Here is a 57,671-nt window from a genome sequence, read left to right on the forward strand (position 1 = left end):
AGACCACCAGGGCGTGGAGCAGCAGCACACCGAGCACCAGGAAGAAGTACTTCACCACGGAGCCGAAGGTTTCCATTCCCAGGGTCAGGCTGAGCTTGGCGATCAGGCCGAAGACACCGATGGGGGCGATGGCCATCACCAGGGTCACCAGCTTCATCATCACTTCGTTCAGGTCGATGAACAGCTGACGCAGGCGCTCACCACGCTCACCGATGTGGGCGATGGAGAAGCCGAACAGGATGGCGAACACGATGATCTGCAGCATGTTGCCTTCCACCATCGCGTTGATGGGGTTGTTGGGCACCAGGCCGATGATCACGTCGCTCAGTGAGGGGGCTTCCTTGGCGTCGAAGGACATGTTCGCCGCCTGCATGGTGGCGTCACCCGGCTGGATCAGCAGAGCGGCACCCAGGGCCAGGGAGATGGCCACGGCAGTGGTGAACAGGTAGAGCGCCAGGGTCTTGCCGCCAAGGCGACCGAGCTTGGACGGTTCGGACAGGGTGGCGGTACCGCACACCAGCGAGATGAAGACCAGCGGGACGACCAGCATCCGCAGGGCCGACACGAAAAGGGCGCCGATGACGTTGAAGATGCCGTTGGTAAAGACATCCTCGACAATGGCGCTGCCCGGAAACAGGAGACGAAGGGCCAGACCAACCACCAGACCGGCCACCATGGCCAGCAGGATCTTGGCCGTTAGGCCCATTTTCCCAGTTGCTTTAGCAGACATGTAACTTCCTTTACAGATTTTATCGTTTTTATGGTCGCCGATAGCCTATCAGGAACCTTAGGACACAAAAAAGGGGGCTGAGGTAGAGAATTGGACTCAAAAGTGATTATTTGGCGGTAATGGTAAACAAATGGTTGTGCAGGGGTTATCTTTGGTTAGTGTTAAGGTAATCAATAAGAAAGCGGATCGTCACTCAACTTTTACAGGATGTTTGCAATGCGGCTAAATCACCTGCTGTTTATTTGCGCGAGCGCGTTAGGGATGATGACTGGGTGCAGTGGTGGGGGCACTCTGGAGGGGGGCAGTAACCCCGATCCGAGTCCGGTGGATCCCACCAACCCGCCCGCCGACGCGGTTCACACCCTGGGGCTGACCATGTGGTCCTGCCCTGACGCCAACGCCACCACCCTCGATGGCTGTACCCAGACCAACCAGTTCGACGCCCAGAAGCCGGCGATGCTAAAGGTTTCGGCCAAGCGGGACGGCACCAGCGTTACCGGTGAACTGGTGGAGGTGGCCTCCGACAAAGGGGCGCTGATCCCCTCGGATGGCCGGGTGCTGACCGGCAGTGACGGCACCGCCCTTTTGCGCCTGATGGCCAACGACGGGGAGGGGATCGTCACCGTCTCCGGCCAGTACGCCGACACCACCGCCAGCCTCTTTGCCGAGATCAACGCCATCGAGGTGGCCCTGAGCCTCAGCAGCACCCTGGGGGATGGGGAGTCCCTGGCGGACGGCTCCACCCTGGCGGTCACCGCGGATCTGGCGGTGGACGGTCAGCCCTACCGGGAGCCGGTGCAGGTCAACTTCTCCTCCACCTGCAGCCTGGCCGGCCAGGCGGAGATCGACACTGTGGTGATGGCCAACGACGGCCAAGCGGTGGCGACCTACAAACCCGCCGGCTGCGACCAGCAGGATCAGATCACCGCCACCTTGACCCTGGGTACTGACGTGGCCACCGACAGCATCACCGTGGCCCTGGCCACCACCCCGGTGGCCAGCATCCAGTACCTCTCCGCGACCCCCGATTACCTGCAGCTTGACGGCACCGGTGGCAACACCAGCTCCGTGTTGATGTTCCAGGTGCTGGACGAGTCCGGTCGGGCCAAGCAGGGGGTGGACGTCAGCTTCAGCCTGGCCAGCGGCGCCGACAAGGTGTCCATGAACACCACAGTGGCCCGCAGCAACAGCGACGGTGAGGTCTCCACCACCTTGCGCTCCGGCAACCTGCCCGGCTCGGTGCGGGTCCAGGCCGAGGTGATGGACAGCAGCCCGGTGATCGCCAGCGTCTCCCGTGAGCTGAGCGTGGGCACAGGCTTGCCGGACAAGGACAGCTTCTCCTTGAGCTTCTCGGTGCACAACCCGGAGGCCTGGTCCTATGACGGCGTCAAGGTGTCGGTCAACCTGCTGGCGGCGGATCACTTTAACAACCCGGTGCCGGACGGCACCGCCATCTCCTTCATTACCGAGGGTGGCTCCATCGGCTCCCGTTGCCTGATCCAGAATGGCGGCTGCAGCGTGGAGTGGGTCTCCCAGGATTTCCGCCCCGACAATGCGCGGGTGACGGTGCTGGCCTTTGCCGAGGGGGAGGAGTCCTTTGTCGACCAGAACGGTAACGGCCTGTTTGATGCCGGCGAGTTCGACGGTCGCTTCGACGAGCACGAAGCCTTCGTGGACGAGAACGAGGACGGCAATTTCGATGCGGTGGAGCAGCTGATCGACCGCAACCAGAACGGCGCCTTCGACGACGTCGATGGCCAGTACAACGGCATCCTCTGCCAGGACGCGGCGCTGGCCAACGGCGACTGCAGTCAGGAGCTGGTGGACGTCAACGCCTCCGGGGTGATTGTGATGTCCGGGGTCAGCCCCTTTGCCTACTTCTGCCATTACGACGTGGCGGACGAGGATGGCGATGGCCTGAACTGGTTTGACTGCTGGGATAACGTCAATCAGGTTCACTGGATGGCGAACAGCTACGAGGAACCCGCCACGGCGGTGGCCTGCGTGGTGGACGTGGCCCAGGATGGCACCCTCAACCCGGTGCCCTTCGGCAGCAAAATCAGCTTCAGCGCCGATGATCCGCTGAAAACCGCGGGCCGAGCCGGTTTCACCAAGCAGAGCACCTCCGCCGCCACCTACCATGTCTCCAACGAGGGTGAGGTGCTGGTGGACTTGCGCAGCAGCTGCGGCCAGGGCCAGTACTCCGTGGGCGTGGACACCTCGGAGGGCTACGGCACCCTTCGCATCGAGGTGGAAACCCCCGCCGGCAGCATTGCTAGCGACGCGGTCAGCATCGACCCGGTGCCCTAAGCGGCGACGGACACCAAAAAGGGCGCCCCAGGGCGCCCTTTTTTAACGGTTCGGACTCAGCGTTGGAAGGGGTAGACGCTGCCAAGGCCCAGCAGGTGAGTCAGCTCATCCAGCGCCTGGTGGGACTCCACCACCAGCTGCGGGTCCCGCAGGTCCTCGGCGCTCAAACGATCCCGGTAGTGCTTCTCAACCCAGGCGGTCAGCTCGGCGTACTTGGCGTCGCTCATCAGGGTGTTGGGGTTGACCGCGGCTTTCTCCTGGGCGGACAGGGCCACCCGCAGACGCAGACAGGCGGGGCCGCCGCCGTTTTGCATGCTCTGCTTGACGTCGAAGTAGTGCACCTGGGTGATGGGGGTGCCCAGGGTCACCAGTTTCTCCAGGTAGGCGTGCACCGCCGGGTTCTCCTGGCACTCGGTGGGGGCGATGATCGCCATCTCCCCGCCGGGCAGGGTGAGGATCTGGGTGTTGAACAGGTAACTTTTCACCGCGTCCTGCACCGCCACCTCGGCGGTGGGCACCTCGATAAAGTGCAGCGGATGATCGCCAAACTTGCGACGGGTTTCGGCCAGGGCCTGCTCGGTATCCAAGAACGCCTGCTGGTGGTAGAAGAGCACGTTCTGGTTGCCCACGGCGATGACGTCGTTGTGGAACACCCCCTGATCGATCACCTCGGGGTTTTGCTGGATGAAAACGGTGTTGGCCTCGTTCAGCCGGTGCAGGCGAGCCACCGCTTCGCTGGCTTCCCGGGTCTGGCGGGCGGGGTAGCGCTTGGGGGCCGGCTGGCTGGCGTCGAAGCCGTAGCGGCCATACACGAACAGCTGCACTCCGGCGTCGCCGTATTGCTGGCACAAGCGGGTGTGGTTGGCCGCGCCCTCATCGCCAAACTGGTCGTGCTCCGGCAGGTGGCGGTGGTGGGCAAAATGCGCCGCATCGGCAAAGGTGGCCTGGAGAATGCGACCGGTCACCTCTGGCTCGATGGAGCGATGGAACTTGTTCACCAGGTTGGCCGGTGTGAAGTGCACCTTGCCGTCGGCGCTGTCGGCACTGGGGGAGACGGTGGCCGCGTTGGCGGTCCACATGCTGGAGGCGGAGTAAGCCGCCGACAGGATGGCGGGGGCCTCCCGGTAGGCTTTGTCCAGCACCTGGGCGTCGGTTCCGGCGAAGCCCAGCCGGCGCAGGGTGTCCAGATCCGGACGCTGCTGTGGGGCCAACACCCCCTGGGTCATCCCCATGTCGTGCAGGGCCTTCATCTTGGCCAGCCCCTGCAGGGCTGCGGACTTGGGGTTGGAGTGGGCGTTGGCGTTGTTCTGGGAGGCGACGTTGCCGAACGACAGCCCAGCGTAGTTGTGCGTCGGGCCGACCAGGCCGTCGAAGTTGGCTTCGATGTGCTTCATGTTCCTTCCTTTGAAACGGGCTGTTGTGGCTCATCAGGGGCGCGGCAGCGGGTCGCGGGCCGGGAAAAACCTGAGCGTCAGCCTCGGGGATTTTTCGGCCAGTATACGGACATCAGGGAGCGGCTCAAGCCATCAAAAACGCGTGCCACAGCAACATCTGCATAACTATTGCTTGCTTGTCGACAGACGATGCATTACTACTTTTTTCAATTGCGTTTTTAGTCTCAAAAAATTTTTGAACTGGACAAAAATCGTCTAAGTGCTTGGCATACATGGTCCCCAGGGTTGAATCTCCCGGGGCTTGCCACTATATATGGTGCCAATTCCCTTCCACCGCTGATAAAAGGTCTCATCCCGACGCTATGGGCAAATCCCTGGTAATTGTGGAGTCGCCAGCCAAGGCGAAAACCATTAACAAGTATCTCGGCAAGGACTTCGTCGTGAAGTCCTCGGTGGGTCACATCCGTGACCTGCCCACCTCTGGCAGCCAGAGCACCGCCAAGGTTCCCCCGGCCAAAAGCCCCGCCGAGGTCCGGAAGATGGACCCGGAGACCAAGGCCGCGTACAAGCGCGAGCGGGACTACCAGAGCCTGATCGGCCGCATGGGGATCGACCCCGAGCACGGCTGGGCCGCCAACTACCAGGTGCTGCCGGGTAAGGAAAAGGTGGTCAAGGAGCTGCAGACCCTGGCCGAGAAAGCCGACACCGTCTACCTCGCAACGGATTTGGATAGAGAGGGGGAGGCGATCGCCTGGCACCTGCAGGAGGTGATTGGCGGCGATCCGGAGCGCTACCGTCGCGTGGTGTTCAATGAGATCACCAAAACCGCCATCCAGGAGGCCTTCTCCCACCCGCTGCACCTGAACGACGACAAGGTCAGCGCCCAGCAGGCCCGCCGCTTCCTGGACCGGGTGGTGGGCTTTATGGTCTCGCCCCTGCTGTGGAAGAAGCTGGCTCGCGGCCTCTCCGCCGGCCGGGTGCAGTCCGTGGCCGTGCGACTGGTGGTGGAGCGGGAGCGGGAGATCCGCGCCTTCGTTCCGGAGGAGTTTTGGGACCTGCACGCCGACTTGACCAGCGCTTCTGGTGACGCCCTGCGGATGCAGGTGGCCAAGTTCCGTGGCGCCACCCTCAAGATGGCCAATCAGCAGGATGCCGACACCGCTGTGGCGGCGCTGTCCGGTGCCCAGTATCAGATCACCGGTCGTGAGGACAAGCCCAGTCAGAGCAAGCCCTCCGCGCCCTTTATCACCTCCACCCTGCAGCAGGCGGCCAGCACCCGCCTGGGCTTCGGGGTGAAGAAAACCATGACCCTGGCGCAGCGGCTCTACGAAGCGGGCCACATCACCTACATGCGTACCGACTCCACCAACCTGAGCAAAGAGGCGGTGGAGAGTGCCCGGGGCTTTATCGCCAGCGAGTACGGTGAGCACTACCTGCCCAAGGCGCCCAATTTGTACGGTGCCAAGCAGGGAGCCCAGGAGGCGCACGAAGCGATTCGACCCTCCGACGTGGGCGTCAAGGCCGCCAGCCTCAGCACCATGGAGCGGGACGCCCAGCGTCTGTATGAGCTGATCTGGCGCCAGTTCGTGGCCTGCCAGATGGTGCCGGCCAAGTACGACTCCACCACGGTGACCGCCACCGCCGGTGAGTACGAGCTCAAGGCCAAGGGCCGCATCCTGGTGTTCGACGGCTGGACCCGGGTTCAGCCGCCTGCGGGCCGCAAGTCCGACGAGGACGCCACCTTGCCGGCGGTGCAGGTGGGCGACGCCATGACCATGAAGGCGCTGGATCCCAAGCAGCACTTCACCAAGCCGGTGGCCCGTTTCAACGAGGCGTCCCTGGTGAAGGAGCTGGAGAAGCGCGGCATTGGCCGTCCCTCCACCTACGCGGCCATCATCTCCACCATCCAGGATCGGGGCTACGTGCGGGTGGAAAACCGCCGTTTCTTCGCCGAAAAGATGGGGGAGATCGTGACCGACCGCCTGGTGGAGAACTTCTCTCACCTGCTCAACTACGACTTCACCGCCGACATGGAGCAGACCCTGGATAAGATCGCCCAGGGCACGCTGGACTGGAAATCGGTGCTGGACGAGTTCTACACCGACTTTACCGACCAGCTGAACCTGGCGGAGCAGGCCCCGGAAGAGGGGGGCATGCGGGCCAACCAGATGGTGATGACCGACATCGCTTGCCCCACCTGTGGCCGGCCCATGGGGATCCGTACCGCCACCACCGGGGTGTTCCTCGGCTGCAGCGGCTATGCCCTGCCGCCCAAGGAGCGCTGCAAGACCACCATCAACCTGACCCCGGGGGAGGAGGCGGAAGCCATCACCTCCGACGATCAGGAAGCCGCGGCCCTGGTCACCAAGCGCCGCTGCAGTAAGTGCGAAAGCACCATGGACAGCTACCTCATCGATGAGACCCGCAAGTTGCACGTGTGCGGCAACAACCCGGTGTGCGATGGCTACGAGGTGGAAACCGGCACCTTCAAGATCAAGGGCTACGACGGTCCGGTGATCGAGTGCGACCGCTGTGGCAGCGACATGGAGCTGAAAAACGGCCGCTTCGGCAAGTACTTTGCCTGTACCGACAGCAAGGAAACCGGCTGTAAGAACACCCGCAAGCTGCTCAAGAGCGGCGAGGTGGCGCCGCCGAAGGAAGATCCGGTGCAGTTGCCGGAGCTGCCCTGTGAGAAATCCGACGCCCACTTCGTGCTGCGTGATGGCGCCGCCGGCCTCTTCCTGGCCGCCAGCACCTTCCCCAAGAGCCGCGAGACCCGGGCGCCCAAGGTGGCCGAACTCAAGCGCTTCAAGGACCGCATCTCACCCAAGTTCTACTACCTGGCGGAGGCCCCCCAGGCGGATCCCGATGGCAACCCGGCGGTGGTGAAGTTCAGCCGCAAGACCAAGGAGCAGTACGTGGCGTCCGAGGTCAATGGCAAGGCCACCGGCTGGATCGCCCGCTTCGAGAACAGCCGCTGGGTGGAAGAGCAGACCAAGAAGAGCAAGGCCAAGAAATAAGCCTAAGGCGCCCCAGGGCGCCGTGCTCTGACAAAAAAAGGCAGCCGGATGGCTGCCTTTTTTCGTGGCCGCTGTCTTACCACTTCTTTTTCGGCTGGAACAGCTGGTCGAGGTCGTCCTTCTGGGGCTTTTCGCTCACCTGGTGCAGGTTGGATTTCTGCTGGGAGTCGATCGCCTCGAGCTGCTCGTTGGCCTTGGCCAGCATGGTGTCGCGGAACAGGTGATCGGCGCTGGCCTGGCTGTTGAGGGTGGCCACCAGCTTGGAGAGCAGCTGTTTGGCGGAACCGAGTTGGTCGAGCTGCATGGCGGTGCGGGCCCGCTCGTAGAGCACGGTGCTGTTGATGCGCATCTGCAGCTGGTCGATGCGGTGGTTCTCCTCGACGTAGCGCTCGTGGGGCAGACGGCTTTTGCTGTGCTCGTTGCGCACCACCGCCTTAAGGCGTTTGAGGGTCTGCACCATCGCCAGGATCTGCTTCTCGTTGCTGGGCACCATAAAGCTGTCCAGGGAGCTGGGCTGATCGGTCTGCTTGGCCAGGTTGCTTAATTGGGCCTGGATGTCCGCCTGACGTCGGGCCAGATCGGCGTTTTTCGGATCCAGCTGCAAGGCGGCGGCCAGGGCGTCGAGGATCCGCTGGTTCAGGGTGGTCAGCAGGATGTAGGTGAATGGCAGCACCGCCGCCATGGAGAGGATCTGCTCGCTCTCCTCGATGATGGCGCGTTGCTTGGCCATCTCCTGGCGCTTGAGACTTTCCACCTGTTCCTTGTGTTGCTGGATGAGGTTGATGCCAATCACCAGCAGTAACAGGGCACCGAGAAGCAGCATGACGAGAGTAAAGGACATGGTCGGTTCAACCTGTGTTTTTGGTTCGAGTTCGCGGTTTGGTCGGGGCAGAACGCGGGCCTTGAGGTGCCATCCGAGGCTTGGGCTCAAGAAGGAGAAAGTGCCTTAAAAGCCACTGATAATCCTGCATCAATCCAACCTGACACATGCTACACCAATGCGCCTGGGGCTGCACCCTCGCCAGGGTCAGGATGGGCTGAATATACTTATTCCGATTTGATTATTTTTAAGGGTAGGCCTATAACTTAAGTGAATTTCAGGGAAAGGGAATAACCCGATGAAGCTGCAGCAGCTGCGATACATCGTTGAGGTGGTGAACAACAACCTCAACGTCTCCGCCACCGCCGAGAGTCTCTATACCTCCCAGCCCGGGATCTCCAAGCAGGTGCGCATGCTGGAGGATGAGCTGGGGATCCAGATCTTCGGTCGCAGCGGCAAGCATCTGACCCACGTGACCCCCGCCGGTCAGCAGGTGATCGACATCGCCAGCGACATCCTTGGCAAGGTGGAGGGGATCAAGCGGGCGGCCCAGGAGTACACCCAACCTGACCGGGGCGATCTCAACATCGCGACCACCCACACCCAGGCCCGCTACGCCCTGCCACCGGTGATCCGGGGCTTTATCGACCGCTACCCCGACGTCAATCTCCACATGCATCAGGCAACCCCGGATCAGATCTGCGAGATGGCGGTGCGCGGCGACGCGGACTTTGCCATCGCCACCGAGGGGATGCACCTGTTCCACGACCTGGTGATGCTGCCCTGCTACCACTGGAACCGCTCCATCGTCTTCCCCAAGGACCACCCCCTGGCCCAGGCCAGCAAGGTGGGGTTGGAGGAGCTGGTGAAATACCCCCTGGTCACCTACGTGTTCGGCTTCAATCGCAGCTCCGCGCTGGAGAAAGCCTTTGCCACCGTGGATGGCGAACCCCGGGTGGTGTTCTCCGCCACCAGTGCCGATGTGCTAAAAAGCTACGTGCGCATGGGGTTGGGGGTGGGGGTGATGGCCACCATGGCGCTGGAGCCGGAAGACAGTAAGGATCTGGTGGTGGTGGACGCCGCCCATCTGTTTGAGCCCAATACCACCAAGATCGGCTTTCGAAAAGGCAGCTTCCTGCGCACCTACATGTACGACTTTATGGAGCGCTTCGCCCCTCACCTGACCCGGCCGCGGGTGGAGGAGGCCCTGAGCCTGAGGGACCAGGCGCAGATCGACGCCATGTTCAAGGACATCGAGCTGCCGATGCGCTGAGCCTCGAAGCCAAACAAAAACGCCCGGCCAATTGGCCGGGCGTTTTGCGTTGGTCGTGTGCACTCAACACTCGACGATGTTGACCGCCAGGCCCCCTTTGGCGGTTTCCTTGTACTTGGAGCGCATGTCCTTGCCGGTGTCCCACATGGTCTTGATCACCTTGTCCAGGGAGACCATGTGCATGCCGTCGCCTCTCAGGGCCAGGCGGGAGGCGTTGATCGCCTTGACCGCGCCCATGGCGTTGCGCTCGATGCAGGGCACTTGCACCAGGCCACCGACCGGATCGCACGTCAGCCCCAGGTTGTGCTCCATGCCGATCTCGGCGGCGTTTTCCACGTTGACCACGGTGCCACCGAGGATCTCGGTCAGGGCCCCGGCGGCCATGGAGCAGGCCACGCCCACCTCGCCCTGGCAGCCCACTTCGGCACCGGAGATGGAGGCGTTTTTCTTGTACAGGATGCCGATGGCGGCGGCGGTCAGCAGGTAGCGGGCGCAGGTGTCCTCATCCACCGGCTGAACAAAACGGTCGTAGTAGCACAGCACCGCAGGGATGATGCCGGCGGCGCCGTTGGTGGGGGCGGTCACCACCCGACCACCGGCGGCATTTTCCTCGTTCACCGCCAGGGCGAAGAGGTTGACCCAGTCCATGGCGTTCAGGGGATCCCGGTTGTTCTGCCCCTCGGCGTGCAGGCGACGGAAGAGGGCCGGGGCACGGCGGCGCAGCTTGAGGCCGCCGGCCAGGATCCCCTCGCTGCGACAGCCCCGCTCGACGCAGGCCCGCATGGTTTGCCAGATCTGCCACAGCCCTTGAACCACGGTCTCCCGGTCCCGCACCGCACACTCGTTCTCCATCATCAAGCTGGAGATGGAGAGGCCGTGCTCGGTGCACTGGTCCATCAGCTCCTGGGCGGTGTCAAAGGGGAAGGGCTGGCTCAGGGTCACCTGGTTGATGGCGTCGCTCTGGACGATCTCCTCCTCATCCAGCACGAAACCGCCGCCGATGGAGAAGTAGGTTCGGCTGTATACCAGGGTGTCCCGCACGTAAGCGTGCAGGGTCATGGCATTGGCGTGCTGGGGCAGGGACTTGCGTCTGTGGTAGGTGATGCCGTCGGCCCGGGTGAAGGCCACGGTGCGGGTGCCGCCCAGCAATAGCGCCTGCTGCTCGGCCACGCTGTCCAGCATATGGGGCACTTGGTCCGGGTCCACCGACTCCGGGGCTTCCCCCAGAAGGCCCAGCACCACGGCCTTACCGGTGCCGTGGCCCTTGCCGGTCTGGCCCAGGGAGCCAAACAGTTCACACCGCACCTCGGTGATCTGGCTCAGCTGCTCCTGCTCGGTCAGATCGTCGATAAAACGGTTGGCGGCCCGCATCGGCCCCACGGTGTGGGAGCTGGAGGGCCCGATGCCGATACTGAACATGTCGAAAACGCTGATCATCTTTCTTCCCTGTCAGGTCATCTTGGTCTTGGCGGATGGTACACTAGGTGCCAGGAGACACCCAATCCGATGACTGAAATTCTTTACCTTGGAGAGTAACATGGGTCCATTGATGGCCGACCTGGTTGGACTGGAGCTCACCGAACTCGACCGCGCCCTGCTCGATTGTGACAGTGTAGGCGGCCTCATCCTCTTTTCCCGCAACTTTGCCCACCTTGATCAGCTCTCTGAGCTGGTGGCCGCGGTGCGTGCGCGCCGGCCGGAGCTGCTGCTGGCGGTGGATCACGAGGGGGGCCGGGTGCAGCGTTTTCGCGAAGGGTTCACCCTGCTGCCGGCGGTGGCCCAGCTGGAGCGGGCGGCCGAGGGCGATCAGTCTCAGGCCCAAGCCTGGGCGGAGCAGCTCGGTTGGCTGATGGCCAGTGAGCTGCGCGCCTTTGACATCGACTTCAGTTTTGCGCCGGTGCTGGATCTGAACGGCATCTCCCAGGTGATTGGTGAGCGGGCCTTCGGCGCCACGCCAGAGTCGGTGACCGCGCTGGCGGGCGCCTACATCGACGGCATGCACAGGGCCGGCATGGCCTGCGTGGGCAAGCACTTTCCCGGTCACGGCAGCGTCGAGGCCGACTCCCACCTGGCGGCCCCGGTGGACTCCCGCCCCATGGCGGCCATCGAGGCCCAGGATCTGCGCCCCTTCGTGGCGCTGAAAGCGCAGCTCGAGGCGGTGATGCCCGCCCATGTGACCTATCCTGCGGTGGATGACCGGCCCGCCGGTTACTCCGAGGTGTGGCTCAAGGGAGTGTTGCGAGAGCGCTTGGGGTATTCGGGCCTTATCTTTTCCGATGATCTGGGCATGGCCGGCGCCGCCGGCGCCGGGAACTACCTCAAACGGGTGCACGCCGCCCTGACCGCCGGCTGCGACATCGCCCTTATCTGCAACCAGGGCGAGGCGGCCCTGGCGGTGGCCCAGGTGCTGGCCCCCTGGCCCGAGGTGCCGACGCGGGTGAGCGCAATGCGGGGGCGTCCTGCCCCGGATTGGGCCTCCCTCAGGGCCAGCCTAGAATGGCAGCAGGCGGCGGCCCTGGCAGAGCGCCTGCGCGCGTTTCAGTAAAAAACCATCCAACCGAGTCAAGAAGGAGTCTACCGGTGATCATCTATCTGCACGGCTTTGATGCCACCAGCCCCGGCAATCACGAGAAGGTGATGCAGTTGCAGTTTATCGATGAGGATGTGCGCTTTTTGAGCTACTCCACGCTGCACCCCAAGCACGACATGCAGCACCTGCTCAAGGAGGTGGATAAACAGCTCAAGCTGTCGGACGACCCGGCGCCGCTCATTGTCGGGGTAGGCCTGGGAGGCTACTGGGCTGAGCGGGTGGGTTTTCTCTGCGGCATCCGCGCGGCGATGTTCAACCCCAACCTCTGGCCGGAGGAGAACATGGCCGGCAAGATCGACCGCCCGGAGGAGTACGCCGACATCCGCAGCAAGTGCGTCAGCCAGTTTCGCGATAAGAATCGGGGGCGGGCACTGGTGGTGCTGGCCCGCCAGGATGAGGTGCTGGACACCGGTCGCATCGAGCAGACCCTGGCCCCTTACTACTCGGTGGTGTGGGACGAGGAGCAGAGCCACAAGTTCAAGTCCATCAGCGGCCACCTGCAGCGACTCAAGGCCTTCAAGCAGGAAGACGCTTCCGGTGGTGCGCAAAATCTGACCGTGTGAGCCCTTTCATTCCATGTTTTTTGGTAATGGGGTTATGTAAAGGTTGCATTTGGGTGGCCTGGCGGTAACCTTTGGTTCCGCAGGCGTATGGATTGGGCCTGTTCCGATCCACCATGGCACCCCTAGGGGAGCGGGCGTGTGTGTCACCCGCTGAGCCATACCGCCTTTGCGTTTGTCGCCCGATGCAGCTAACAGCGGTTTCGTTAGCTGCTTTTTTCCCCCTCTTTTTCCTTCCCGCTACCGGTTCCACTGGACGCCGCTGCGCCCTTTCGCTAAAACATTCTTATGCCTGAGAAAAGTGCGAAACCTGTTTCAGGGGTAAAGGGGTGAATAATGAAGAAAATCCTGGCGAGGGTCACCGGTGAAGTTCAGGGCGTCTGGTTTCGGGCGTCCACCCGGCAGGAGGCCAAGCGGCTGGGGGTGACCGGTTACGTCCGTAACCTGTCTGACGGCTCGGTGGAGATCCTGGCCCAGGGAGGTGACCACGCTGTGGAGGCGCTGATCGACTGGGCTCACCATGGGCCACAGGAGGCCGCCGTCATGGATGTGCTGGTCAGCGACTACGACGGCGACGATCTCTACCTGGATTTCGAAATCACGGATTGAGTGTTGCCTGGGGCGTCACTTCGGCCTCGGGCGCCACCGCTTCCGGCTGCGTCATGCGCCGGATCTGCACCACCAGACCCAGCTGGGGATGATCAAAGTAGTGGATCTCCCGGCTGCGCACCCGACGGTTTTGCTCCAGCGGAATGGTCAGCAAGAACGGCTCCGCCTCCTCTTCCACAGCCACGTCCGCCGTCAAGGCATCGGGGTCCTGTTCCAGGGACTCGGTTTTCCACACCCGCTTCCCCTCCTGGCGCAGATCCAGCCGGGTCTCGATAAAGAGAAAGTGATCCAGGTAGATCCTCAGCCAGCCATTGAGCTCCCACACCGGGTCCGCTTGAGCGCCGCTGCTGGGGCTGAAGCCGGTGAAGAAGTCGAACTGGGAGAGCAGGTCATCCTCCGGCGGGTGCAGGTGGCCCTCGGCGTCGAAACGCTCACCGAAGTTGCGGCCGCCGTAGAGGTGGAACGGTTGAGCCTGACGGCGGCCGTACACCGGCATCTGCCAACCGGTGTGCAGCAGGATCTGGTGGCCGCCCTTGGCGCCAATCTGGCGGCGGGCATCGCCAAACTCCAGTTGCTCGGCGGTGAGCAGGAAGGGGTCACCGGCCAGGGGATCCCCGGCGGTCTCCGCCGCGGCCTGCACCGGCAGGCGGTCGGGGAAGCTGGGGGTCAGCTGCTGACGGCTCTCGCACCCCTGGGGGTCCAGTAGCCACTCACTGGCGTCACACTCCGCCAGGGCCGCCTGGAACTGGGACAGGTCCGGCATCATTACCGGACCCAGCAGATCACGACTGTTGCCCAGCTTCACCGGGCGCCGGTCCGCATCCCAGATCTCACCGCTGTTGTCTGGACGGCTGAACACCAGCACCTCCACCTCGAACCAGGTGGGATCCTCCGATCGCGCCGGGGCGGCGGTCAGGGCGCTGAGCAGGGCCAGCAGGGGCATCAAGGGTTTCACGGCAGGGTAGCCTCCAGGTTGAGATCCGCCGACAGCTTGTCCAGCCACTCGGCGACGGCGTCCAGGCGAGCCTGGGGGGCCTCAAGGTCATCGAAAAAGCGCAATTTGGTCGGTCCGTCCATTTTAAGGCGACCGGCCGAGGATTGCAGTAACGAAATCAGGGTACTGGCCTGCACCGGAGTCTGCTCGGTGAACTCGAAGCTGCCCCCTTTGGCGTGGGCCTCGATGCGCCGCACCCCCAAAGTGGTGGCCCGCAGTTTCAACCGGGTGGTGGCCAGCAGGTGCTCCGCCGGCTCCGGCAGACGGCCGAAACGGTCCACCAGCTCCACCTTGGCCTGCAGCAGCTCCTCCTCGTTGTCGCAGGAGGCGATCTGCTTGTAGATGGCCAGCCGGGTGTTGACGTGGGGGATGTAGGCCTCCGGCAGCAGCGCGGGAATGCGCAGCTCCAGCTCCGCCTGATCCGAGAGGATCTGGTCCAGCGACGGCTCCTTGCCCGACTTGAGGGCGTTGACTGTCTGCTCCAGCATCTCCATGTAGAGGCTGAAGCCAATCTTGCTGATGTGGCCGCTCTGCTCATCCCCCAGCAGCTCGCCGGCGCCGCGGATCTCCAGATCCTGGGTGGCCAGCATAAAGCCAGCGCCCAGATCCTCCAGCTGCTCAATGGCTTCGAGGCGCTTGGCGGCGTCCTTGGTGAGCTTCTTGGCGGGGGTCAGCAGGTAGGCGTAGGCCTGGTGGTGGGAGCGGCCCACCCGGCCCCGCAGCTGGTGCAGCTGGGCCAGGCCGAACTTGTCTGCCCGCTCAATCAGAATGGTGTTGGCGCTGGGGATGTCGATGCCGGTCTCGATGATGGTGGTGCACACCAGCAGGTTGAAGCGGCCGTGGTGGAAATCGCTCATCACCTGCTCCAGCTCCCGCTCCCGCATCTGGCCGTGGGCGATCCCCACTCGGGCCTCCGGCACCAGGGCCGCCAGGTCGTCGGCGCACTGCTGGATGGTCTCCACGCTGTTGTGCAGGTAGTAGACCTGACCGCCGCGCAGGATCTCCCGCATCAGGGCCTCGCGCACCAGGGCCCCCTCCTGGGGCCGAACAAAGGTTTTCACCGACAGCCGGCGCTTGGGGGCGGTGGCGATGATGGAGAGATCCCGCATGCCGGACATCGCCATATTGAGGGTCCGGGGGATGGGGGTGGCGGTGAGGGTGAGGATGTCCACCTCCGCCCGCAGCGCCTTGATGCGGTCCTTCTGGCGGACGCCGAAGCGGTGCTCCTCATCGACAATCAACAGGCCCAGGTCCGGGAAGTTGATGTCGCTTTGCAGCAGCTTGTGGGTGCCGATAAGGATGTCGATCTTGCCCTCGGCCAGCTGCGCCAGCACCTTCTTCTGCTCTGCGGCGGTACGGAATCGACTCATCACCTCCACCCGCACCGGCCAGTCGGCGAAGCGGTCGCGGAAGTTCTCGTAGTGTTGCTGGGCCAGCAAGGTGGTGGGCACCAGCACCGCCACCTGCTTACCCCCGTGCACCGCGACAAAGGCGGCGCGCATCGCCACCTCGGTCTTGCCGAAGCCCACGTCGCCGCACACCAGGCGGTCCATCGCCTGGCCCTTGGTCATGTCCCGCAATACCGCGCCGATGGCCGCCGCCTGGTCCACCGTCTCCTCGAAGGGGAAGGCGGAGGAAAACCGCTGATATTCCGGCTCGTCCAAAGGAAAACGGTGGCCAGGCTTAGCTTCCCGGCGGGCGTAGATGTCCAGCAGCTCGGCGGCGACATCGCGCACCTTCTCGGCCGCCTTGCGCCGGGCCTTGTCCCAGGCTTCGGAGCCGAGCTTGTTGAGGGTCACGCTCTCTTCGTCGGCTCCGCTGTAGCGGCTGATCATGTGCAGGGCGTTGACCGGCACATAGAGCTTGGAGCCGCCGCCGTACTCCAGCATCAGAAATTCGGACTCCAGCCCGCCGGCTTCCAGGGTTTCCAGCCCCAGGTAGCGACCGATGCCATGTTTGAGGTGCACCACCGGCTGGCCCACCTTGAGCTCCGCCAGGTTGCGGATGAGCGACTCGGAGCTGACTCCCCGGCGCTGACGGCTGCGTCGGCGTTGGCGCACCCGGCTGCCCAGCAGCTCCTCCTCGCAGACGATGGCCACGCCCTCCTGGGCCAGCAGCACGGAGCGCTCCAGGGGGCTGACAATCAGGCCCATGGGGGCATCGCCGGTGAGGAAGTCATTCAGATGGGGCAGGGGGTCGGGCTTGAGGCCCGCCGGGCGCAGCAGCTCCAGCAGTGCCTCACGACGTCCCTCGGACTCCACCGAGAACACCACCCGGGGCCACTGGGCCAGCTTGGCCTGCAGGGGCGCCAAGGGGGTCTTGAGCTGGTGATTGATCTCGATGTCGGTGATGGGCTCTACCGTCGCCTGGGGCGCCTTGGCGATCTCCGAAACTCCGGCTTCCAGCTGAATCCGGCCCAGCGCCTTGACGTGGCTGAACAGCTCCTCGGTGCGCAGGAACAGGTCCTGGGGGGGCAGCAGGGGGCGCAGGGGGTCCACCCGCTGGTTCTCGTAGCGGGCTTCGGCGTCGCTCAGGTAGTGCTCACTGGCGCCCTGGATGTCGCCCACGGTGAGCAGCTGGGTGTCCTTGGGCAGGTAGTCGAACACCGTGGCGGTCTGCTCGAAAAACAGCGGCAGGTAGTTCTCCACCCCGCCGGGCAGGATCCCCTTGCTTACCTGCTGGTAGACCGATTCCGCCTCGTTGCTGATCCGCTCGAAATGCTGGCGGTAGCGGGCGCGGAAGGTGTCGATCCCCGCCTCATCGGTGGGAAACTCCCGGGCCGGCAGCAGGCGCACCGAGGCCAGGGTGCCCTCGGAGCGCTGGCTGTCGGGGTCGAAGGGGCGGATGCTCTCCAGCTCGTCGTCGAACAGGTCCAGCCGCAGCGGGCTGTCGCTGCCCATGGGGAAGAGATCGACGATGGCGCCGCGGATGGCGTACTCGCCGTGCTCGTGCACCTGCTCCACGTGGTGGTAGCCGGCCCGGGTCAGATCCTGACGCAGTTTCTCGATGTCCAGGGTCTGCCCCTGCTCGAAGCGCACCACCTTGCCGGCCACAAAGCTGGCGGGGCAGAGCCGGGTCAGTGCGGTGGGCACCGGCAGGATCAGCAGGCCGCGCTTGAGGCCCGGCAGGGCGTGCAGCGCCTCCAGGCGCTGGGAGACGATGTCCTGGTGGGGGGAGAAGCTGTCGTAGGGCAGGGTCTCCCGGTCGGGGAACAGCAGCACCGGCAGGGCGTCGCCACAGAGGTAGCGCAGCTCCTGCTCCAGGCGCAGTGCGGTGGGGGTGTCCTGGGTCAGCAGCACGGTCAGGCCGCTGTGGCGGGCCACCAGGGCATGGGTGGCCAGGGCCTTGGCGGCCCCGGTCAGGCCGGTCAGGCGCAGCTTGCTCTGAGGGCCGCCGGCGGGCGGCGTCAGGGGGGAGTATCGGCTCATGGACAACAACGACGATTCGGTTTGAGATTCATTTTAAAGAAGGGGGTTCAGCCTCGCCAGCGCCGCGGCGGCGTTCGGCCCGCTCCCGCAGTTGGCGCTGCTGCACCATCAAACTGGCACGCACCAGGCGATCCTGGTCCGACTCGCGGATGGCGGTGAAGGTGATGGTCAGCTCGAAACCCGGGCCCTGAGGCTGGCAGTCGCTGACCTCGCCGTGGGCGAACACCGCCACGTGCTGATCCGCCAGGAACACCCGCAGGGCCAGGGCCTGACCCTGGGGCAGGGGCTCGGCAAGTCGGACGCGGATCCCGGAGCCGCCGAACTGCAGGCCTTCGGCCCGGTATCCGGCGTTGGGGTCCTGGGCCAACTGCTGTTGCAGCACCAGGTCAATCTTCTGGGATTGAAGGCTGAGGTATTCCGCCAGGGCCTTGGCGTGCTGTTCCATCCCCTTGAGCAGGGGCAGGCAGCGACCCTCCAGGTCCGTGACCTGGGCCATCAGTCGAAACGCCTTGGGCATCGCCGCCTCCAGCTCCGGTTCCGGCAGCCACAGCTGGGCCTCGCTGATGGGATCCAGCAGGGCATCAAACTGGCTGGGGACGCTGAAGTAGCCCGGGTCGGCGTCGGACATGGTTTTCCCTTGTAAGCGGTGACGAATTCTCGATATTATCGGCCAAATCATGTTGATATCAAAGCAAGTCCCATGTCCTTCTCCTCGCCCTCTCTGTCGCTCTTTGTAGGGCTGCGCTACTGGCGCGCACGAAAGGACACCCGCTTCGTCTCCTTTATCACCCTCTTCTCCGTCCTGGGCATCGCCCTGGGCGTGGCCTCGCTCATCATCGTCAGCTCGGTGATGAACGGCCTGGAGGGGCGCCTCAAGGGACAGATCCTCGGCGCTGTGCCGCAGCTGGTGATCGAGTCTGGACAGGGGGACGCCGACCGCTTCCTGCCCATCGTCACCGCGGATCCCAGCGTTCGGGGCGCGGTGCCCATGCTGGCCAGCGAAGCCATGGTGCAGCGGGGGCATGAACTGGGCGGCGTACAGCTGCTGGGCATGGATCCGGCCCGCGAAGCGGAGCTCTCGGTGGTCACCGACCACCTCCTCTACGGCAGCCTGGATAACCTGCAAGGGGGCGAATTCCGCATTCTGCTGGGCAGCCAGCTGGCCCGCCGTCTCAACGTCTTTACCGGCGACACCGTGCGGGTAATGACCGCCCAGGGCGCCCGCTACACCCCCATGGGGCGGCTGCCGAGCCAGCGCCAGTTCGTGGTGGGCGGGGTGTTTGAGCTGGGCTCGGACCTGGACAAGGCCCTGGCACTGGTGCACATCGACGACGCCCGCCGCCTGCTGCGCCAGAAGCCGGACCTGCGCCTCTACCTGCACGACGCCTTCGACGCCCCCGCCCTGGGCCAGCGTCTGCCCGACCAGATTTTTGAAGCCCTCGGTGAAACTCCGGCCATCAGCGACTGGCGCAGCCAGTACGGCCAGCTGTTTGCCGCGGTGAAGATGGAGAAGCGGATGATGTCGCTGCTGCTGGGGCTCATCATCGCCGTGGCGGCGTTCAACATCGTCTCCGCCCTGGTGATGATGGTTACCGACAAGACCGCCGATGTGGCCATCCTCAAGACCCTGGGCCTCTCCCGGCGCCAGATCATGGGGGTGTTCTCGGTTCAGGGGATGAGCAGCTCCGCCCTGGGGGCCCTGGTGGGGCTGGCCATCGGCCTGGCCCTGGCCAACCACCTGGAGCCGGTGCTGTCGCTGCTGGGGATCTGGCTGTTGCCCCCCGGTCAGCCGTTGCCGGTGATCATCGACCCCACCCAGGTTACCGCGGTGGTCGGCGGCGCCCTGGCTCTGAGTTTCCTGGCCACCCTCTATCCCGCCTGGCGGGCATCCCAAGTCAACCCGGCGGAGGTCCTGCGCTATGAGTGAACCCTTACTGCAATGTCGTCACCTGGGCAAGGTGTACCAGGAGGGGCGGCAGCAGACCCGGGTCCTGACCGATCTCAACCTGGAGGTCTATCCCGGCCAGCTGGTGGCCGTGGTGGGCAGCTCCGGCTCCGGCAAGAGCACCCTGCTGCACCTGCTGGGCACGTTGGACCACCCCACCGAAGGGGAGGTGCTGTTTCGGGGCCAGGACCTGGCCAAGCTGGGGGAATCCCAGCGCAACCGGGTGCGCAACCGGGATCTGGGCTTTGTCTACCAGTTCCACCATCTGCTGCCGGAGTTCACCGCCCTGGAGAACGTGGCGATGCCGCTGATGATCGCCGGCCAGAGTCGCGCCGAGGCCCAGTCCCGGGCGTCGGAGCTGCTGGGCCGGGTGGGGCTGTCCGAGCGTTTGACCCACAAGCCCAGCGAGCTGTCCGGCGGCGAGCGTCAGCGAGTGGCCATCGCCCGCGCCCTGGCCAACCGACCGGCGCTGGTGCTGGCGGACGAGCCCACCGGCAACCTGGACGCCGCCACCGCCGAGGCGATCTACGGCCTCATCCGAGAGCTGGCGGTGGAGCAGGGCACCGCTTTTGTGGTGGTGACCCACGACCGGGAGCTGGCGGCCCGGCTGGATCGCCAGCTGGAGATGAAAGCCGGCCACCTGGAAGAGCGGGAGCGGGCCGATGCTCACGGATAAGCGGCTGCTGCCCTGGCAGATCGGCTGGCGATTCCTGCGGGCCCGCAACGACAACCGCTTCGTCTCCTTTATCAGCCTCTCCTCCGTGGTGGGGGTGGCGCTGGGGGTGGCGGTGCTGATCCTGGTGCTCTCCGCCATGAACGGCTTCGAGCGGGAGCTCAAAGACCGGCTGCTGGCGGTGGTGCCCCACGCCGAGATGACCGCCATCGACACCCCCATCGTCGACTGGCCCGCCATGGTGCAGGCCGCCGAGGCGGAACCCGGGGTGACCGCGGCGGCCCCCTTTGTCCTGATTGAGGGGCTGCTTCAGCGGGGCGAGGTGATGAAACCGGTGGCCCTGCGCGGGGTGCTGCCCGAGTGGGAACGGTCCGTTTCCGACGCCCACCGCTACATGAGTGACGCCGCCTGGCAGAGCCTGGCCGAACCCGAGCCCAACCTGGTGCTGGGCAAAGCCCTGGCCCAGGCCTTGGGGGTCGAAGTGGGGGACAGGGTCAGTCTGCTGCTGCCCAAGGCGGGCAACAGCCCGCTGGCCGGCTACCGCACCCAGTTTCTGACCGTCTCGGGGCTGTTTGACCTGGGCGGGGAGATCGACCGCACCGTGGCCTTCACCAACCTGGGGGCTGCCGCCGAGATGGCGCAGCTGGGGGAGGGGGTCAGCGGCGTGCGAATCCGTGCCGAGGACCTGTTCGGCGCCCCCCAGCTTATCCGCAATATCGGCTTTGCCCAGTTGCACCCGCTCTACCTGACCGATTGGACCCGCACCCAGGGCCACCTCTACAGCGACATCCAGCTGATTCGCACCCTGACCTACCTGGTGCTGGTGCTGGTGGTGGCGGTGGCCAGCTTCAATATCATCTGTTCGCTGGTGATGTCGGTGCGAGACAAGCAGGCGGAGATCGCCATTCTGCGCACCATGGGGATGAGCCAGCGGGGGATCCTGACCAGCTTTATGGTCCAGGGGGTCGTGACCGGGGCGCTGGGCTGCGTGATCGGGGCGGCGCTGGGCTCCTTGCTGGCCTGGAAACTGTCCGAGGTGATGGCGGCCCTGGAGTCGCTCTTTGGCATTCGCTTTCTGTCCGGCGACATCTACTTTATCGACTTCCTGCCCTCGCAGCTTCATGCCCAGGATGTGGCCAGCGTCAGCCTGCTGGCGTTTTTGGTGACCCTGGTGGCCACCTGGTACCCGGCCTGGCAGGCCAGCCGACTGCACCCGGCTCAGGTGCTCTAAGCTAACCACCAGGGCCTGAGGTCCTAGGCTTGGGCATCGAGACGGTGTTCCAGGTTGGCCGGGCCAGTGCGGGCTGATGGGCTCAGAGTGCCCTCACTGTTGATCTCCTTTTCCCGGTGCGGCCCACGATGGGGCGGCACCGCTAAGTTCAACCCAAAGTTCGCGTATTCGCGGGAGACCTATGTCCGTAGCTGTCCGCCTTCGCCCGCTGGAGCGGGATGATCTGCGCTTTGTTCACAACCTCAACAATGACCGTCAGGTCATGGCCTACTGGTTTGAGGAGCCCTATGAAGCCTATGTGGAGCTGCAACAGCTCTACGACAAGCACATCCATGACCAATCCGAACGTCGCTTTATCGCTGAAAACAGCGAGGGGGAAGCGATTGGGTTGGTGGAGTTGGTGGAGATCACCCATATCCACCGTCGTGCTGAGTTCCAGATCATCATCGACCCGGCTCACCAGGGAAAAGGCTACGCCCGTCCGGTGATGGCCAAGGCGGTGGATTACGCGTTCAAAGTGCTGAACATCCACAAGCTGTACCTTCTGGTGGCGGTAGAGAACACCGTGGCGGTGCGCCTGTATCGCGAGTTTGGCTTTATCGAAGAGGGCACCCTGGTCGAGGAGTTCTTTACCGACGGGGCCTACCGTGACGCCATCCGCATGTACATGCTCCAGGGTGACTACCTGTCACGCGTCGCTGAAACCGAGAAAAGCTGATAGCATTGGCGCCCGATTTTTGAGGAGACCCCCATGGCCAAAACCGCCAGTGCCCTGCACATCCTGGTTAAGCACGAAGCCAAAGCCCTGGAGCTGCTCAAGCAGCTGGAGAAGGGCGCCAATTTCCAGACCCTCGCCAAGAAGCACTCCAGCTGCCCATCGAAAAAACAGGGGGGCCATCTGGGGGAGTTTCGCAAAGGGGACATGGTGCCCGCCTTCGACAAGGCGGTGTTCTCCGGCCCCATCCTAAAGCCCATCGGCCCGGTCAAAACCAAGTTTGGCTACCACATCATTAAGGTGCTCTACCGCACTTAGCCGACGCAGCCAAACCGTTCTGGCGCGACAAAGTCATCGAAATGGCAACCATAGATCTGCCATTTTTTAATGCTTATCAGGTCATTGGCGATTATGGCTAAGTTGTGTAAGTTCAAAAACTTGTGACTTAGCAACCTCTGGGTAGTGGTAGATGCAAATTGTCGGCGGGTATCTCTTATCATTGGAGCTTCCCCAAAATCGCGCACACCTGACATTGAACGTTACGGTGGACGATGCGAGGTTCAACTCGGTGAATGTCAAATTTAGCAACCGTGACGGTTCGCCTATACGGGTGGAGATGAACCATCTCAGTATCAGTCTTATCCATCACCCGGAAAGCGATTTGGCGACCATGGGCGAGTTGGAAGAGGTTTACCGAATCGACGGAGGTTTTGGGCTCTGGGGTGATTTTGGCACTGTTGTGGTGTATTGCGATGACTGCTCTTTGCCGGAGTCGCAAATCAGATAAGGGTCGATGTCTATCGATTGCCGTAGCAATGACGATTGCTGAGTTTTAAAGCTAACCTGACTGACTCCGATTGCCAATGCTGATCACCCCTTCGGGTAAGGCCAAGGTGGTATCCTTGACGCATGCCGATGCACCGGGGCTAAGCCCATGTTCAGACCCGTCCTTGAGTCCACCATTACCTGCCCCAAGTGTGGCCACCAGGCCACTGAACGGATGCCCACCAACGCCTGCCAGTGGTTTTACGAATGCCTAGGCTGTCAGGCACTGCTGACCCCCCACAAGGGGGATTGCTGCGTTTATTGCTCCTTTGGTACCGTGCCCTGTCCCCCCATTCAGGAGGGCGCTCCCTGCTGCGAACGTGGCTGAGGAGCGAGCCCTTGTGCGTACTACGTCACCCGAACCCGGCGAAGGCCCTGTAAATCCCCGCCGCTCAATAAGCGATAACCCATGACCGAATACCAAAAAATGCTCAATGGCGAAGCGTTCGATGGCGCCGATCCCGAGATCTGTGCCGTGCGCGACCGCGCCTTCGATCTGCAGCACCGCATTGCCCACTGCCCCCGGTTCGAGCTGACCCAACCGCTGTTTCGTGAGCTGCTCGGCCAGATGGGGGAGGGGGCTTTGGTGCGCACCCCCTTTAACTGCGAGTTTGGCCGCCAGATCCGCCTGGGCCAGAACACCTTTATCAACACCGGCGTGGTGATGCTGGACGGTGCCGCCATCACCCTGGGCAATAACGTGATGGTGGGCCCCAGTGTCCAGTTCTACACCGCCTCCCACTCGCTGGACCATCGCCAAAGACGCCAGTGGGAAACCCATTGTCGCCCCATTACCGTGGAGGACGATGTCTGGATCGGCGGCAACGCGGTGATCAATGGCGGGGTCACCATCGGCGCGCGCAGCGTGGTGGCCGCCAACTCGGTGGTGAACCAGGATGTGCCGCCCGATTGCCTGGTGGGCGGCACCCCGGCCCGGATGCTGAAACGGCTCGATACCTGACTCCTTCTTCCTCCCTGGTACCTTGACCCGTCTACAGGTGCAGGGTTCACACTCTCCGGTCTCTTATGTTGTTACCGGAGCGGTGCATGGCCCCTCGACCCCTTATCTCCCTGGCCCCTAAGGCTGCGCCCTGGCGCTGGTCCCTGACGGACCCGACCCGGGGCGTCCTACTGGCCCTCGTATCTTCGGCGCTCTTTGTGCTGGTGGGCGCCCTGGTGCGTGTGCTGAGCGAGGGGATTGGGGTGTTTCAGATCTTGCTGGTGCGACAGGGGGTGTTTGTCCTCTTGCTGCTGCCGCTGATGTGGCGCCTCGGCCCGGCGCTGTTCCACCCCCGTGATGGCCTGCTGCACGGCGTCCGCATTATTGGGGCCTTTGCCTCCCTGGCCCTGGGCTTTTTGGCGGTCAGCAACCTGCCCCTGGCGGACGCCACGGCCCTGGGGTTTACCCAGGTGCTCTTTGTGGCGCTCATCGCTCGGCTCTGGCTTCGGGAGTTGGTGGATCTGTCCCGCATGGTGATCCTGGGGGTGGGCTTTGCCGGCGTCTGCCTGGTGATCCAGCCCCAGTTCGCCGACCCTGCCTGGCGCTATGTTCTGGCAGGCTTGGGCGCCGCCCTGGGGGCTGCCGTGGCCGCCACCTGCGTACGCCGGCTGGCCCAGCGCAGCTCCCGTACGCTGCTGCTGAGCTACCAGGCGGTGCTGGTGGGTTTGGTGGCCCTGGGGCCGGCTCTAGCGCAGTGGCGCTGGCCTACGACGGAGCAGTGGGGCCTGCTCCTGTTGGTGGGCGGGTTGTCGGCCTTGGCCACCTGGCTTGGGGTGAGCGCCCTGAAACACGCCGAGGCCAACCTGGTGAGCAACGTCGGTTACGTGCAGATCCTCTACGCCCTGGTGTTGGGGTACGCCCTCTTTGGCGAGGTGCCCAACGCCCTGGCTTTGGCGGGTGTGGCCCTGTTGTTGGCCAGCGTGGCGGTGCCCCTGGTGGCTTGGCGCCGGGGCAAAGGGAGTCGATAATGACCCCAATGCTTCAAACCTCGATGATCAAGGCGATTCCCCGATGTTGACCGTGACTCAGTTGGCGCGTCAGGCCAAGCTGTCGCGCACCACGCTGCTCTACTACGAGCGGGCGGGGCTGTTGAGCCCCACCACGCGTTCCGACAGCGGCTACCGGCTCTATGGCCCCGAGGCCCAGGCCCGGTTGGCGCAGATCGCCGCTTACCGCAGCTACGGATTGCCGCTGGCGCGCATCCGCCAGTTGCTGGAGGGGGAGGACAGCGGGCAGCCCAAGCTGCTCAAGGAGCACTTTCACCAGCTGGAGCAGGAGATCGCCCGGCTGCGGGCCCAGCAACGGGCCATATTGGCGGTGCTGGAGCCGGGGCTGCCGCTGCCGGAGCAGGCGGTCACCAAAGCGCGCTGGGTGGCGATCATGGCCGCTTCGGGCTTCGACGAGGCGGCGATGCGCGACTGGCATCGCAACTTTGAGCGGATGGAGCCCGAGGCCCATCAGCAGTTTCTTGAGTCCCTGGGCATCGATGACGCGGAGATCCGGCGCATTCGCCAGTTGTAGGGGGGCAGGGTGTGACAAAGGGGCCATGGGGCCCCTTTGTTGTTACTGGTCGAACCCGCCGCGGCGCAGGTCCCGGCGTTTACGCCAACTGAACAAAATGGAGTAGCGCCACAGGCTGTTGATCACCAGGTAGGTGAAGCCCGCGCTGGCCAGTCCCAGCAGGGCGCAGCCGAACAGGAAGGGGGGGCCGAAGGAGTTGAGGCTCTCCATCAGCCAGTGCCAGCTCAGCTCAAAATGGAAGCCGGTGCGCTCCCAATCCAGCGCCCAGGTACCGGTCAGGTAGGCGGCGTAAAACATGATGGGCATGGTGATCGGGTTGGAGACCCAGACGGTGGCCACCGCCAGGGGCAGGTTAACGCCCACGGTGATCGCCACCAGGGCGGCCACCACCATCTGAAAAGGGATGGGCACCCAGGCGATCAGCACGCCCAAGGCCAGGGCGCCCGACGCGGAGCGGCGATTGAGGTGCCAGAGATTCGGCCGCTGCATCCAGGGTCCCAGATGACGGAGGCTCTTATGTTGGCGGATCACTTCCGGATCCGGCATGAATCTCTGGATCGTCTTCTTTGGCATAGTGCGTCAGTATCACCTAAACGTTCAGTGTGAACGGATTCCTGATGGGCTGGGTAACCGCTTTAGCGCTGGCCATGGTGTGGCCGGGCTTACTCCCTATGCCCTTTATTCTTATCAGTATACCCGCAGTGGTATTACTTCGGCGTTCCCCCTTTTGGCTGGGGGTGACGCTGGGGTTGGTGCTGCTCCACTGCCAGGCACATCGGTTGGTCCATCCCGAGCGCCCGCTCTCGCCCGGCACCGTCACCCTGGTGGCGACGGTGGCGTCGCTGCCGACCGGCGACGAAATATATCAGCGATCCGATTGGCAGGTCGAGCAAATTGATGGCGCCGAGCCGGCCCCCTGGTGGCCGAACCGCGTTCGTTTGGGCTGGTATCGGGGGCCGCCGCTGGCCCAGGGGGAGCGCTACCGACTGACGGTCACCCTGAAGGCCCCCCACGGCGTGCTCAACCAGGGCAGTGGTAACCGACGACGCCAACTGTTGGCCGATGGGGTCAGCGCCACCGGCTACGTGCGGGAGGGCAGCCGGCTGTCCGCCGAGCGACACTGGCGGCAATCCCTGGCGGACACCCTGGCCACCCAAACCGCGACTCTGCCCCAGGGAGACCTCATCCGCGCTTTGGTGCTGGCGGACCGGCGGGGACTGGACGAGGCGCGCTGGCAAAGCCTTCGGGCCTCCGGCCTGATGCACCTGGTGGCCATCTCCGGGCTGCACCTGACCATCGTCGCCGGCCTCTGCCTGGGCCTCGGTCGGGTCCTTTTGCCCCGGCTCTGGCCGGATCCCGCCGGTCGGGGGCGCCCCCTGGCCTGGGTGCTGGCGGCACTTGCGGTGTTGGGGTACGGGGCCCTGGCCGGGTACGGACTGCCCACCCGACGGGCGGCGGTGATGGTGATCCTGGCCCTGGCGCTGTTGTGGCGGGGCCGGGACGCCCGGCCCTGGGAGATCCTGCTGCGGGCCGCCGCCCTGGTGCTGCTGTTTGCGCCCCTGGCGGCATTGAGCGCCGGCTTCTGGCTCTCCTTTGGCGCGGTGGCCACCTTACTGCTGCTCAACTGGGCCCGCCCCTGTGGTCAGGGGGCCTGGGCGCGCCTGGTTCACCTGGTGTATCTGCAAAGCGGTTTGACCCTGGTGCTGGTGGCGATACAGGGGTTCTGGTTTGGCAGCTACACCTTGAATGCCCTGTGGGCCAACCTGCTCATCTTGCCCCTGTTTTCCCTTCTGATCCTGCCTGTCTGCCTGCTCTGTGGCTTGCTGGCCCTGGCCGTACCCCAGTGGGCGCCGGTACTGTTGCAATGGGCGGACTGGAGCCTGGCGCCGCTGGTTTGGGTGGCCGAGGCCAGCGAGTCCGCCTCTTCGCACTGGCCCTGGCTGGCGGGGCCGATGCCCGGCAGCGCCTGGTGGATGCTGGCGCTGCTGCTCCTGGCCCTGGTGCTGGTGGTGCTGCGGCCCTGGCGCGGCTGGGCCTGGCAGGGGGCGCTGCTGTGCCTGCCGCTGGCGAGCGCCCTGGCGTTTCCCGCGCCGGGATGGCGATTGCACCTGCTGGATGTGGGCCAGGGACTGGCGGCGGTGGTGGAGCGCCAAGGCCGGTATCTGCTCTATGACACCGGGGCGGCCTTCCCCAGCGGCTACAGCTACGCCCGCCAGGTGGTGCTGCCCTTTCTCCACGCCCGAGGCGCCAGCGAGTTGGATCTTCTGGTGGTCAGCCACGGGGATAACGACCACGCAGGTGGCCTCGATGCCATCACCGGGGCGATGCCGGTGGCCCATCATCTGGGCTATGGCGGGGCGCCCTGTCACCGCGGCCCCAGCCACTGGCAGGGGCTTCGTCTGAGCTGGTGGCAAGCGAACCTTGCCGGCAACAATGGCTCCTGCACCTTGCGCATCGACGACGGTCGCCACAGCCTGATGCTGCCCGGAGACATGGAGTCCGCCGCCGAGCGGCGGATGCTCAATGCCGGGGCCGTGGGCCCAAGCACCGTGTTGGTGAGTCCTCACCATGGCTCCGCCAGTTCCAGCTCGGCCCCCTTTGTGCAGGCCCTGGCCCCCCAGTGGGTGCTGGTGCCCGCCGGCTGGGGCAACCGCTGGGGCTTTCCCAAGGCGGCGGTGCGGGCCCGCTATGAGGCGCTGGACAGCCAAGTCTGGGTGTCCGGCGAGGAGGGGCAGATCACGGTGCACTTCCCCCCGGAGGGGGCGGTGAGGGCGGTCAGCTACCGTCGCCATCGCGCCCCCTGGTGGTATAACCGCCAGTAAGGGCCAAAATGTGGGGTAGCCATTGGTATCCCCTACGCTGGGGAGTATGATGGCCCCTTTGGAATCCAAGCCTTAAGGCGTTCATGAGCGCAGATAATCAGAACCAAGCCTGGCCCACCTTCAAGCGGCTGTGGCCCTACGTCCTGCCCTACAAGATGGCCTTCGTCGCCGCCATCCTGGCCATGGCGGTGTACGGCGGTGTGGATGCCGCCATGATCTACCTGGTCAAGCCGCTCATCGACAGCGGCCTGGCGGAGGGCAATGCCAGCACCTTCAAGTGGGCGCCCCTGGTGGTGGTGGGCCTCTTTATGGTGCGGGGCCTGGGCAACTTCGTCTCCACCTACTGCATGGCCTGGGTCTCTCAGCACGTGATCCGCGCCATGCGCCAGGCGGTGTTCGAGAAGTACCTGAAGCTGCCGGTCACCTTCTTCGATAACCGCTCCAGCGGCGACCTCATCTCCAAGATCACCTACGACACCGAGCAGGTCTCCCGGGCCTCCTCCAACGCCCTGATCAGCATGGTGCGTGACGGCTTCACCGTGATCGGCCTGCTGTTCATCATGTTCTGGCAAAGCTGGCAGCTGTCCGCCATCTTCTTCCTGGTGGGGCCCATCGTGGCCTGGGTGATCACCGTGGTAAGTCGGCGCTTCCGTAAGATCTCCAAGAACATCCAGGCGGCCATGGGGGGCGTGACCAGCGCCTCGGAGCAGATGCTCAAAGGCCACCGCAACGTGCTGGCCTTCGGCGGCCAGGAGGTGGAAGCGGAGCGCTTTGCCAAGGTCAACAACCGCACCCGGCAGCAGAACATGAAGCTGGCGGCCGCCCAAGCCATCAGCCAGCCGGCGATCCAGATCATCGGCTCCATGGCCCTGGCGGTGGTGCTCTTTGCCGCCAGTTTCCCCAGTGTCCTGGACAGCCTCACCCCGGGCTCCTTCGTCGCCATCATCGGCGCCATGATGGGCCTGATGACGCCGGTCAAACACCTGACCCGGGTCAACGCCGAGTTCCAGCGGGGCATCGCCGCCGCGTCCAGCGTGTTCGAGGTGCTGGATGAGATGGAAGCGGCGGACAACGGCCAGACCGAGCTCAAAAACGTCCGGGGCGAGGTGCGCTTCGACAACCTGAGCTTCCGCTACACCCCCGAGAGCGACAACGTCCTCAAGGCGATTGACCTCACCATTCCCGCCGGTCAGACCCTGGCCCTGGTGGGCCGCTCCGGCTCCGGCAAGTCCACCCTGTCGAGCCTGTTGCCCCGCTTCTACGAGACCGACCAGGGACGCATCACCATCGACGGCGTCGATGTCCGTGACGTCACCCTGAGCAGCCTGCGCAGTCAGATTGCCCTGGTCTCCCAGCAGGTGATCCTGTTCAACGACAGCATCGCCAACAACATCGCTTACGCCTGTGACGATAAGGTCACCCGGGCGCAGATCGAGGCGGCGGCCGAGGCGGCCCACGTAATGGACTTCGTCAAGGACCTGCCCGAGGGGCTGGACACCCTGGTGGGGGAGGACGGCGTGCTGCTCTCCGGCGGTCAGCGCCAGCGCATTGCCATCGCACGGGCCCTGCTGCGGGACGCCCCGATTCTGATCCTCGACGAGGCCACCTCGGCGTTGGACACCGAATCGGAACGCGCCATCCAGGCGGCACTGGAGACCTTGCAACAGGGACGCACCAGTCTGGTGATCGCCCACCGCCTCTCCACCATCGAGAACGCCGACCAGATTGTGGTGATGGAGAAGGGCCAGATCGTCGAGCGCGGCGACCACGCCGAGCTGATGGCCCACGGCGGGATCTACGCCCAGCTGCAGCAACTGCAGGCAGGGGAGTAGGATGAGCCAAGCGCTGGAGCGGGCCTGGCAGCAGGGCCATCCCGCCCTCTACCTGCTCGCCCCTCTGACCGGGCTTTTTGCGCTTATCAGCGGCCTGCGCCGCTGGGCCTACCGCCGTGGCTGGCTCAAGGCTGAGACCCTGCCGGCGCCCGTGGTGGTGGTGGGCAACATCAGCGTCGGCGGCAATGGCAAGACCCCCACGGTGCTCTACCTGGTCGAGCTGCTCAAACGCGCCGGCTACCGGCCCGGCATCATCAGCCGGGGCTATGGCGGCAAGGCGCCCCACTATCCCCTGGCGGTCACACCCGAGACCCCCGCGGCCCAAAGCGGCGATGAGCCGGCCCTGATGGCCCAGCGCAGCGGCGTGCCCGTCGCCGTGGGCCCGGACCGGGTGGCCGCGGCGCGCCTGCTGATTGACCGGGGCGATGTGGACATCCTGGTCAGCGACGATGGCATGCAGCACTACCGCCTGGCCCGGGATCTGGAGATCGCCGTGGTGGACGGTCAGCGCCGCTTCGGCAATGGCCACCTGCTGCCCATGGGGCCGCTGCGGGAGTCCCCGGCTCGGCTGAGCCGCTGCGCCATGGTGATCTGCAACGGTGCCGAGGCCCAATCGGGCGAGTGGGCCATGACCCTGGTGCCTGACCAGTGGCAACGGGTGGACGGCAGCGGCAGCGAGTCGCCGGCTGAGCCGCTGGTGGCCATGGCCGGGATCGGCCATCCGCCCCGGTTTTTCGACACCCTCAAGGGGCTGGGGCTGAGCTTAAGTGCTTGTCACGGCTTTGCTGATCATCAGGCCTACGAGGCCGACACCCTGGCCGCGCTGACCCCGGATGGCAGTGCCCTGGTGATGACTGAGAAAGACGCGGTCAAGTGTCGCGCCTTTGCCCGCCCCAACTGGTATTACCTACCGGTAACTGCTAGTTTGGGGACCGATTTTGATACCGAATTTTTGCGTCAACTGAAGGAAATTGCTCGATGAGCTTTGACAACAAGCTGCTGGAGATCATCGCCTGCCCGGTGTGCAAGGGCAAGCTGGAGTACGACCGTGAAGGGGATCGCCTGATCTGCAAAGCGGATCGTCTGGTGTACCCCATCACCGAGGGGATCCCGGTGCTGCTGGAAGACCGCGCCGAGCCCTACCGCGACGAGGCCTGAGCCATGGGTTTCGTGGTGGTGATCCCCGCTCGCTACGCCTCCACCCGGCTGCCGGGCAAGCCCCTGGCGGCCATTGCAGGTAAACCGATGATCCAGCACGTGGCCGAGCGCGCCCAGGCCGCCGGTGCCGAGCGGGTGATCGTGGCCACCGACGATCAGCGGGTGGTGGACGCCCTGGACGGGGTGTGTGACGTGTTGATGACCTCACCGGATCATCAAAGCGGCACCGAACGTCTGGCGGAGGTGGTGGAAACCCTGGCCCTGGCGGACGACACCATAGTGGTCAATGTCCAGGGGGACGAGCCGCTCATTCCCGAGGCCAACATCCGTCAGCTGGCGGACAACCTGGCTCAGGGGCAGGCCGGCATGGCCACCCTGGGGGTGGCCATCGAGGACGCCGAGGAGATGCACAACCCCAACGCGGTCAAGGTGGTGTGCGATGGCGCCGGTCACGCGCTCTACTTCAGCCGGGCTCCCATCCCCTGGGACCGGGACGGGTTCGCCGAAGGACCCAGCGTCAGCCCCGGTGCCCTGCGCCATGTGGGGATCTACGCCTACCGGGCCGGCTTTATCCGCCAGTACGTGGCCTGGCCGGTGAGCCCGCTGGAGACCATCGAGTCGCTGGAGCAGCTGCGGGTGCTCTACCAGGGGGAGAAGATCCACGTGGCGGAAGCCATCGAGCCGCCCCCGGCGGGGGTGGACACCCCCGAGGACCTGGAGCGGGTGCGACAGCATCTCGCCTGAGGGCCGACACAAAAAACGCCGCGCAACTGCGCGGCGTTTTTTGTGGGTTGTGGCCAGGGCGCTCAGTTGTGGTACTCCGGCCAGAGCTCCTCCTGGGCCGCAGTGATCCGTTGGTCCAGCACCTCGGTGGGGGGCGTGCCGCCGAGCAGGGTAAATGTGACCACCAACTGCACGGCCAGCACCAAAGAGCCGATCAGCAGCCCCCGCCAGTAGCTGGTGTCCAGCAGCAACGAGAAGGCGAAGGCGGCCAGCAGCAGGGAGGCGAGCCAGGCCAGGGAGTCGTCGTCGATGTAGCCAAAGGCGAGGTCCTGCAGGGCGACCGCGGCGACCACCGCCAACAGCGCCGCCCACCAGCTGGGGTTGCCCACCCGCAATACACGACAGCCCACGTAGACAGGCAACAGCGCCAGCACCAGGCCGCCGAGAACGAACAGGGCGAGTGCGATCATGGCTTACTCCTCCATCTCCCGCCATAGGGTGTCGATCCATCGCGTTTCGCTGATGAAGGACCAGGACCAGTCGCGGTAGGCCTCGGGCATGCCGGCGGCGTGCCACGCGTCCTTGGGCTGGCCCTTCATGGACTCGGCCCAGCGCAGGGAATCCTCGAGCATGGTGAGAAAGCGGGACAGGTCGGCCTTGTTGGCCAGATCACCGTGGCCGGGGATGATGAGGGTCTGGTCGTCGGTCCAGCGAAGCGCTTCCCTTACCCTTTCAGTATAGCCCCGAACCGTCCCCCCATGGGTTTGATCTACATAGGGAAAACGGTCTTTAAAGAAGAGATCGCCCATGTGCAGCACCCCCTGCTCCTCGAACCACACCAGGGCGTCGCCGTCGGTGTGTCCGGCGCCGAGGTGGATCACCCGGATCCGCTGGCCGTTGAAGTGCACCTCGATGCCGTCGTCAAAGGTGACCACCGGCCACTGCTCGGGGCTGACCTTGGGATCCGCCTTCAGGTGCTTGAGCACGTTGTGGTGAGCAAAGACGGTACCGTCGCGGCCGAAGTGGGCGTTGCCCCCGGTGTGGTCCCCGTGGTGGTGGGTGTTGATGACAAAGCGCACAGGCCCGGGCTGGATCTCGGCCAGGGCCGCCTCGATGCGCTTGGCCAGGGGGGCGAACTGATCGTCGATCAGCAAAAGACCGTCTTCGCCGCTGCTGACGCCGATGTTGCCGCCGGCGCCGGTGAGCATGTGGATCCCCGGACGCAGCTGCTGCGCTTCGATGGTGACATTGGCAAAGCGGTCGTTGGGGTTCGGGGCCTGGGCGGCCAGGGCGGTGGTGCTCCACAAGAGCAGAAACAGCTGTCCGTAGCGTATCATTCCATGATCTCCCTCAGTGCTGGCCCTCTAGGCTAGAAGGTAATGGGGATTTTTGCCAGCCAAAGAAATGGTTAGAGGCATAAACCCGGCGAATGGGCCGTAAAGGAAGCCGGACCCGAGGGCCCGGCTTTTTTGTTACAGCCAGCTGGGCAGGGTGCGGGCCCGCCAGGCCAGCACATTGCCCACCCCGGTGGCCACCCGGTGACGCAGACGGCACAGCATCAGGTAGAGGTAGGGCACCAGGAACAAGCTGGTGAGGGTGGAGAAGGCCAGGCCACCGATGATGGCGATGGCCATCGGGGTGTAGCTGGGACCGCCCCCGGCCAGCCGGGTGTCGTTGAGCGCCAGGGGCAGCAGGCCCAGGATGGTGGTGGCCACCGTCATCATCACCGGACGCAAACGAGTGACCGCAGCGTCGAGGATCGCCTGGCGCATCCGGGTCAGGTCCGGCTCCCGCTGGTTGATCTGATCCACCAGCACGATGCCGTTGTTCACCACCACCCCCATCAGCACCAGGATCCCGATCATCCCCATGATGCTCATGTCGGTGCCGGTGAGCAGAAAGGTCCAGAACACCCCGGTGATGGAGAACAGGATGGAGCTGATCACCGCAGTGGGCAGCAGCAGGGATTCGAACAGTGCCGCCATCACGATGTAGATCATCGCCACCGCCAGCAGCATGTTGGTGACCATCAACGCCTGGCTCTCGTCCTGGTACTGGAAGCCGCCGCCGAAGCTGTAGCTGTACCCCTCGGGCAGGGCCACGGTGTCCATCAATGCGGTGATCTCCTCCCGCAGCTGGTCGAAGTCCTTGCCGTCAACGTTGGCGCCGATGGCCAGGGCGGTCTGGCGTCCCTCGTGGCGGATCTCCTCCAGCCGGGCCTGCTCGGTCAGGGTGGCCACCTGCTCCAGGGTGATCACCCGCCCGGCCACCCGGCCCAGGGGCAGTTCACGCAGCTGGGTCAGTGACTGGCGCCACTGGGGCTGCCACATCAGCTTGATCTGCACCTCGCCGTTGGGATCGTGGCGGAAGGAGCGCAGGGTCTGGCCCCGAAGGGCGGTGGCCAGCAACTGGGCGCTGTCCTGGAGGCTGAGCCCCAGTCGGGCCAGCTTGTCCCGGTCGAAGCGCACCACCAGCTCCCGCTGGCCGCCGTTCAGGTCTGAGCGCACGTCCGACAGCCCCTCGATGCGGGCGATCATCGGGGTGATCTGTTCCGCCAGCTCGATAAGGGTGGTGGTGGAGCGGCCCCGCAGGTAGAAGCGCATGCCCCGGTCGTCGCCCCCCTGCCAGCCAAACTCCGGTTGGGCGTAGGCGTACTTGGGGAAGCCCTCGCGGATCTCGGCCATCAGCTCCTTGCGCGGCATCGGCAGGGGATCGGTGAGCAGCAAGGTGGTCTGCAGGTTGTCGGCGGAGAAGTAGCTGTACACCGACTCGATGCCGAAGCGCTCCTGGTTGGCGTACAGGTAGGCCTCCATCTGGTTGATCATCCCCTCGGTCACCCGCAGGCTGTGACGCCCCTCCAGGTGGTAGTTGATGAACAGCCGATCGTCGCCGCCGTCATCGTCGTCCGCCATCTGCATCTGGGACAGGGGCAGGGCGGTGCTGGCCAGCAACAGCAGGGCGATGGCGCCGGCGCTTTTCGGGTGGTCCAGGGTCCAGGCCAGGGCGCGCTTGTACCGCGGGGCCTTAGGCACCCGGGCGGTCTGGCCGAAGTGGCCGAAGCGGTAGAGCAGCAGCGGCAGCAAGGTGCGGGAGATGAGCAAGCTGGCCATCAGCGACAGACAGATGGCGATGGCCACGTGCTCCAGGAACACCGTCAGCTGCACCTTGACGCCGAAGATGTTGGGCAGGAAGACGATGGCGGTGGTCAGGGTGCCGGCCATCACCGCCAGGGCCACCTTGTCCACCCCGCCGGTAACCGCTTTGAAGCGGTCGCTGGGGTCCTGCTGCAGCACGCTTTCACTGACCACCACGGCGTTGTCGATCAGCATCCCCACCGCCAGCAGCAGCCCCATCATGGAGAGGATGTTGAGGGTGTAGCCCAGCAGGTACATCACCCCCAGGGTGATCCCCACCGACAGGGGGACGGAGACCACGATGAGCGCCGTGGTCAGCGGGTTGCGCAGGAACAGGAAGAGCACCAGGAAGGAGAGCCCGGCGCCCATCAGACCGGCGCTGGCCAGGTTGCTCAGGGAGGATTTTACTCCGTCGGCCTGGTCGTCCATCACGAACAGTTCGATGCCGTCAAACTGCGGGTTGTCCCGGGCACCGTCGACCACTGTCAACACCCGGTCTGCCACCGCCACCAGGTTGGCGCCGGACTCCTTGAACACGTCCAGGCCCACGGCGTACTCCCGGTCCAGGTGACGCCCGTCCACCATCTCCGGCAGGCTGTAGTCGATGTCGGCGATCTCCCCCAGGGTGACGCCGCGCACCACCGTCAGGTCGCGGATGGCGTCCAGCGACCGGTACTCCCCCTTGGGGGAGACCTGCCACAGGGCGGAGCCGGTGCGCAGATCCCCGGCGCTAACCACGAAGTTCTGCGCTGCGAGCTGCTGGGCCAGCCAGTTGGGATCGATGCCGGCGGCGGTGATCCGCTGGGCGTCCAGGCGAATCTGGATCTCCTGGGGCTGCACCCCGTAGAGGTTCACCTTGGAGACCCCGGCCAGGCGCTCGATGGGGCGCTTGAGCTGCTTGTCCAGCAGGTCCCAGGCGCCGGACAGATCCCGGGCGGAGGAGAGACGCAGGGTCAGGATCGGCATGTCGGCGGTGGAGAACTGCCAGAGCATCACCCGCTCGACGTCGCTGGGCAGCAGGTGGCGCACCGAGTCCACCCGTTCGCGCACCTCCACCACCTTGCTGGCGATGGACTCGTCCCAGTCGAAATCCATCCGCACCCAGGACTCGGTCTGGCTGGAGCCGGAGGTCATCCGCTTGACCCCGGACAGGGTGGCCAGGGACTCCTCCAGCACCGCGGTGATCTCCCGCTCCACCTCTTCCGGGGAGCCGCCGTTGTAGGGCACCTGTACGGTGATTTGGGGGATCTCCAGTCCGGGCCACATCTCCAGGGGCAGCAGCCGGGTGGCCACCAGCCCCAGCAGCAGCAGGGCGACGAAGCCCATGGTGACGGTCACCGGGCGTTTCAGTGCCAGGGCGGTCAAACCGTTGGGATTAGCCATGGGCCACCTCCGGTGCGCGCTCGGCACGGTCAAACAGGGCGTAGAGCACCGGCAGCACCACCAGGGTGAGCAGGGTGGACAGCGCCAGGCCGAAGATCACCGTCACCGCCATGGGGGCGCGCAGCTCGGCGCCTTCCCCCAGCCCCAGCAGCATGGGCAGCAGCCCCAGGGTGGTGGTCAGGGTGGTCATCAGGATGGGACGCAGGCGGCTCTCGGCGGCCTGCTCGATGGCGGACAGGCGGCTGTGCCCCTGGGCCCGCAACTGGTTGATGCGATCCACCAGCACGATGGCGTTGTTCACCACGATGCCGCACAACATGATAAGGCCGATGAACACCAGCACCGACAGGGCGGTGCCCGTCAGCCACAGGCCCAGCACCGAACCGGCCAGGGCCATGGGCACCGCCGCCAGGATCAGCAGCGGGTGCAGCAGGGACTCGAACTGGCTGGCCATCACGATGTACACCAGGAACACCGCCAGGGCCAGGGCGATCTTGAGCGAGGTGCTGGACTGCTCCATCTCCTCGTTCTGACCGCCGAAGCGCACCTCGATGCCCGAGGGCAGGGCCAGGCTGCTCAGCAGCTGACGGGCCTCGGCCACCCCTTCGCTCAGGGTGCCCTGACTGAGGCCGGCGCTGACGATGGCCGCCCGCTGCTGGGCGATGCGGTTGATGGCCGCCGGGCCCACGGTCTGCTCGACGGTGGCCACCGCATCCAGGGGGATGGGGCGGGCGGCACCGGGGTTGACGATAAGGGCGCGAATGTCCGCCACCTGGCGGCGGGCGCTTTCGTCCGCCCGCACCCGGATGTCGATCTTGCGGTCATTGAGGGTGTAGCGGGAGGCCACGGTGCCCCCCACCAGGGTGGCGATGCGGGCCGCCACGTCCGGCGCGGTCAGTCCCAGGGCCGCCAGGCGGGCGTGGTCGAAGTGGATGGCCAGCTCCGGCTGGCCGTCCCGCAGGCTGTTGGTGACGTCACTGAACTGGCCGTGGGCCTGCAGCGCCTTGGCCAGGGTGGTGCTGGCGTCTTTGAGGCGCTCCAGATCGTAGCCGGACAGCTCGATGGCCAGGGGCTGCTTGAAGGTCAGCAGTTGCGGCTGTTTGAGCTCCGCTTCCAGGTCCGGGATGCGGCGCACCTCGTCCCTCAGCACCGCCATCACCTTGGCCTGGGCGTTGGGATCGGTCAGCACCACTTGGAGCCGGCCCCAGTTTTCACCGCTGCGTCTGGAAGCGGAGGAGAGCAGGGCGGCACTGCCGGCCTGGGAGTAGGCGTGGTGCACCTCGTCCATGGTGAGGATCGACGCCGCCAGGCGGTCCAGCACCCGGTCGGTGTGGCGCACATCGGTGCCCGGGGGCAGCTGGACCTCCAGGTAAAACTCCCCCTGGTTCATCGGCGGGATGAGCTCCATTCCCAGCCGCGGCAGCAGGGCGGCGGCGGTGCCGGTGATGCCAATGGCCAGGGCCAGGGTCAGGCCACGGTGGCGCAGGGCCAGGCCCAGCAGCTTGGGGTAGAACCAGGCCAGCGCCCCGTAGAGCTTCTCAAAGGCCCAGGCCAGGGGGGCAAAGAGCCAGCCACCCAGGCGCTTTATCTGGCGCCCCAGCACCAGCGCAACGGTGAACAGCAGCGCCGGCAGGTAGCGAAACAGCACCACGAAGGGCAGGGCAAACACCGTGGAGGAGGCCTGGCGCACCCGGCCCCAGGCGGTGGTGGGTTTGGCCTTGGGGGCGCGCTCGGCGCCCTGGGGCCACTGGAACCCCCGACGGCCGGCCAGCATGGGGATGGCCGTCAGGGCAACAAATAAGGAGGCCACCAGGGCAAAGGCGACGGTGAGGGCTTGGTCGCCAAACAGTGCCCCGGCCACCCCCTCAACAAAGAGCAGGGGAACAAACACCGCCAAGGTGGTCAGGGTGGAGGCGGTGATGGCACCGCTCACCTCGGCAGTCCCCCGGTGGGCGGCACCGGCGCGATCCTCCGGGGTGCGCTGCCGGTGACGGTCGATGTTCTCCAGCACCACGATGGCGTTGTCCACCAACAGGCCCACCGCCAGGGCGATGCCCCCCAGGGACATCAGGTTGAGGCTGATGTCGGCGAAGTACATCAGGTTGAAGGTGGCCACCACCGAGATGGGGATGGACAGAGAGATGATAAGGGTGGGGCGGATGTCCCTCAGGAACAGGTAGATCACCAGCATTGCCAGCACGGCACCGATGAGCGCGGCGGAGGTGACCTCGTCGATCGCCCCCTGGATAAAGCGGGACTGGTCGTAGAGGACGGTGATGTTGCGGGCGTCGGGACGCTCGGCCAGTTGGTCGAGCTTGGCCCGTACCGCCTGGGCCACCGCCACCGCGTTGGCGTCGCCCTCCTTGTAGATCGCCACCTCCACCGCGTCCATGCCGTCTACCCGGGAGACGTCGGTGCGCTCGGCGTAGCCGTCCCGCACCTCGGCCACATCCCGAAGGCGCACCAGGCGGCCCTCCTGGTGGTAGACGATGACGTTGGCCAGGGTCTCGACGCTGTCGAACTGGTTCAGGGTGCGCACCAGCAGCTCCTGGCTGCCCTGGGTGAGCTTGCCGGCGGAAAGGTTGATGTTCTCGGCGCCGATGCGGCTGACCAGGGCGTCGGGGCTGAGGTTCAGCTGGGCCAGCTTCTCCTGGTCCACCAGGATCTGCACCTCGCGGACCAGGCCTCCGGAGGGGCGCACCGAGGCCACCCCGGGCACCGCTTCGAGCTGACGTTTAAGATCGTCGTCCGCCCAGGTGCGCAGGGCGATCAGGCTGGCCTCATCCTGGGTCTGGGCTTGCACCCCCAGGCGCAGGATCGGGTCCAGGTTGGGGTTGAAGCGCAGGATCAGCGGCTTGTCGATGTCCAGGGGCAGCAGGATGGCGTCCAGCTTCTCCCGGGTGTCCAGGGCCGCCAGATCCATGTCGGTGCCCCATTCGAACTCCAGCTGGATGTCCGACAGACCGGCCCGTGAGGTGGAGTTCATGCGACGCAGACCCTTGACGATCCCCACCGCCTCCTCGATGGGTTTGGACACCAGCTGCTCCACCTCGATGGGGGCGGCCCCGGGATAGAGGGTGCGCACCGTCAGGGTGGGGTAGTTCATCTCCGGCAGCAACGTGACCGCCAGACGGGAGAAGCCCACCATGCCGAACAGCAGCAGGGTGAAGATCCCCATCCAGACGGTGACCGGGCGTTTGATGGCGGTTTGGATCAGGCTCATGGTCGGCTCCTCAGCGCTGGGCCGCCAGCTGGAGGGTGTCGATCACCTCCACCTGGGCCTCATCCTTGAGCTGGTGCTGGCCGCGCACCACCACCTGTTCGCCCACCGCCAGACCGGTGAGGATCTCCACTGACTCGCCGTCTTCGTAACCCAGGGTCACGGTGCGGCTCTGGGCCTGGCCTTCGGCCACCACGAACACCGCGTGGCCCTGGTCCTGGCGCAGCAGCGCCATGCGGGGGACCACCAGTGTGTTGTCGTGGGTGTCAAAGCGCAGACGGGCGCGGCTGAACATCCCCGCTTTCAACAGGCCCCGGGGGTTGGCCACCTCCAGGGTGATCTTGAAGGTGCCGGTGTCGGCATCCACCACCGGGGCGATGCGCAGCACCTTGGCCGGCTGAACCTGGGCCAGACCGGCGATGGTCAGTTGTGCCTCCTGGCCGGGGTGGACCCGCGCCAGCTCCCGCTCCGGCAGGTGCAGGATCCCGTGCAGGGTGTCCTGCTGAACGATGTGGAACAGGGAGTCGTACTCGGCGGCCATCTTGCCCCGCTTGACGAAGCGCTTGGCCACCACGCCGTCGATGGGGGAGACCACGGCGCTGTACTCCAGCTGCAGGGCGGCGATGTCCCGCTCCGCCAGGGCCGCCTGACGGCGGTACTTGAGCTTGGCCAGGGTCTCCTGGCTTACCAGCTGCTGGTTGGCTATGGCATTGAGCCGCTCCAGCTCCTGGTCGATGACGTCCAGCTCTGCCTGAGCCTTGTCCAGGGCCAGACGGTAGCGGCGGGAGTCGATGCGGGCCAACACCTGACCGGCGCTGACCGATTGCCCCTCCTCAACCTCGAGGGACTCGATGATGCCACTGACGCGGCTGACCACCTGGGCCTCTTCCGGGGCCTCCAGGGTGGCGGTGGTGCGGTAGAAAGCGGAGATGCTGTCCCGCTGGACAGCCTGGGTTTCCACCGGCAGGCGCGGGGCGGTCTCTTCGGCTTCGGTCTCGGTGGCGGCGGTGTCCACGGCGTCGTCGGCCGCAGGTTGACCGCACCCTACCAGGGCCAGCAGCAGGAGCAGGGCGGGGGCGCGATGGTATGACATGGTGACTTTCCCTAATCGTGTTGATCGACGGCCTGATAATGCAGGGGTCGTGCCAACTGAAAAATCACTTTAAATACAATTGCTTGTCATTTGGTGTTGAGGATGTAATGGCGGCTTTAAGCAGATGTTGCGCAAATGGGCCACCCCTTGGCGTAAGGCACTAAAAAGCCAGCCCGAAGGCTGGCTTGTTGGACCGGGGGAGCGCTTAGCGCTGGTTGCCGGGCACGTAGTCGCGCTGGGGCGCGCCGGTGTAGAGCTGGCGCGGACGGCCGATCTTGTGGCCGGGCTGGCTCAGCATCTCCTGCCAGTGAGACACCCAACCCACGGTGCGGGACAGGGCGAAGATCACGGTGAACATGGAGGTGGGGATGCCGATGGCCTTCATGATGATGCCGGAGTAGAAGTCCACGTTGGGGTAGAGCTTCTTGTCGATGAAGTACTCATCGGACAGGGCGATGCGCTCCAGCTCCATGGCCACGTCCAGCAGCGGATCCTGGATGTTCAGCTCCGCCAGCACTTCGTGGCAGGTCTCACGCATCACAGTGGCGCGGGGGTCGAAGTTCTTGTAGACCCGGTGACCGAAGCCCATCAGGCGGAAGGGATCGTTCTTGTCCTTGGCCCGGGCGATGAACTCGGGGATGCGGTCCACGGAACCGATCTCCTCGAGCATGTTGAGGCAGGCCTCGTTGGCGCCACCGTGGGCCGGACCCCACAGGGAGGCCACGCCGGCGGAGATGCAGGCGAAGGGGTTGGCACCGGAGGAACCGGCCAGACGCACGGTGGAGGTGGAGGCGTTCTGCTCGTGATCCGCGTGCAGAATAAAGATGCGGTCCATGGCGCGCTCGATCACCGGGTTGACCACGTACTCCTCACAGGGCACGGAGAACATCATGTTCAGGAAGTTGCCGGCGAAGGAGAGGTCGTTACGCGGGTATACGAACGGCTGACCCAGGTTGTACTTGTAGGCCATGGCGGCCAGGGTCGGCATCTTGGAGATCAGGCGGATGGCCGCCACGCCGCGGTGGTGCTCGTCGTTGACGTCCAAAGAGTCGTGGTAGAAGGCGGACAGGGCACCGACGACACCACACAGGATGGCCATCGGGTGCGCGTCGCGACGGAAGCCGCGGTAGAACTGGGCCAGTTGCTCATGCACCATGGTGTGGTAGGTCACCAGGGTCTTGAACTCCTGCATCTGGGATTGGCTGGGCAGCTCGCCGTTGAGCAGCAAGTAGCACACTTCCAGGTAGCTGGACTGGGTGGCCAGCTGATCGATGGGGTAGCCGCGGTGCAGCAGAATGCCGTTGGCGCCATCGATGTAGGTAATTTCAGATTCACAGGAAGCGGTCGCCATGAATCCCGGGTCGAAGGTGAAGTAGCCGCTCTTGCCCAGGGTGCTGATGTCGACCACATCGTGACCGGCCGTCCCTGACTTAATAGGCAGTTCCACGGGCTCCTGACCGGGGACCTGAAGCTTGGCGATATTGTCTGCCATAGCTGGTTCTCCTTACTTCTTTATAGTTATCTGTTTCGTCACAGTGGCGCCATTCTACGTGACGCCCTTCACAAAAGGCAATTCGCAAACCGGGAAATTGGTCGCCTTTGCCCCCGAAGTGGGTTCGAAAGAATGCGCTTTTGCGGCGAATCCACAGGCGCGGATGAAAATCCCAGAAATCCCAAAAGTGTGATGTTTGTATTTGTCTGGGGGCCTCTGTATACTGGCCGCGAACCTCCCCCGGACGCCCGGTAATGCTGGGTTTTAAGGGTGATTTTCTAGCCAGTCAATCAGACGAAAGTGGAGCGTGTCTCTGCCCGGGTCGGTGGTTTCAAGTGGTGGCCAAAAGTCTGTTTTTTCCCATTGACAGGGCTTATGGGGCTGCTACGGGAGATAATGATAACTATTGCTCAATGGAGCTGAGTGAGCAGAACTGTGAATAAGCAAAGACCTGTCTATCTGGACCTGCAACAGATCCAGTTCCCGGCGACAGCCATTGCGTCGATCCTGCACCGCGTGAGTGGTGTCATCCTGTTTGTTTCCATCGCGGTGCTGCTGTGGCTGCTGGCCACCTCCCTGGGATCCGCCCAGGGCTTCGCCACCGTATCGGAGATCATGAACAGCCTGATCGCCAAACTGGTTGTCTGGGGGATCCTGACCGCCCTGGCCTACCACCTGTGCGGTGGCATCCGTCATCTGCTGATGGATCTGGGCCACTTCGAAGACTCCATGGAAAGCGGCAACGCCTCCGCCAAAGCCGCCATGGCCGTGACCGTGGTGCTGTCCGTACTTGCGGGGATCTGGTTATGGTAAAGAATGCAGCCACCCTCGGACGCAGTGGCGTCCACGACTTCGTCCTGCTGCGCGCCAGCGCCATTGTGCTGGCCAGCTACGTCCTCTTCCTGGTGGGCTACCTGGTGCTCACCCCCGAGCTGACCTTCGCCACCTGGCAGAGCCTGTTCAGCGGCACCGCCATGAAGGTCTACACCCTGCTGGCCCTGGTGGCCGTGCTGGTGCACGGTTGGATCGGCCTGTGGCAGGTTCTGACCGACTACATCAAGCCGGTGGGCCTGCGTGCGTTTTTGCAGTTCGCCATCAACCTGGTTCTGCTGGCCTACCTGTTCGCCGGCGTCGTGATCCTGTGGGGTGTGTAAGTGACTATTCCAACTAAAGAATTTGATGCCATTGTGATTGGCGCAGGTGGCGCCGGCATGCGCGCCGCCCTGCAGATCTCCAAAGAAGGTAAGAGCTGCGCCCTGCTGTCCAAGGTGTTCCCGACCCGCTCCCACACCGTGTCTGCCCAGGGGGGCATCACGGTGGCGCTGGGCAACGCCCACGAGGACAACTGGGAATGGCACATGTACGACACCGTCAAGGGCTCCGACTACATCGGTGACCAGGACGCCATTGAGTACATGTGCAAGACCGGCCCCGAGGCGATCATCGAGATGGAGAACATGGGCCTGCCCTTCTCCCGCTTCGAAAATGGCAAGGTGTACCAGCGCCCCTTCGGCGGTCAGTCCAAGAACTTCGGTGGCGAACAGGCCGCCCGTACTGCTGCTGCCGCCGACCGTACCGGTCACGCCCTGCTGCACTGCCTCTACCAGCAGAACGTTAAGAACAAGACCGAGGTGTACTCCGAGTGGTACGCCCTGGACCTGGTGAAGAACCAGGACGGTGCCGTGGTGGGCTGTACCGCCATCGACATCGAGACCGGCGAGATCGTCTACTTCAAGGCCAAGGCCACTGTGCTGGCCACCGGCGGTGCCGGTCGCATCTACGCCTCCACCACCAACGCCCACATCAACACCGGTGATGGTGTCGGCATGGCCCTGCGCGCCGGTGTGCCGGTGCAGGACATGGAGATGTGGCAGTTCCACCCCACCGGCATCGCCGGTGCCGGGGTGCTGGTCACCGAAGGGTGCCGCGGTGAAGGCGGTTACCTGCTGAACAAGGACGGCGAGCGCTTTATGGAGCGTTACGCCCCCAACGCCAAGGACCTGGCCGGTCGCGACGTGGTGGCCCGCGCCATCATGACCGAGATCCGCGAAGGCCGCGGCTGCGATGGCCCATGGGGCCCCCACGCCAAGTTGAAGCTGGACCACCTGGGCCAGGAAGTGCTGGAGTCCCGCCTGCCGGGCATCTGTGAACTGTCCCGCACCTTCGCCCACGTCGACCCGGTCAAAGAGCCCATCCCGGTGATCCCCACCTGCCACTACATGATGGGCGGGATCCCTACCAACGTGCACGGTCAGGTGATCGACGCCGATGAGAAGCCGGTCCAGGGTCTGCTGGCGGTGGGCGAAATCGCCTGTGTGTCCGTACACGGTGCCAACCGCCTGGGCGGCAACTCCCTGCTGGACCTGGTGGTGTTCGGTCGTGCCGCCGGCATGCACCTGGGCGAGACTCTGGATGCCCAGGGCGAAGCCCGCGACGCTTCCGAGTCCGACCTGGACGCCGCCATGGCCCGTTTCAACCGCTGGGAGACCAGCAAAAACGGCAACGGCGAAGATCCGGTTCAGATCCGCAAGGACCTGCAGCAGTGCATGCAGCTGAACTTCTCCGTGTTCCGTCAGGGCGAGGCGATGGCCCAGGGCCTGACCGAGCTCAAGGCGATCCGCGAGCGCCTGCAAAGCGCCAAGCTGTCCGACACCTCCAAGGCGTTCAACACCCAGCGCATCGAGTGCCTGGAGCTGGACAACCTGATGGAGACCGCCGTGGCCACCGCCATGGCCGCCAACTTCCGGACCGAGAGCCGTGGCGCCCACTCCCGCGAAGACTTTGTCGACCGGGACGACGAGAACTGGCTGTGCCACAGCCTCTACAACCCGCTGACCGGTGAGATGACCAAGCGCGACGTCAACATGACGCCCAAGCTGCGCGACGCCTTCCCGCCGAAGAAGCGCACCTACTAAGGAGGGGCAGAGAATGAAATTGGAAGTTTCTGTCTACCGTTACAACCCGGAGAGCGATGCCCGGCCCAAGATGCAGGACTACACCCTGGATCTGCCGGAAGGCTCCGACATGATGGTGCTGGACGTGCTGTTGCTGCTCAAGGAGCAGGACCCGTCCCTCTCCTTCCGCCGCTCCTGTCGTGAAGGGGTGTGCGGTTCCGATGGCATCAACATGAACGGCAAGAACGGCCTGGCCTGCATCACTCCCATCTCCACCTTCCAGGGCAAGAAGCTGAACATTCGGCCGCTGCCCGGCATGCCGGTGGTGCGGGACCTGGTGGTGGACCTGACCCAGTTCTACACCCAGTACGAGAAGGTGAAGCCCTACCTCATCAACGACGGCAAGACCCCGGCCCGGGAGCACCTGCAGTCGCCGGAGGAGCGCGCCAAGCTGGACGGCCTGTACGAGTGCATCCTCTGTGCCTGCTGCTCCACCGCCTGTCCCTCGTTCTGGTGGAACCCGGACAAGTTCGTTGGCCCCAGCGGCCTGCTGCACGCCTACCGCTTCCTGGTGGACAGCCGCGACACCGCCACCGACGAGCGTCTGGGCGAGTTGGACGACGCCTTCAGCGTGTTCCGCTGCCACGGCATTATGAACTGCGTAAACGTCTGTCCCAAGGGGCTCAACCCCACCAAGGCGATTGGCCACATCAAGTCCATGCTGCTGAACCGCGCCGTCTGACGATGACTGCATACGTCCTGCTTATGGATTGAAGAAAGGGCCACGCCTTCCTGACCGAAGGTCGTGGCTTTTTTGTATATTGCTCAGCGAATTAAAACGATAATCATCTGAGCCGGTAATACCCAGAGGAAAAGAGATGCAACAGGGTTCCCTCAAGGCCTGGCTGGCGTCCTCCCACTTAGCGGGGGCCAACGCCGCCTATATCGAAGAGCTGTACGAGGCCTATCTGGACGATCCCAGTGCGGTGGCTGATCAGTGGCAGGCGATCTTCGCCGAGCTGCCCAGCAACGGTGCCGGACCGGACGTGGCCCACTCCCGGATCCGGGAGTATTTCCGCGCCACCGCGCTGGACAGCAACCGCTCCAAAACCACCACCGTCGACCCGGAAGTCACCGAGAAGCAGGTGCGGGTTCTCCAGATGATCAACGCCTACCGGTTCCGGGGTCACCAGAACGCCAACCTGGACCCCCTGGGTCTGTGGCAGCGGGATCCGGTGGCGGAGCTGGATCCGGCCCACCACGGCCTGACCCAGGAGGACCTGGGGCGCGAGTTCAACACCGGTTCCTACGCCTACGGCAACGGCACCATGAACCTGGGCAAGCTGGTGGAATCCCTCAAGGCCACCTACTGCGGCCCCATCGGCGCCGAGTACATGCACATCACCTCCACCGAGGAGAAGCGCTGGCTTCAGCAGCGTCTCGAGCCAGTGCTGGGCAAGACCCATTTCGACGGGGAAGCCAAGAAGCGGATCCTGGCCGGCCTGAACGCCGCCGAGGGTCTGGAGAAGTACCTGGGGGCCAAGTTCCCCGGTGCCAAGCGCTTCTCCCTCGAAGGCGGCGACGCCATGATCCCCATGATGCGTGAGCTCATCTACCGCGCTGGGGAGCAGGGCGGCAAGGAAGTGGTCGTGGGCATGGCCCACCGCGGTCGCCTCAACATGCTGGTCAACATCCTGGGTAAGAAGCCCGGTGACCTGTTCGACGAGTTTGCCGGCAAGCACGACGAAGCACTGGGCAGCGGTGACGTGAAGTACCACCAGGGCTTCAGCTCCGATTTCGCCACTCCCGGTGGCAATGTCCACCTGGCGCTGGCCTTCAACCCCTCCCACCTGGAGATCGTCTCCCCGGTGGTGATGGGCTCCGTGCGCGCCCGGATGGACCGCCGCGGCTGTGAAACCGGCAAGATGGTGATGCCCATCACCATCCACGGCGACTCCGCCATCACCGGTCAGGGCATCGTCCAGGAAACCTTCAACATGTCCCAGACCCGGGGCTTCAAGGTGGGCGGCGCCATCCGCATTGTGGTCAACAACCAGGTGGGCTTCACCACCTCTAATCCGGAAGACACCCGCTCCACCGAGTACTGCACCGACATCGCCAAGATGGTGCAGGCGCCGGTGCTCCATGTGAACGCCGATGACCCGGAAGCGGTGGCCTTCGTGGCCCAGCTGGCGGTGGATTTCCGTTACGAGTTCGGCCGCGATGTGGTGATCGACCTCATCTGCTACCGCCGTCACGGCCACAACGAAGCGGACGAGCCCAACGCGACTCAGCCGCTGATGTACCAGAAGATCAAGAAGCACCCCACGCCGCGCAAGATCTACGCCGATCGCCTGATCGAGCAGCAGGTGATGAGCGCCGAGGAGGTGACCGAGCAGATCAACACCTACCGCGAGCAGCTCGACCAGGGCGAGTGCGTGGTGCCCGAGTGGCGCACCATGGCAGAACACTCTGTGGACTGGACCCCCTACCTGGGCCACGACTGGGACGTGGCCTGGGAGAGCCAGGTGGGCACCCCCAAGCTGCAGAGCCTGGCCAAGGCGATCTGCGAAGTGCCGGAAGCGCACAAGCTGCAATCCCGGGTGGCCAAGATCTACAAGGACCGCGAAGCCATGGCCGCCGGCGACAAGCCGCTGGACTGGGGCATGGCCGAGACCCTGGCCTACGCCACCTTGCTGGACCAGGGCTACCGGGTCCGCCTGACCGGTCAGGACTCAGGCCGGGGCACCTTCTTCCACCGCCATGCGGTGCTCCACAACCAGGACAACGCCACCGCCTACATGCCGCTGCGTAACCTGAGCGAGCAGCAGGGCCCCATCGAGATCTTCGACTCGGTGCTGTCCGAGGCCGCGGTGCTGGCCTACGAGTACGGCTACGCCACCGCCGAACCTTCCGGTTTGACCATGTGGGAAGCCCAGTTCGGCGATTTCGCCAACGGCGCCCAGGTCGTGATTGACCAGTTCCTCTCCTCCGGCGAGCAGAAGTGGGGCCGCCTGTGTGGCCTGACCCTGCTGCTGCCCCACGGCTACGAAGGGCAGGGCCCGGAGCACTCCTCCGCCCGCCTCGAGCGCTTCTTGCAGCTGTGTGCCGACCACAACATGCAGGTCTGCGTGCCCTCCACCCCGGCCCAGGTGTACCACATGCTGCGTCGTCAGGTGGTGCGTCCCATGCGTCGCCCGCTGGTGGTGATGAGCCCCAAATCCCTGCTGCGTCATCCCATGGCGATCAGCAGCCTGGAGGAGCTGGCGGAAGGCAACTGGCAGAGCGTCATCGGCGAAGTGGACGAGCTCGACCCGGCCAAGGTGGATCGGGTGGTGTTCTGCTCCGGCAAGGTCTACTTCGAACTGCTGGAGAAGCGCCGTCGCGAAGGCCAGGAAAACGTGGCCCTCATCCGCATCGAACAGCTTTACCCCTTCCCTCACGACGAGATGGCCAAGGTGCTGGAAGCCTACAGCCACGTGACCGATTTCGTCTGGTGTCAGGAAGAGCCGCAGAACCAGGGCGCCTGGTACTGCAGCCAGCACCACTTCTGGCAGGCGATCCCTGCCGGTGCCAGCCTGACCTACGCCGGCCGTGAGGCCTCTGCCGCTCCGGCAGTGGGCTATGTGTCCGTGCACAACAAGCAGCAACAAGCGCTGGTTAATGCCGCGCTGGGCCTCAACTGAACACATAACAAGGATTAGAGATCGATGAGCATCGAAATTAAGGTTCCCGTACTGCCCGAGTCAGTCGCCGATGCCACCATTGCCACCTGGCACGTTCAACCCGGTGAAGCGGTCAGCCGCGATCAGAACCTGGTGGACATTGAAACCGACAAAGTGGTGCTGGAAGTGGTCGCCCCGGAAGACGGGCAGCTGGCTGAGATCCTGCACAACGAAGGCGACACCGTACTGGCCGAGCAGGTGATCGCCCGCTTCGTCGCCGGTGCCAAGGCCGGCCAGGAGGTCTCCAAGGCCGAAGCCGAAGCCGCCCCGGCCGCCGAAGCGGCGGAAGCCGAGGCCGGCAACGACGCCCTGAGCCCCTCCGTTCGCCGCCTGGTGGCCGAGCACAACGTCGATGTGGCCAAGATCACCGGCAGCGGTGTGGGCGGTCGCATCACCAAAGAGGACGTGGAAGCCTTCATCAAGGGCGCTGGCGCGGCCCCGGCAGCGGCCCCCGCAGCCGCCGCTCCGGCTCCGGCTCTGGGGGATCGCTCCGAGAAGCGCGTACCCATGACCCGCCTGCGTAAGCGCATCGCCGAGCGTCTGCTGGAAGCCAAGAACTCCACCGCCATGCTGACCACCTTCAACGAGGTGAACATGGCGCCCATCATGACCCTGCGCAAGCAGTACAAGGACATCTTCGAAGAGCGCCACGGCATCCGCCTGGGCTTCATGTCCTTCTACGTCAAGGCCGTGGTGGAAGCGCTCAAGCGCTACCCCGAGGTGAACGCCTCCATCGACGGTGACGACATCGTCTACCACAACTACTTTGATGTCAGCATCGCCGTCTCCACCCCCCGTGGCCTGGTGACCCCGGTGCTGCGCGACGCCGACAAGCTGTCCGTCGCCGAGATCGAGAAGGGCATCAAGGAGCTGGCGGTCAAGGGCCAGCAGGGCAAGCTGACCGTGGACGAGCTGTCCGGCGGCAACTTCACCATCACCAACGGTGGTGTGTTCGGCTCCCTGATGTCCACCCCCATCATCAACCCGCCGCAAAGCGCCATCCTGGGCATGCACGCCATCAAGGATCGCCCCATGGCGGTCAACGGTGAAGTGGTGGTTCAGCCGATGATGTACCTGGCGCTCTCCTACGATCACCGCATCGTCGACGGCCGCGAGTCCGTGGGCTTTTTGGTGACCATCAAGGAGCTGCTGGAAGATCCGACGCGTCTGCTGCTCGACATCTAAGGTTTTTGCCGGGGAGGCCTCGCCTCCCCAACATCGAGTCCCCAGCCTCCGGGCTTCGGAAGTTATAAGAAGTAATACGGATAAAAGAGTATGAATCTGCACGAATATCAGGCTAAGCAGATCTTCGCCGAGTACGGCCTGCCCGTCTCCGAAGGTTACGCTTGCGACACCCCTCAAGAAGCCGCCGAAGCGGCCAGCAAAATTGGTGGTGACAAGTGGGTGGTGAAATGCCAGGTCCACGCCGGTGGCCGCGGTAAAGCCGGCGGCGTTAAGCTAGCCTCCAGCAAAGAAGAGATCCGCGAGTTCGCCCAGAACTGGCTGGGCAAGAACCTGGTGACCTACCAGACGGACGCCAACGGTCAGCCGGTCACCAAGATCCTGGTGGAGTCCTGCACCGACATCGACCAGGAACTGTACCTGGGCGCCGTGGTGGACCGTGGCACCCAGCGCGTGGTGTTCATGGCCTCCACCGAAGGTGGTGTGGAAATTGAGAAAGTGGCCGAGGAGACCCCGGAGCTGATCCACAAGGCCGCCATCGATCCTCTGGTGGGCCCCCAGGCCTACCAGGGCCGCGAACTGGCCTTCAAACTGGGCCTCAAGGGCGACCAGATCAAGCAGTTCACCAAGATCTTCATGGGCCTGGGCCAGATGTTCCTGGACCTGGACTTCGCGCTGCTGGAGATCAACCCGCTGGTGATCACCGACCAGGGCAACCTCCACTGCCTGGACGGTAAGATCAACATCGACTCCAACGCCCTGTACCGTCAGCCCAAGGTGCGTGAGATGCACGATCCCTCCCAGGAAGATGAGCGTGAAGCCCACGCCGCCCAGTGGGAGCTGAACTACGTGGCCCTGGACGGCAACATCGGCTGCATGGTTAACGGCGCCGGTCTGGCCATGGGCACCATGGACATCGTCAACCTGCACGGTGGCAGCCCGGCCAACTTCCTGGATGTGGGTGGCGGCGCCACCAAAGAGCGCGTGACCGAAGCGTTCAAGATCATCCTCTCCGACAGCAACGTCAAAGCGGTGCTGGTGAACATCTTCGGCGGCATCGTTCGCTGTGACCTCATCGCCGACGGCATCATCGGCGCCGTGGAAGAGGTGGGTGTGAAAGTCCCCGTGGTGGTGCGTCTGGAAGGCAACAACGCCGAACTGGGTGCCCAGAAGCTGGCCGACTCCGGCCTGAACATCATTGCAGCGAACAGCCTGACCGACGCTGCCCAGCAAGTAGTAAAAGCCGCGGAGGCCCAGTAATGAGCGTTCTGATCAACAAAGACACCAAGGTGATCTGCCAGGGCTTCACCGGCGGCCAGGGCACCTTCCACTCCGAACAGGCCATCGCCTACGGCACCCAGATGGTCGGCGGCGTGTCCCCGGGCAAGGGCGGCTCTACCCACCTGGGTCTGCCGGTGTTCAACACCGTGCGTGAAGCGGTCGAAGCCACCGGCGCCACCGCCTCCGTGATCTACGTACCGGCCCCGTTCTGTAAAGACGCCATCCTGGAAGCGATCGACGCTGGCATCGAGCTTATCGTCACCATCACCGAAGGGATCCCGACCCTGGACATGCTGGACGTGAAGGTCAAGCTGGACCAGGCCGGCGTGCGCATGATTGGCCCCAACTGCCCCGGCGTGATCACCCCGGGCGAGTGCAAAATCGGCATCATGCCGGGCCACATCCACCAGCCGGGCAAAGTGGGCATCGTCTCCCGCTCCGGCACCCTGACCTACGAAGCGGTCAAGCAGACCACCGACGAGGGCTTCGGCCAGTCCACCTGTGTGGGCATCGGTGGCGACCCGATCCCGGGCTCCAACTTCATCGACATCCTGGAGATGTTTGAGAAGGATGCGCAGACCGAAGCCATCGTGATGATCGGTGAGATCGGCGGCACCGCCGAAGAGGAAGCCGCGGCCTACATCAAGGCCAACGTGACCAAGCCGGTGGTCTCCTACATCGCGGGTGTGACTGCGCCTCCGGGCAAGCGGATGGGCCATGCCGGCGCCATCATCGCCGGCGGTAAGGGCACCGCGGCCGAGAAGTTCGCCGCCCTGGAGGACGCCGGGGTCAAAACCGTACGCTCCCTGGCCGACATCGGCAAAGCGCTTCGCGAAATCACCGGTTGGTAAGTGATTGATTGAAATAAGGCCCACCCCTCGGTGGGCCTTTTACTGACAAGGAGACAGTCATGCAACGACGCGATTACCTGCTGGTTGCCGGGATCCTGGTGGCCAGCATGGTCACCCTGGTGAGCTGATCCCATCCGGTCGACGGGGCGGCCGCTACGGCGGCACCCACTATTCCTACTACAGCGCCCCGCGACCCCTTTTTCGGGCCCGACCCGACCCGCCCAGAGCGAGAACCCTAATGCAATTGCAAGCCGTTGATTACCGCGCGCCCAACGCCGCCGCGGACTTTGTCGAATCCCTGCGCCAGACCGGTTTCGGAGTGCTGAAAAACCACCCCATCCAGCAGTCCCTGGTGGACCGCATCTACACCGACTGGCAGGGCTTTTTCGACAGCGAGGAGAAGCAGCAATACCACTTTAATAAGGACACCCAGGACGGGTTTTTCCCCGCCTCGGTGTCCGAGGTGGCCAAGGGCCACAGCGTCAAGGACATCAAGGAGTACTTCCATTACTACTCCTGGGGCCAGTGCCCCGAGCGCCACAAGGACGCCCTGGCGCAGTACTACGCCCAGGCCACGGATCTCGCCGCCGAACTGCTCGGCTGGGTGCAGCAGCACGGCCCCGCTGAGGTGGCCGAGGGCTACGCCGAGCCTCTGCCCAAGATGATCGACGGCAGCGACAAGTCCCTGCTTCGGGTGCTGCACTACCCGCCGCTCAAAGGGGATGAAACCCCCGGGGCGATCCGTGCCGCGGCCCACGAGGACATCAACCTGCTGACCATCCTGCCGGCGGCCAATGCCAAGGGGCTGCAGGTGCAGCTCAAGGACGGCCGCTGGCTGGATGTGCCCTGCGATTTTGGCCACCTCATCGTCAACATCGGCGACATGCTGCAGGAGGCCTCTGGCGGTTACTTCCCCTCCACCACCCATCGGGTGGTCAACCCCGAGGGAGAGGCGATGAACCAGTCTCGCATCTCTTTGCCGCTGTTTCTCCACCCTCGGCCGGATGTGGTGCTCTCTGAGCGACACACCGCCCACAGCTACTTGATGGAAAGGCTAAAAGAGCTTGGCGTGATTTAAATTGTCGGGGCCCATCGGGCCCCGTTTTTATTGCGCAGGAACAAGTAAAGCGGGTATCGGGCGAAAAAAGTGGGCCTGATCGACGTTGGTTAAAATGACATCAGCTAGATGATTGGCTATGCTGGGTTTTGCACGACGAAAAAGGCAAACTTGGCGAAAGCCAGGGACGCAAAGCTTCCGGTCTAAGGTGTCGGACTCAGGTCCAGAACTATTGATAGCGGGGCTGCCGGGTTGCGCAGTATCTCCCTTCCTTAGGTGAATCAACCTCTCTTTTTCTCGGCGGGCGGCAGGGCCCTCCGGCCTTGCCACGGACGAACCTGGTGAGGAACCCCACATGATCATTTTGGTTGGCGGCGAGAAAGGCGGCAGCGGTAAGAGCTGCCTGGCCCAGAACATCGCGGTGTACCTGCGTACCGAGGACGAGGCCAATGTCCTGGTGGTGGACTGCGATCCCCAGCGCACCACCTCGGACTGGATCCAAGAGCGCAGCAGCAACCCCAAGCTGCCGCACATCAACTGCATCCAACTCTACGGCAAAATTCGCAACGAACTGCTGAGCCTGCGTGAGCGCTACGACTACGTGGTGATCGACTGCGGCGGTCAGGACAACCTGGCGCTGCGCTCCTCCATGTCGGTGGCGGATCACGTGCTGGTGCCCCTGCGGCCCAAGCGGCGGGATCTGAAGACGGTGGAGCACATGGAGGACATCGTGGCCACCTGTCAGATGGTCAATCCGACCATGAACATGGCCTTTGTCATCACCCAGTGTCCCTCCTTACCCTCCCTGGCGCCCCGAATTCTGGAAGCCAAGGAGGTGTGCCGCTCCTACGACCTGCCGGTGCTGGATGCGGTCACCTTCAGCCGCAACATGTACGACGACAGCGAGGAGTCCGGCATGTCGGTGATGGAGTCGGAACCGGACGGCAAATGCGCCGCCGAGATCCGCAACATCATCCACGAACTGCTTTGCCGGGGCCAGGGAGCCAACTATGAGCTTACTCAACTTGAAACGCACCTCGCCGTTGGACAGTAAGCCCGACTGCGATGTGGACGCCTTCATCAACGGGGCGGTGGCCTACGGGGCGGGCCAGAGCACGGTGGTGGCGCTGCACGGCGGGCAGGGCGGCCGGGTGCGACGCTGCAAGCGGGCCACCTTCACCCTGAGCGAGGAAGCGATAGAGCGCCTCGCCCTGCTGTCCCGGCGCACCGGGATCCCCAAGTCCAGGCTCATTCGCATCTGGCTGGACCAGGTGGACTGGAACCGCGACCTGGAACGGCTTATCGCCAGCCCGGTGCCCTGAACCGGGCGGCACCTCTCTCCCTAAACCTCTGGGGCCTTGCGGCCCCCTTTTTGCGTGGGGCAGAAAAATGGCCGGATCCACGCTCAATTCACACCAAAGGGGATATAATCCCGCCATCGGTTTAGCCCAAGGATCATTGGGAGTTTATGAGTTTCGATCTTCGTACCTTTTTCAAAGGCATGGCCATGGGGGCTGCGGACGTGGTGCCCGGCGTTTCCGGGGGCACCATCGCCTTTATCAGTGGCATCTATGACCGCCTGCTGGAGAGCATCCGCCGGGTCAACCCCAGCCTGATTGGCCGCTGGCGCCAGCAGGGGCTGAAAGCGGCCTGGGCCCACATCGACGGCACCTTCCTGGTCACCCTGCTGGCAGGGATCCTCACCAGCATCCTGACCCTGGCCCGGGTGATCACCTACCTGCAGGAACACCACCCGGTGCCCCTGTGGAGCTTCTTCTTTGGCCTTATCCTCATCTCCCTGGTGCACATCGGCCGGGCCATCGAGGGCCACGGGCTGGGCACGGCGCTGGCGGCGGCGGTCGGTTTCGGGTTTGCCTATCTGATTACGGTGGCCAATCCGCTGGCCCTGGAGGCCACTTACCTGAACTTCCTGTTCGGCGGCATGCTGGCGATCTGCGCCATGATCCTGCCGGGGATCTCCGGCTCCTTCATCTTGCTGCTGCTGGGGCTCTATGGCCCGGTGCTGGCGGCGGTCAAGGGGCTGGATCTGACGGTGATCGCCATCTTCGCCTGTGGCTGTGTGCTGGGGCTGCTCACCTTCTCCCATCTGCTGAGCTTCCTGCTGCGCCGCTTTCACGGCCTCACCCTGGCCTTTCTCTGTGGCCTGATGCTGGGCACCCTCAACAAGGTGTGGCCCTGGAAGGAGGTGCTCAGTTGGCGCACCAACTCCAGCGGCGAGCGGGTGCCCCTGCTGGAGCAGGCGGTCTCCCCCTGGCAGTTTGAGCTGCTGACCGGGGCCAGCGCCCAACTGCCCCTGGCGCTGCTGTGTGCCGTGGCCGGCGTGGCCCTGGTGCTGGGACTGGAGCGTTTCGCCGCCCAGCGCTGAACCCGGTTACCCCGCGATTGCCAGGGCGCCTTATGGGCGCCCTGGCTTTTTGGTCTTACCAAAACTGCCCCTGTCCGTTACTTGCACCGCCGACTGGGCCAAACCCTCGTTTTCGCACTTTTTCCTGGCGACGAAAAAAACGCTCTTTCCTATCGGTGAATAGTCGCGCATTTTGACCCAAATCAAGGAACAGAAGTCACACTCATGCAGCAGGGGGTTAAAAAATCCGCATCAACAAAAGCCCACTGGTAAATTGGTAAGACTTAGGATGTGGATCACGGTATCTGGCTCAAATGCGTTCAGAATATCGCGCAACGCTATACTGTGATGGAATTTGGTTATCGGCTTTCGAACCGGATCTCATCTGTTGTCCATCAAACCCCTTGTATTGAGGAGTGGTTGTTGCCATGCAAGAGCAGACAACAAAACCCGAAGAGAAGTCCTACCGGGAGCTGCACCGCCCGGCCAGTGAGTTCGACTCCCGATCCGACTACCTGGATCACGAACTGCAAATCATGAAGCCGCGCCGCTGGGGCCTGAACCTGCCCGGTCGCGATTTCCGTTTCGAATGGGAAGATCTGGTGCCCGCCCTGGCCGGTACCATCGGCATCATCGCCATGTACTCTGCCGTGGGCATGTCCTGGGCCGAGGGGCTGTCCCAAGCCTGGGATCACGTTGACCTGGGCCGCGAGTTCGCCATCGAGGTGGCCCGGGTGGAGATGCTGATCCCCGCGCTGCTGTTCTGCATCCTGGCCTCCGGGTTCTTGAACCCCCGCGCCAACCTGGCCGGCAACCACGGCCCCATGATCCCGCTTATCGGCGCCATCGCCCTGGCCGGCGCCCACCCGCTGGCCCTGGCCATCCTGCTGGGGGTGTTCGGTTTGCTGCTCAGTGCCTTCAAGGGGGGCTCGAGGCTGGTGAACCTCACCGGCGAGGGGGTGGCCGGGGGCCTTCTGGTGTTCCTCGGCTTTACCGGCGCCATGAGCCAGATTGGCGACATCCAGCGCTGGGCCACCGGCATCGAGATGGGCCACGTGGGCCTGATTGTGCTGGCGGTGACCATTGTCCTCTACGCCTTCCTGGCCAAGGTGGGCAAGCGCTGGCTGGCGATCCCCGCCTGTGCCTTTACCGGCCTGGCTACGGCGCTGCTGCTCGGTGCCGGCTTTGACCTGACCTTCACCACCGAGACCGGGCTGCCCAACCTGAACCCCGTCTACTGGTGGGGCTCCACCGAGCAGGGCTGGATGCTGGGCCTGCCCAACCTGGAGCACTTTATCGCCTCGCTGCCCTTCGCCATCCTGGCGGTGGCCATGTGGTCGCCGGATTTCCTCGGCCACCGCATCTTCCAGGAGCTCAACTACCCCCGGGGTACCGACAAGGTGCTGATGGACGTGGACGACACCATGACCACCTGCTCCGTACGCCAGATGGTGGGCACCTCCTTGGGTGGCTGTAACATCACCTCCTCCTGGGGCACCTACATGATCCCGGCGGCCATCGCCAAGCGGCCCATCCCCGCCGGCGCCATCGTGCTGGGCACCCTGTGCATCATCGTCGCCTACCTGGGCTTCCCCATGGACGTGGCGGTGTGGCCGCCGGTGATGCGCATCGCGCTGCTGGTGGGCGTGTTCCTGCCGCTGCTGGAAGCGGGCATGCAGATGATCAAGGACACCAAGGACTCCCAGGCGGCGGGGATCTGCGTCTTCGCTGCGGCGGTGACCAACCCGGTGCTGGCCTGGGCCCTGACCATGTTGCTGGACAACAACGGCCTGATTGGCGACAAGGAGCGCCCCAAGCGCC

48 protein-coding genes and 1 riboswitch (2 of these 49 only partly in view) are annotated in these 57,671 nt (G+C 64.4%); of the genes, 34 read left to right on the forward strand and 14 right to left on the reverse strand.

Annotated features, from left to right (window positions below; translation table 11 throughout):
• Positions 1-730 carry the 5' portion of a dicarboxylate/amino acid:cation symporter gene (locus KUV81_RS17285; RefSeq protein ID WP_222545135.1) on the reverse strand. Its footprint begins 584 nt before the window's first position, so the window shows 730 of its 1,314 coding nt (coding positions 1-730); the start codon lies at positions 728-730; its stop codon lies off the left edge, out of view.
• Between the two features lie 261 nt (positions 731-991).
• Between KUV81_RS17285 and KUV81_RS17290 the strand changes: the two genes are divergently transcribed.
• Positions 992-3,040 carry a hypothetical protein gene (locus tag KUV81_RS17290; RefSeq protein WP_222545136.1) on the forward strand — a complete coding sequence of 683 codons (2,049 nt, stop codon included), beginning with the start codon at positions 992-994 and terminating at the stop codon, positions 3,038-3,040.
• 56 nt (positions 3,041-3,096) lie between these two features.
• Here KUV81_RS17290 and astB read toward each other — a convergent pair whose 3' ends face one another.
• Positions 3,097-4,434, reverse strand: coding sequence for an N-succinylarginine dihydrolase (gene astB / locus KUV81_RS17295; RefSeq protein ID WP_222545137.1), 1,338 nt, complete (start codon positions 4,432-4,434; stop codon positions 3,097-3,099).
• A 362-nt stretch (positions 4,435-4,796) separates the two neighbouring features.
• Between astB and topA the strand changes: the two genes are divergently transcribed.
• Complete coding sequence (gene topA / locus KUV81_RS17300) at positions 4,797-7,454, forward strand: type I DNA topoisomerase (protein WP_222545138.1); 2,658 nt, start codon at positions 4,797-4,799, stop codon at positions 7,452-7,454.
• 76 nt (positions 7,455-7,530) lie between these two features.
• On the opposite strand, the gene KUV81_RS17305 is transcribed toward topA, so the two are convergent.
• On the reverse strand, positions 7,531-8,295 hold the full coding sequence (locus KUV81_RS17305; RefSeq protein WP_222545139.1) for a hypothetical protein: 765 nt from the start codon (positions 8,293-8,295) through the stop codon (positions 7,531-7,533).
• A 277-nt stretch (positions 8,296-8,572) separates the two neighbouring features.
• Here KUV81_RS17305 and cysB point away from each other — a divergent pair, with 277 nt between their 5' ends.
• On the forward strand, positions 8,573-9,547 hold the full coding sequence (cysB, locus tag KUV81_RS17310; RefSeq protein ID WP_222545140.1) for an HTH-type transcriptional regulator CysB: 975 nt from the start codon (positions 8,573-8,575) through the stop codon (positions 9,545-9,547).
• A gap of 63 nt (positions 9,548-9,610) precedes the next feature.
• On the opposite strand, the gene KUV81_RS17315 is transcribed toward cysB, so the two are convergent.
• Entirely contained in the window at positions 9,611-10,984 is a 1,374-nt protein-coding gene (locus KUV81_RS17315; protein ID WP_222545141.1) for an L-serine ammonia-lyase, read from the reverse strand.
• A gap of 100 nt (positions 10,985-11,084) precedes the next feature.
• Between KUV81_RS17315 and nagZ the strand changes: the two genes are divergently transcribed.
• From nagZ to KUV81_RS17330, 3 genes are all read left to right on the forward strand, one after another.
• On the forward strand, positions 11,085-12,092 hold the full coding sequence (gene nagZ, locus KUV81_RS17320; protein ID WP_222545142.1) for a beta-N-acetylhexosaminidase: 1,008 nt from the start codon (positions 11,085-11,087) through the stop codon (positions 12,090-12,092).
• A 35-nt stretch (positions 12,093-12,127) separates the two neighbouring features.
• Entirely contained in the window at positions 12,128-12,700 is a 573-nt protein-coding gene (ycfP, locus tag KUV81_RS17325) for an alpha/beta hydrolase YcfP (protein ID WP_222545143.1), read from the forward strand.
• 333 nt (positions 12,701-13,033) lie between these two features.
• The gene (locus KUV81_RS17330; protein ID WP_222545144.1) at positions 13,034-13,306 is read left to right on the forward strand and encodes an acylphosphatase; all 273 of its coding nucleotides are present in this window, start codon (positions 13,034-13,036) and stop codon (positions 13,304-13,306) included.
• Here KUV81_RS17330 and KUV81_RS17335 read toward each other — a convergent pair.
• Genes KUV81_RS17335 through KUV81_RS17345 form a run of 3 tightly spaced genes read right to left on the reverse strand, consistent with a single transcriptional unit; the run spans position 13,296 to position 18,356 of the window.
• Positions 13,296-14,261, reverse strand: a complete 966-nt coding sequence (locus tag KUV81_RS17335; RefSeq protein ID WP_222545145.1) for a CsiV family protein — start codon at positions 14,259-14,261, stop codon at positions 13,296-13,298. The two genes, KUV81_RS17330 and KUV81_RS17335, sit on opposite strands and share 11 nt — an antisense overlap.
• Positions 14,258-17,728: a transcription-repair coupling factor gene (gene mfd, locus KUV81_RS17340; RefSeq protein ID WP_222545146.1), complete on the reverse strand. Its 3,471-nt coding sequence runs from the start codon at positions 17,726-17,728 to the stop codon at positions 14,258-14,260. The genes KUV81_RS17335 and mfd overlap by 4 nt, the downstream gene beginning before the upstream one ends.
• A 28-nt stretch (positions 17,729-17,756) precedes the next feature.
• Positions 17,757-18,356 carry a PilZ domain-containing protein gene (locus KUV81_RS17345; RefSeq protein ID WP_222545147.1) on the reverse strand — a complete coding sequence of 200 codons (600 nt, stop codon included), beginning with the start codon at positions 18,354-18,356 and terminating at the stop codon, positions 17,757-17,759.
• A gap of 72 nt (positions 18,357-18,428) precedes the next feature.
• Between KUV81_RS17345 and KUV81_RS17350 the strand changes: the two genes are divergently transcribed.
• The 10 genes from KUV81_RS17350 to KUV81_RS17390 all read left to right on the forward strand — a co-directional run bounded on the left by KUV81_RS17350 (position 18,429) and on the right by KUV81_RS17390 (position 25,638).
• The gene (locus KUV81_RS17350) at positions 18,429-19,655 is read left to right on the forward strand and encodes a lipoprotein-releasing ABC transporter permease subunit (protein WP_222545148.1); all 1,227 of its coding nucleotides are present in this window, start codon (positions 18,429-18,431) and stop codon (positions 19,653-19,655) included.
• Positions 19,648-20,349 (forward strand): lipoprotein-releasing ABC transporter ATP-binding protein LolD, encoded by a 702-nt coding sequence (gene lolD, locus KUV81_RS17355; RefSeq protein ID WP_222545149.1) that lies wholly within the window; start codon positions 19,648-19,650, stop codon positions 20,347-20,349. The genes KUV81_RS17350 and lolD overlap by 8 nt, the downstream gene beginning before the upstream one ends.
• Positions 20,336-21,577: a lipoprotein-releasing ABC transporter permease subunit LolE gene (gene lolE, locus KUV81_RS17360; protein ID WP_222545150.1), complete on the forward strand. Its 1,242-nt coding sequence runs from the start codon at positions 20,336-20,338 to the stop codon at positions 21,575-21,577. The genes lolD and lolE overlap by 14 nt, the downstream gene beginning before the upstream one ends.
• A gap of 181 nt (positions 21,578-21,758) precedes the next feature.
• Positions 21,759-22,295: a spermidine N1-acetyltransferase gene (gene speG / locus KUV81_RS17365; protein WP_222545151.1), complete on the forward strand. Its 537-nt coding sequence runs from the start codon at positions 21,759-21,761 to the stop codon at positions 22,293-22,295.
• A gap of 33 nt (positions 22,296-22,328) precedes the next feature.
• Complete coding sequence (gene ppiC / locus KUV81_RS17370; protein ID WP_222545152.1) at positions 22,329-22,610, forward strand: peptidylprolyl isomerase PpiC; 282 nt, start codon at positions 22,329-22,331, stop codon at positions 22,608-22,610.
• A gap of 151 nt (positions 22,611-22,761) precedes the next feature.
• A complete protein-coding gene (locus KUV81_RS17375) occupies positions 22,762-23,079 on the forward strand; it encodes a hypothetical protein (RefSeq protein WP_222545153.1) in 318 nt (105 codons plus the stop codon).
• Positions 23,080-23,226: 147 nt separating this feature from the next.
• On the forward strand, positions 23,227-23,445 hold the full coding sequence (locus KUV81_RS19775) for a GDCCVxC domain-containing (seleno)protein (RefSeq protein WP_261389473.1): 219 nt from the start codon (positions 23,227-23,229) through the stop codon (positions 23,443-23,445).
• An 81-nt stretch (positions 23,446-23,526) separates the two neighbouring features.
• Positions 23,527-24,078 (forward strand): sugar O-acetyltransferase, encoded by a 552-nt coding sequence (locus KUV81_RS17380; RefSeq protein WP_222545154.1) that lies wholly within the window; start codon positions 23,527-23,529, stop codon positions 24,076-24,078.
• Positions 24,079-24,164: 86 nt separating this feature from the next.
• On the forward strand, positions 24,165-25,085 hold the full coding sequence (locus KUV81_RS17385) for a DMT family transporter (RefSeq protein WP_222545155.1): 921 nt from the start codon (positions 24,165-24,167) through the stop codon (positions 25,083-25,085).
• A gap of 43 nt (positions 25,086-25,128) precedes the next feature.
• Positions 25,129-25,638 carry a MerR family transcriptional regulator gene (locus KUV81_RS17390; protein ID WP_222545156.1) on the forward strand — a complete coding sequence of 170 codons (510 nt, stop codon included), beginning with the start codon at positions 25,129-25,131 and terminating at the stop codon, positions 25,636-25,638.
• Between the two features lie 42 nt (positions 25,639-25,680).
• Here KUV81_RS17390 and KUV81_RS17395 read toward each other — a convergent pair whose 3' ends face one another.
• A complete protein-coding gene (locus tag KUV81_RS17395; RefSeq protein WP_222545157.1) occupies positions 25,681-26,211 on the reverse strand; it encodes a DUF2062 domain-containing protein in 531 nt (176 codons plus the stop codon).
• 74 nt (positions 26,212-26,285) lie between these two features.
• Here KUV81_RS17395 and KUV81_RS17400 point away from each other — a divergent pair, with 74 nt between their 5' ends.
• The 5 genes from KUV81_RS17400 (at position 26,286) to kdsB (ending at position 32,194) form a co-directional block, all read left to right on the forward strand.
• Complete coding sequence (locus tag KUV81_RS17400) at positions 26,286-28,460, forward strand: DNA internalization-related competence protein ComEC/Rec2 (protein ID WP_261389488.1); 2,175 nt, start codon at positions 26,286-26,288, stop codon at positions 28,458-28,460.
• 83 nt (positions 28,461-28,543) lie between these two features.
• The gene (gene msbA, locus KUV81_RS17405; protein ID WP_222545159.1) at positions 28,544-30,292 is read left to right on the forward strand and encodes a lipid A export permease/ATP-binding protein MsbA; all 1,749 of its coding nucleotides are present in this window, start codon (positions 28,544-28,546) and stop codon (positions 30,290-30,292) included.
• A 1-nt stretch (position 30,293) separates the two neighbouring features.
• Positions 30,294-31,274 (forward strand): tetraacyldisaccharide 4'-kinase, encoded by a 981-nt coding sequence (gene lpxK / locus KUV81_RS17410; RefSeq protein ID WP_222545160.1) that lies wholly within the window; start codon positions 30,294-30,296, stop codon positions 31,272-31,274.
• A complete protein-coding gene (locus KUV81_RS17415) occupies positions 31,271-31,450 on the forward strand; it encodes a Trm112 family protein (RefSeq protein WP_222545161.1) in 180 nt (59 codons plus the stop codon). Before lpxK ends, KUV81_RS17415 begins: the two co-directional genes overlap by 4 nt.
• Positions 31,451-31,453: 3 nt before the next feature.
• A complete protein-coding gene (kdsB, locus tag KUV81_RS17420) occupies positions 31,454-32,194 on the forward strand; it encodes a 3-deoxy-manno-octulosonate cytidylyltransferase (protein ID WP_222545162.1) in 741 nt (246 codons plus the stop codon).
• A 62-nt stretch (positions 32,195-32,256) separates the two neighbouring features.
• Here kdsB and KUV81_RS17425 read toward each other — a convergent pair whose 3' ends face one another.
• From KUV81_RS17425 to KUV81_RS17450, 6 genes are all read right to left on the reverse strand, one after another.
• Positions 32,257-32,643, reverse strand: a complete 387-nt coding sequence (locus KUV81_RS17425) for a hypothetical protein (protein ID WP_222545163.1) — start codon at positions 32,641-32,643, stop codon at positions 32,257-32,259.
• A gap of 3 nt (positions 32,644-32,646) precedes the next feature.
• Positions 32,647-33,510, reverse strand: a complete 864-nt coding sequence (locus KUV81_RS17430) for an MBL fold metallo-hydrolase (protein WP_222545164.1) — start codon at positions 33,508-33,510, stop codon at positions 32,647-32,649.
• A 135-nt stretch (positions 33,511-33,645) separates the two neighbouring features.
• On the reverse strand, positions 33,646-36,690 hold the full coding sequence (locus tag KUV81_RS17435) for an efflux RND transporter permease subunit (RefSeq protein ID WP_222545165.1): 3,045 nt from the start codon (positions 36,688-36,690) through the stop codon (positions 33,646-33,648).
• Positions 36,683-39,913, reverse strand: coding sequence for an efflux RND transporter permease subunit (locus KUV81_RS17440; protein ID WP_222545166.1), 3,231 nt, complete (start codon positions 39,911-39,913; stop codon positions 36,683-36,685). The genes KUV81_RS17435 and KUV81_RS17440 overlap by 8 nt, the downstream gene beginning before the upstream one ends.
• Positions 39,914-39,923: 10 nt before the next feature.
• Positions 39,924-41,003 (reverse strand): efflux RND transporter periplasmic adaptor subunit, encoded by a 1,080-nt coding sequence (locus KUV81_RS17445; RefSeq protein ID WP_222545167.1) that lies wholly within the window; start codon positions 41,001-41,003, stop codon positions 39,924-39,926.
• Positions 41,004-41,208: 205 nt separating this feature from the next.
• Positions 41,209-42,495: a citrate synthase gene (locus KUV81_RS17450; RefSeq protein ID WP_222545168.1), complete on the reverse strand. Its 1,287-nt coding sequence runs from the start codon at positions 42,493-42,495 to the stop codon at positions 41,209-41,211.
• Positions 42,496-42,930: 435 nt separating this feature from the next.
• Here KUV81_RS17450 and sdhC point away from each other — a divergent pair, with 435 nt between their 5' ends.
• From sdhC to KUV81_RS17515, 13 genes are all read left to right on the forward strand, one after another.
• Positions 42,931-43,308, forward strand: coding sequence for a succinate dehydrogenase cytochrome b556 subunit (gene sdhC, locus KUV81_RS17455; RefSeq protein WP_409995576.1), 378 nt, complete (start codon positions 42,931-42,933; stop codon positions 43,306-43,308).
• A complete protein-coding gene (sdhD, locus tag KUV81_RS17460; protein WP_222545170.1) occupies positions 43,302-43,649 on the forward strand; it encodes a succinate dehydrogenase, hydrophobic membrane anchor protein in 348 nt (115 codons plus the stop codon). The genes sdhC and sdhD overlap by 7 nt, the downstream gene beginning before the upstream one ends.
• Positions 43,650-45,410 carry a succinate dehydrogenase flavoprotein subunit gene (gene sdhA, locus KUV81_RS17465; RefSeq protein WP_222545171.1) on the forward strand — a complete coding sequence of 587 codons (1,761 nt, stop codon included), beginning with the start codon at positions 43,650-43,652 and terminating at the stop codon, positions 45,408-45,410.
• Positions 45,411-45,423: 13 nt separating this feature from the next.
• Positions 45,424-46,131 (forward strand): succinate dehydrogenase iron-sulfur subunit, encoded by a 708-nt coding sequence (locus KUV81_RS17470; protein WP_222545172.1) that lies wholly within the window; start codon positions 45,424-45,426, stop codon positions 46,129-46,131.
• Between the two features lie 136 nt (positions 46,132-46,267).
• Positions 46,268-49,075 (forward strand): 2-oxoglutarate dehydrogenase E1 component, encoded by a 2,808-nt coding sequence (gene sucA / locus KUV81_RS17475; RefSeq protein WP_222545173.1) that lies wholly within the window; start codon positions 46,268-46,270, stop codon positions 49,073-49,075.
• A gap of 24 nt (positions 49,076-49,099) precedes the next feature.
• Positions 49,100-50,299 (forward strand): 2-oxoglutarate dehydrogenase complex dihydrolipoyllysine-residue succinyltransferase, encoded by a 1,200-nt coding sequence (gene odhB, locus KUV81_RS17480; RefSeq protein WP_222545174.1) that lies wholly within the window; start codon positions 49,100-49,102, stop codon positions 50,297-50,299.
• 90 nt (positions 50,300-50,389) lie between these two features.
• Positions 50,390-51,556 carry an ADP-forming succinate--CoA ligase subunit beta gene (gene sucC / locus KUV81_RS17485; RefSeq protein WP_222545175.1) on the forward strand — a complete coding sequence of 389 codons (1,167 nt, stop codon included), beginning with the start codon at positions 50,390-50,392 and terminating at the stop codon, positions 51,554-51,556.
• Positions 51,556-52,428: a succinate--CoA ligase subunit alpha gene (gene sucD / locus KUV81_RS17490; protein WP_222545176.1), complete on the forward strand. Its 873-nt coding sequence runs from the start codon at positions 51,556-51,558 to the stop codon at positions 52,426-52,428. Before sucC ends, sucD begins: the two co-directional genes overlap by 1 nt.
• Before the next feature lie 238 nt (positions 52,429-52,666).
• Positions 52,667-53,506, forward strand: coding sequence for an isopenicillin N synthase family dioxygenase (locus KUV81_RS17495; RefSeq protein WP_222545177.1), 840 nt, complete (start codon positions 52,667-52,669; stop codon positions 53,504-53,506).
• Between the two features lie 133 nt (positions 53,507-53,639).
• Positions 53,640-53,737: riboswitch (cyclic di-GMP riboswitch) on the forward strand.
• A gap of 103 nt (positions 53,738-53,840) precedes the next feature.
• Entirely contained in the window at positions 53,841-54,539 is a 699-nt protein-coding gene (locus tag KUV81_RS17500; protein WP_222545178.1) for an AAA family ATPase, read from the forward strand.
• The gene (locus KUV81_RS17505; RefSeq protein ID WP_222545179.1) at positions 54,496-54,807 is read left to right on the forward strand and encodes a ribbon-helix-helix domain-containing protein; all 312 of its coding nucleotides are present in this window, start codon (positions 54,496-54,498) and stop codon (positions 54,805-54,807) included. Before KUV81_RS17500 ends, KUV81_RS17505 begins: the two co-directional genes overlap by 44 nt.
• A gap of 146 nt (positions 54,808-54,953) precedes the next feature.
• Positions 54,954-55,871, forward strand: coding sequence for a DUF368 domain-containing protein (locus KUV81_RS17510; RefSeq protein WP_222545180.1), 918 nt, complete (start codon positions 54,954-54,956; stop codon positions 55,869-55,871).
• 407 nt (positions 55,872-56,278) lie between these two features.
• Positions 56,279-57,671, forward strand: the 5' portion of a protein-coding gene (locus KUV81_RS17515) for a DUF3360 family protein (RefSeq protein WP_222545181.1). It continues 113 nt past the right edge of the window; only the first 1,393 of its 1,506 coding nucleotides appear in the window; its start codon is at positions 56,279-56,281; its stop codon lies off the right edge, out of view.

This window comes from Ferrimonas balearica (assembly GCF_019802085.1).
Lineage (GTDB): Bacteria > Pseudomonadota > Gammaproteobacteria > Enterobacterales > Shewanellaceae > Ferrimonas > Ferrimonas balearica_B.

Bases quoted from the DNA above. Each gene is read 5' to 3' on its own strand.
- KUV81_RS17305 (WP_222545139.1), bottom strand. From the start codon at position 8,295: ATGTCCTTTACTCTCGTCATGCTGCTTCTCGGTGCCCTGTTACTGCTG.
- KUV81_RS17400 (WP_261389488.1), top strand. From the start codon at position 26,286: ATGGTGTGGCCGGGCTTACTCCCTATGCCCTTTATTCTTATCAGTATA.
- KUV81_RS17425 (WP_222545163.1), bottom strand. From the start codon at position 32,643: ATGATCGCACTCGCCCTGTTCGTTCTCGGCGGCCTGGTGCTGGCGCTG.
- KUV81_RS17495 (WP_222545177.1), top strand. From the start codon at position 52,667: ATGCAATTGCAAGCCGTTGATTACCGCGCGCCCAACGCCGCCGCGGAC.
- KUV81_RS17330 (WP_222545144.1), top strand. From the start codon at position 13,034: ATGAAGAAAATCCTGGCGAGGGTCACCGGTGAAGTTCAGGGCGTCTGG.
- lolD (WP_222545149.1), top strand. From the start codon at position 19,648: ATGAGTGAACCCTTACTGCAATGTCGTCACCTGGGCAAGGTGTACCAG.
- KUV81_RS17375 (WP_222545153.1), top strand. From the start codon at position 22,762: ATGCAAATTGTCGGCGGGTATCTCTTATCATTGGAGCTTCCCCAAAAT.
- lpxK (WP_222545160.1), top strand. From the start codon at position 30,294: ATGAGCCAAGCGCTGGAGCGGGCCTGGCAGCAGGGCCATCCCGCCCTC.
- kdsB (WP_222545162.1), top strand. From the start codon at position 31,454: ATGGGTTTCGTGGTGGTGATCCCCGCTCGCTACGCCTCCACCCGGCTG.
- KUV81_RS17390 (WP_222545156.1), top strand. From the start codon at position 25,129: ATGTTGACCGTGACTCAGTTGGCGCGTCAGGCCAAGCTGTCGCGCACC.
- odhB (WP_222545174.1), top strand. From the start codon at position 49,100: ATGAGCATCGAAATTAAGGTTCCCGTACTGCCCGAGTCAGTCGCCGAT.
- KUV81_RS19775 (WP_261389473.1), top strand. From the start codon at position 23,227: ATGTTCAGACCCGTCCTTGAGTCCACCATTACCTGCCCCAAGTGTGGC.
- speG (WP_222545151.1), top strand. From the start codon at position 21,759: ATGTCCGTAGCTGTCCGCCTTCGCCCGCTGGAGCGGGATGATCTGCGC.
- KUV81_RS17290 (WP_222545136.1), top strand. From the start codon at position 992: ATGATGACTGGGTGCAGTGGTGGGGGCACTCTGGAGGGGGGCAGTAAC.
- ppiC (WP_222545152.1), top strand. From the start codon at position 22,329: ATGGCCAAAACCGCCAGTGCCCTGCACATCCTGGTTAAGCACGAAGCC.
- sucA (WP_222545173.1), top strand. From the start codon at position 46,268: ATGCAACAGGGTTCCCTCAAGGCCTGGCTGGCGTCCTCCCACTTAGCG.
- sucC (WP_222545175.1), top strand. From the start codon at position 50,390: ATGAATCTGCACGAATATCAGGCTAAGCAGATCTTCGCCGAGTACGGC.
- KUV81_RS17380 (WP_222545154.1), top strand. From the start codon at position 23,527: ATGACCGAATACCAAAAAATGCTCAATGGCGAAGCGTTCGATGGCGCC.
- KUV81_RS17445 (WP_222545167.1), bottom strand. From the start codon at position 41,003: ATGTCATACCATCGCGCCCCCGCCCTGCTCCTGCTGCTGGCCCTGGTA.
- KUV81_RS17450 (WP_222545168.1), bottom strand. From the start codon at position 42,495: ATGGCAGACAATATCGCCAAGCTTCAGGTCCCCGGTCAGGAGCCCGTG.
- KUV81_RS17385 (WP_222545155.1), top strand. From the start codon at position 24,165: ATGGCCCCTCGACCCCTTATCTCCCTGGCCCCTAAGGCTGCGCCCTGG.
- KUV81_RS17510 (WP_222545180.1), top strand. From the start codon at position 54,954: ATGAGTTTCGATCTTCGTACCTTTTTCAAAGGCATGGCCATGGGGGCT.
- cysB (WP_222545140.1), top strand. From the start codon at position 8,573: ATGAAGCTGCAGCAGCTGCGATACATCGTTGAGGTGGTGAACAACAAC.
- astB (WP_222545137.1), bottom strand. From the start codon at position 4,434: ATGAAGCACATCGAAGCCAACTTCGACGGCCTGGTCGGCCCGACGCAC.
- topA (WP_222545138.1), top strand. From the start codon at position 4,797: ATGGGCAAATCCCTGGTAATTGTGGAGTCGCCAGCCAAGGCGAAAACC.
- KUV81_RS17350 (WP_222545148.1), top strand. From the start codon at position 18,429: ATGTCCTTCTCCTCGCCCTCTCTGTCGCTCTTTGTAGGGCTGCGCTAC.
- KUV81_RS17470 (WP_222545172.1), top strand. From the start codon at position 45,424: ATGAAATTGGAAGTTTCTGTCTACCGTTACAACCCGGAGAGCGATGCC.
- KUV81_RS17345 (WP_222545147.1), bottom strand. From the start codon at position 18,356: ATGTCCGACGCCGACCCGGGCTACTTCAGCGTCCCCAGCCAGTTTGAT.
- KUV81_RS17435 (WP_222545165.1), bottom strand. From the start codon at position 36,690: ATGGCTAATCCCAACGGTTTGACCGCCCTGGCACTGAAACGCCCGGTG.
- mfd (WP_222545146.1), bottom strand. From the start codon at position 17,728: ATGAGCCGATACTCCCCCCTGACGCCGCCCGCCGGCGGCCCTCAGAGC.
- sdhD (WP_222545170.1), top strand. From the start codon at position 43,302: ATGGTAAAGAATGCAGCCACCCTCGGACGCAGTGGCGTCCACGACTTC.
- KUV81_RS17395 (WP_222545157.1), bottom strand. From the start codon at position 26,211: ATGCCAAAGAAGACGATCCAGAGATTCATGCCGGATCCGGAAGTGATC.
- KUV81_RS17500 (WP_222545178.1), top strand. From the start codon at position 53,841: ATGATCATTTTGGTTGGCGGCGAGAAAGGCGGCAGCGGTAAGAGCTGC.
- nagZ (WP_222545142.1), top strand. From the start codon at position 11,085: ATGGGTCCATTGATGGCCGACCTGGTTGGACTGGAGCTCACCGAACTC.
- KUV81_RS17415 (WP_222545161.1), top strand. From the start codon at position 31,271: ATGAGCTTTGACAACAAGCTGCTGGAGATCATCGCCTGCCCGGTGTGC.
- KUV81_RS17430 (WP_222545164.1), bottom strand. From the start codon at position 33,510: ATGATACGCTACGGACAGCTGTTTCTGCTCTTGTGGAGCACCACCGCC.
- KUV81_RS17505 (WP_222545179.1), top strand. From the start codon at position 54,496: ATGAGCTTACTCAACTTGAAACGCACCTCGCCGTTGGACAGTAAGCCC.
- lolE (WP_222545150.1), top strand. From the start codon at position 20,336: ATGCTCACGGATAAGCGGCTGCTGCCCTGGCAGATCGGCTGGCGATTC.
- msbA (WP_222545159.1), top strand. From the start codon at position 28,544: ATGAGCGCAGATAATCAGAACCAAGCCTGGCCCACCTTCAAGCGGCTG.
- KUV81_RS17440 (WP_222545166.1), bottom strand. From the start codon at position 39,913: ATGAGCCTGATCCAAACCGCCATCAAACGCCCGGTCACCGTCTGGATG.
- KUV81_RS17315 (WP_222545141.1), bottom strand. From the start codon at position 10,984: ATGATCAGCGTTTTCGACATGTTCAGTATCGGCATCGGGCCCTCCAGC.
- sucD (WP_222545176.1), top strand. From the start codon at position 51,556: ATGAGCGTTCTGATCAACAAAGACACCAAGGTGATCTGCCAGGGCTTC.